We start from the raw sequence: 57,671 nt of genomic DNA on the forward strand, positions 1-57,671 counted from the left end.
AATACACCGGATCGCGATAGACTTCAAGGGACGACGAGGATTCGGAAATAACCTACAATACATTGTCTAGCAATGTTTTATGGATGCCATACGATACGGCATGGGATGGTGTCGGACAAGTTGTACTGAGTTCTACCGGAACTTCTCCACCGCCGAAGCGGAAGCAGCGGCGGCGGACTGGCTCCAGCGGTTCGGCAGGTCGGTGGCCAGCCAGACGATGGAGATGATCGGCAACCGCGTTTCACACCGCCATCGGCAGGAGGACTTCGTCGAGGTGGGTGGGCGGACGCTCGATTTCGGCTCGCTCCTCGACCCGAACACCCTCGCGAGCGCCGGGGCGGCCGGACCGTCGATCCTGCTCCCGATGTCCGCCGGCGGTCTGTTCGGCGGCAGCGCCTTCCAGCTCTCGTCCGGCGGGTCCGGCGGCGGCTACTCCCTGTGGGGAGGCGGAGAGATCATGCGGTTCAACCACGAGGAGGGAGGAGGTTTCGGCGACGGCGAGGTCAGCACCGCCACGCTCGGCGCCGACTACGAGGTCGGCCCGGTGGTGACCGGCCTTGCGGTGACCCACAGCCGCGGGTCGGGCAACTTCGAACTCGGGCGGCCGGGCCAGGACGACGCCGGAGAGGTCTCCAGCAGTCTCACCAGCGGCTTCCCCTATGCCCGGCTTGCCATCAGCGACCGCCTGTTGACCTGGGGCGTGCTCGGTTACGGCGCCGGAAGGCTGGATATCGCGGGCGGCGGCGAGGAGGACCCGGAGAGCGACATCTCCATGCGGATGGGCGGTGTGGGGTTCAAGGGAGATCTCGTGCGTTCCGCAGACGCCGGCGGTTTTGAACTGGCGCTGCGCTCGGACGCCTTTCTCGCGCGCATGGACTCGGAAGCCGTCGAGGGGCGAGGCGAACTGACCGCCGACGCAAGCCGCGTACGGATGCTCCTCGAAGCTTCGACGGGATTCACGACGGGCGCCGGTGCGATGCTGCGTCCTCAGGTGCGCGCCGGCATGCGGTACGACGGTGGCGACACCGAGTCCGGACTCGGGATGGAGGCGGGAGGGGGCCTTACCTTCGTGGACCCCAACCGGGGACTCACCATCCGGGTGCATGGCCGCACGCTGCTCACGCACGAACAGAACGGCTACGAGGAATGGGGTCTCGGCGGATCGATCGACTTCAACCCGGGCGGCGAAGGACGCGGACTCTCCGTCGGCCTGAGACCGACCTGGGGATCGACGGCAAGCGGACTGGCGCGTCTCTGGGCGCAGGGTGCGGCGGGGATGACCGCCAACACCTACGGAGCCCGAGGCTTGAACGCGGAGGTCGGCTATGGATTCGGCGCAGGAGAGGGCGAGGCCGTGTTCATGCCGTACGCAAGGCTCGCCATGTCCGAGCAGCCCGGCTCCGGCTACCTCGGCGCATACCGGACGGCAAGCCCGGCCGCAAACATGCCGCTACACGTCTCGAGCCAGGGCAGGTACGGCTATCAGTTGGGCGGCCGTCTGACCGTCGGCCCGGGTTTGTCGGCGAACATCGAGGCCGGCCGCAGCGCGTGGGCTCCCGATTCGGGTCCGGCCCACGGCGCCATGGTCAACTTCTCCCTGCACTGGTAGCGGAATCCCGGGTGGGTCGGCCGGCGTCAGGCGGACCGGCCCCCCGCGTTCCTCAATCGTCGACTGATCCGAGCCCGTCCGGGTCGTAGCGCAGGGGCTCGACCCGGATGCCTGTCCGGTCCAGCGCCAGCGCGGCCTCGGCTCCCGCCGCGCAAGGAACGCCACCGATGTGCCATCGCCGAGGATCCTCCGGCAGATCCTCGACCGCCAGCAGTCCCTGCGCGGCGCCGGGAGTTGGATCCACGGAGAAAGACCTCAGCGGATGTGTGAGGCCGAAGCCCAGCGCCTTCAGGAACGCCTCCTTGCGGGTCCAGATGCGGAAGAAGAGCCGCCGCCGTTCTTCCGCCGGGGCCGCGTGCAGCCGCGCCGCCTCGTCGCGGGCGAAGTTCTTGTCGGCGATACCGAGCATGAGGCGCACAGTGCGCCTTTCCTCGATGTCCACGCCCAGCCGGCCGGAGGCGGCCACGGCGATCATGAGCCGGTCCTCGGAGTGCGACTGGTTGAAGGAAGGGCCACCGGGCAGGAAGGGCTTCCCCTTGTCCTCGTAGTGAAAGCGGACGGTCTCCGGGGCGATGCCGGTCAGCTGCCCCAGCACGCGGCGCAGGTGCGCCTGGGCCACTGTGTAGCGACGGCGGTGCCGGTCGTACACGAAGCGGTCGCCGCGCTTGCGTTCGCGCGCGGAGAGAAGCCGCCGGGCAGCGGCCAAGACGTCTGCGGGGACATCCAGCCGCCCCTCCCAGATGTAGACGACGCCTGGCTGGAGGTGTGGGACTCTCGTGGTCATGTGCGTTGCCGGGAGCGAGAAGTCGTTGCCGTGAAGCCAGTCTGGTGCCTTGCGGGCGTATGGCGCAAAGTCCGCGGCCGATCAAGAATAGATCACACCCGCGGGAACGATCGCCCGAGCCTGCGGGACCCCGTCGCAACCGTCTTCCGAGGAGCCATCCCGATGTTTGCCACGCCGACTTCGCGCTCGTTCAGGCGCGCCGCAGCCTTCGCTCCCTGCATCCCCCTCGCCCTGGCTGCCTGCCAGGCCGCGCCTCCTCTGGAGGAACAATCCGCCGAGGCGCCACCGGCCGCGGAGACGCCGGCGCCCGAGTACACGCTCGGCCCCGAGAACTCCCACAATCGCTGGAGTTCCACGATCCCGCCCCAGCTCACGGTTCCCTCCGGAGCCGTCGTCGAGGTGTTCACCAAGGAGGCCTCCGATGGTCAGATCACCGAATCCACGACCGCCGAGGACCTGGCCAACGTCGACTTCGACCTGATCCATGCCCTCACCGGACCCATCTACGTGGAAGGGGCGAGCCCGGGCGACATCCTCGCCGTCACCCTGCACGAGATCGAGGTCCAGGGATGGGGATGGGCCGGCATCTTCCCGGGCTTCGGGTTCCTGGCCGACGAGATCACCGGGCCCTGGATCCGGGGGTTCCCGATGGAGCCCGGCGCCACGGAGGTCGCCTTCAACGACGACATCACGATCCCGCTGGCGCCGTTCGCCGGGGTCATGGGGGTCGCGCCCGACACCGACTCGATGCTCGTGACCATCCCGCCACGCACCAACGGCGGGAACATGGACAACCGCCACATGATCGCCGGGACCACGGTTTACTTCCCGGTCCAGGTCGAGGGTGCGCTCTTCTCCATCGGCGACGCGCACGCCGCCCAGGGAGACGGCGAAGTGTCCGGTTCCGCCATCGAGACGCCCGTGCGCGTCGTCTTCGAAGTCGAGGTCATGGAGAACACGCGCGGCATGGTCGAGCCCCAGTACGAGAGCGACGACTACTACGCCGTGACCGGGTTCGGCACCACCATCGACGAGGCGGCCCGCAAGGCCACCCGCTACATGATCGACTATCTCGTCGCCGAACACGGCCTCACCCGCGAGGAAGCCTACGTGCTCTGCTCGATCGCCGGCGACATGAAGATCTCGGAGACGGTGGACGTGCCCCACATGCTGGTCAGCATGCACATGCCGAAGGGGATCTTCTGAGGACTGGGGAGATCGAGGAGACCTACATGAGCATAGCCTTCGTCGTGATGCAGATTGGAGACTCGGAGCTGAATCAGCTGTTCGACACGGTCATCCAACCGGCCATCGAGTCGGTAGGCCTGCAGGCGAAGCGGGTAGACCGTCACAACGAGGGCGGGCTGCTCAAGAGTGAGATCATCGAGTTCTTGAACAACTCGGACATCATCATTGCCGATCTCACCAACGAACGACCCAACGTTTACCTGGAGGTCGGATATGCGATGGGAATCGACAAGTTTCGCAACCTAATCCTGACTTGCAGGAGCGACCACCTGCCCGGCAACGCCGGCTGGCAACCAGACGGTCCCAAGATCCACTTCGACCTCGTGGGATACGACATTTTGCTTTGGGAACCATCCGAGCCCGACAGCTTTCGCCAAGAACTGAAACGTCGAATTCGGCGACGACGGGCACTCCTCTCGCCGGTCACCCAAGTCCAAGAGCCGGTACTCGACATGGACTGGGTACGAACCCACCAAGAAACTGCCTCGCGCCAGATGGCGGAGACGGGCTTCACGGCCTACATGGAGGCATCGTTCGGAATCGCCGCTCCCAAACCTGACCGCAGTCCGTCCGAGCTATTGAGCGCGGCTTCAGATGCTATGATTCGAACCTTCGGATGGCCCATCGGCGTCGTCTTCCATGATGTACCCGAGTATCAACCCCGGCCTCGGTCAGATGGAATCGTGGCTGAGGTAAAGCGGGCGGGTGAGTTCCCGGATTCCTACTACGACTACTGGGCCCTGCGGCGGAATGGAGACTTTTTCCTTCGGAAGAGCCTCTTCGAGGACAAGCGGGACCCGACTGCGATCTTCTTCAACACGAGAATTGTCAGGAACACCGAGCTGCTGATGTATGCCCTTAGGTTGTACGACCGGCTCGCCATCGACCCCTCGACCCGATTCGAACTCGAACTCCGTTACGGTGGACTAAACGGCCGGGTGCTGCGTACCTCGTCACCTAACCGCTACATGTCCGGATCCCATACGTGCTCCGAGGATCAGATCACGACGAGCTACAACGGTAGCCTACAAGACGTCGAGGGAAGCCTCACGGAGGTCGTGAAACAGCTCACCGCGCCCATGCTTGCTCTGTTTGATTTCTTCGAGTTGGCTGACTCAATCTATCAGGAAATCGTGGAAGCCTACGTGGAGGGTCGAGTAACGTAAGCCAGCTCACTCGCAGCTCGAACGCGACCTGCGAGCGGTGCCGGTCCCACACGGCCAAGATGCTACAGGTGGCGCTTCGATCGGGGATAGTAGGGCCTTGATCACGCGGAGCGTGCGTTCCACGCCGACGATGAAGCCGAACGCTTTGAAATGTGTGGGCAGGTCCGTAAGGGGGAATGCGACGCGGCTTGGCGCAGGTCCGGATCGCGAAGCTCGAGGCATGGAAGTCGCTCACCAAGGTGTTGCGTGGAGCGGTCGCGCTCGCGTAGCGCGTCGAGAGCCTCGCAAGCCTGTCCGTAGACGCTGCGAGATCGCGCTAGGCTCTACCTCTGTTGGGCGATCAACACACGCCCGGTCCGAACAGGTCGATAGCCCCCGCAGAAGTGGTGTTGTAGACCGGCGGCTCGGTGTGGATTGCGTGTGGCCGGCGACATTCAGCGACACATCCCCGACGGAGCGGAGCATGCTAGGACATCACGGCTACTCCTCCCACTCCGAGCCTGATTTCGAGCTTCTAAGAACCGGTGTCCGGCACCTGGATGTGCCATAAGGGGTCATGACAGGCTTGACGAGGTAATGGCTGTCCACTACCTTGGTTTACATACCTCATGACCACAGGAGTTGGCCATCATGCCTTTGGACCCCGAGATCAAAGCTATGTCAGACATCGTGTCTGCCTTAGAAGACCTGGAGGATGTACAGGTCACCCGCGTCTTGAACTGGGCGCAGGAAAGGTACAGCGTTTCCCGACCACGTGTTGGATCTTCCACTTCCAGGCGGACAACACCTACCGCCGATAAGGGAGCCCATGCCACGTCTGCGTCTGGGTATGCTGAATTCCATGACCTTTTCGAAGCTGCCAGCCCGAACACCGTGTTGAATCGCATACTCGTTGCCGCGTATTGGCTTCAGGTGGAGAAGAATCAGGACACTTTCGGCAGCGGTCCAGTCAACCGAGAGCTGAAGCACGTGGGGTACCCGTCGTCCAACATAACGAGGGATCTGAACAAGCTGATGAACCGGTCCCCAAAGCTCGTGATGAAGGTTCGAAAGGAGGGCTCGGCGAAGCAGTCACGCAATCGGTACAAGCTTACCAGTCCGGGGATCGACGCCGTGGTCCAGATGCTCAAGAAGTCATGAGACGTGCCGTTATCAGCCGACTCAACACACGGGAGTCGTACTACGGATGCTGAGGCCCAACCGCCTAAAGGACCTGCTTGCTAGACCGGACTTTTCGCGTCGTGAGAAGATGTTGCTCTGCCTCGCACGAGAACCGCTAGCACCACGGCAGGTCCAGGAAGTTAGAGAGACAGCGCTCGCACATGGCCTCCGACACGCCTTAAACTGGAATGTTTCCCAGTTGTTGTCCGAACTTCAAGGGCTGGCGATCCGTTCCAAAGCAGGTTGGGAGCTTACTAGCGCTGGCCAGATCTCAGTGGGCAAACTCGCCGGATCGGCCGTTAGCGGACGTGCAATCCGGGTGGCGGTGGGGTTGAGGCGTCACCTTGATACAATTCGAGACGATACTACTCGAGGGTTCGTCGAGGAAGCGGTGCTGTGTCTGGAAAACGCGCTGCACCGGGCTGCCATCGTGCTGAGTTGGGTGGGTGCCGTTTCGGTGCTACAGCAACATGTGGCTCGTCTGCGGCTCCACGACTTCAACCGCGAGGCCCATCGGCGTTTCAAGAAATGGAAGCCGGCCCGAACCGCTGATGACCTTAGTCGTACCCGCGAGGCCGACTTCCTGATCGTCCTAGAGTCCATATCGGTTTTCGGAAAGAGCGTAAAGCAAGAGCTTGAGGCCGCCTTGAAACTGCGGAACGGATGCGGCCATCCCAACTCGCTCCAAGTCGGCGAAGCCAAGGCCGCGGCCCATGTGGAATCACTGATTCTCAACGTGTACTCGAAGTTCTGACGAGAACAAAACTGGCCGACATTCCTTGGGGCTCATTAGGCGGCTCTCGGTCCGCCCGCGCACTACGGCAGCACGTCACATGCCTTATCTTGGGCGGTGATCAGGCTCTAGCAGTTCGGCTAGGGCGACAGCGAACATGAGACAGCGACGACGATGACAAGCAAGCAAGCCGACAGCAACGCCACGACCGGTTACGAGGCCGAGCTGTGGGCAATGGCGGACACGCTCCGCGGCTCCATGGATGCGGCCGAGTACAAGCACGTCGTGCTCGGGCTCATCTTCCTGAAGTACATCTCGGACGCGTTTGAGGAGCGCCACGCGGCGGTGCTGGCCGAATGGGGGGAGGAGGCCGCGGAGGACCGCGACGAGTACATCGCCGAGAACATCTTCTGGGTTCCGGTGGAGGCCCGCTGGGCGAACCTAAAGGCACAGGCGCGGCAGCCGACGATTGGCCAGATCGTGGATCAAGCCATGACCGCGACCGAGCGCGACAACCCGACGCTGAAGGAGGTCCTGCCCAAGAATTACGGCCGGCCCGCCTTGGACAAGCAGCGTCTAGGCCGCCTCATCGACATGGTCGGGAACATCCGTGTCGGGGATGCTGAAGCGCGCTCTCGAGACGTGCTCGGCCGCGTATACGAGTACTTCCTCTCGCAGTTCGCGAGTGCCGAGGGGAAGCGGGGTGGCGAGTTCTACACTCCGCGCTGCGTCGTGAAGCTCCTCGTCGAGATGCTCGAGCCCTACCGGGGGCGGGTCTACGATCCGTGCTGCGGATCCTCGGGGATGTTCGTGCAGTCGGTCGAGTTCATTCACGCCCACACCACCGGTAACGGAAACGGCGGAAGGACGCAGGGCGACATCTCGATCTACGGCCAAGAGTCCAACTACACGACCTGGCGGCTCGCCAGGATGAACTTGGCCATTCGGGGGATCGGCGGGCAGATCGCCCATGGCGACAGCTTCCACAACGACCACCATCCGGACCTGAAGGCCGACTTCATCCTAGCCAACCCGCCATTCAACGTCTCGGACTGGGGCGGCGAGCGGCTGATGGACGACAAGCGCTGGCAATACGGCGTCCCGCCCAAGGGCAACGCGAACTTCGCTTGGGTACAGCACATGGTCCACCACCTCGCCCCGAAGGGGGTGGCTGGGTTCGTGCTGGCCAACGGATCGATGTCGTCGAACCAGTCCGGAGAGGGCGAGATCCGGAAGAACCTGATCGAGGCAGAGTTGGTCGACTGCATGGTCGCGCTGCCGGGCCAACTCTTCTACTCGACCCAGATTCCGGTCTGCCTGTGGTTCCTGGCGCGACGCCGGCAGCGGCTTGGAGAGATCCTCTTCGTCGACGCGAGGAAGCTAGGCCGGATGGTGGACAGGACGCACCGGGAGCTAACCGACGAGGACATCGCCCGGATCGCTGACACTTACCACGCCTGGCGGACGGGGACGGAAGGGGACGGCTACGCCGATGTTCCCGGCTTCTGCAAGAGCGCCTCGGTGGACGAGGTGCGCCAGCACGCACATGTCTTGACGCCGGGCCGCTACGTCGGTGTGGAGCCACAGGAGGACGACGGCGAGCCGTTCGAGGACAAGATGGAGCGGCTGGTGGCTGAACTAAGTCAGCAACAGGCCGAGGGTGCCCGGCTCGATGCTGCGATCACGGAGAACCTGAGAGCGCTGGGGTTCGGAGGTAGAGGGCGGTGAACATCGACACCACCTTCCTGCGCCGCTGCATTGCTTCGCTGGAGCACGCGGTTGAGGGCATCGCACGTCAGGCAGACCGCGAAGATCTCATGTACGACATCTATCGCGCTGCTTGTGTCAAGGAGTTCGAGCTCGTCCTTGAGCAAAGCGGGAAGTTGCTGCGCAAGCGTCTCACCGCCTGGTTCGCTAGCAACCGCCAAGCGGACCGCCTGCATTTCAAGGATCTGTTCCGCCACGCGGCTCGCCACGACTTCATGGACTGCGAAACGGTCGAACGATGGCTGAGCTACCGGGACAACCGCAACTACACTGCGCACGATTACGGAGAGGACTTCGCGGAGGCCACCCTCCGGCTCCTACCGGACTTCATCCGTGACGCCAAGGCGCTGGCCGACATGATCGAGCAGGCCAACGATGACTGACCGCCTGCGCCTCTCGCCAAGGCATCGGCGCATCCTCACCTCGTTGCTGCGGGAGCACCTGCCTGATGTCGAAGTCTGGGCCTACGGGAGCCGCGTGAACGAGCGGGGCCACGAAGGCAGCGATCTCGATCTCGTGCTGCGGGGGCCGCAGCTGAGGAAGATTCCGTTCGAGCGACTGATGGACTTTGAGGACTCGGTGCGGGAGTCGACGATTCCGTTCCTGGTCGAGGCGCGGGACTGGGCGAGGCTGCCGGAGCGGTTCCACCGGGAGATCGAGCGGGAGTATGTAGTGCTGGTGTCTTCAGATACTCGGTGGCAGGAAGCCAGACTGGGTGATGTAATCCGCCTGGTGTCTGGAGGAACGCCGTCAAAGAAGCGGGAAGAATACTGGAACGGCGCGATCCCCTGGGTCTCAGCGAGAGACATGAGGCGGTTTCGGCTCCGCGATACGACTCATCATGTCACTGCGGAAGGGCTCGCCAACGGCACCAAGCAGGTCCCGGTCGGCACGATCCTGCTTCTGACCAGGGGCATGAGACTCCTGAAGGAGCTACCCGTTTGCGTCACAGAACGACCGATGGCGTTCAACCAGGACATCAAGGCTCTCTTACCAAAGACCCGGATGGACCCCGATTTCCTTCCATACCTTGTTCTTGGCAACAAACAGCGGCTCCTGAATCTCGTAGACCTCGCAGGTCACGGTACAGGACGCATCAACAGTGACGAACTGCGCGCCCTCGATGTCCGGCTGCCACCGACGTCCGAGCAGCGCGCCATCGCCCACATCCTCAGCAAGCTGGATGACAAGATCGAACTGAATCGGCGGATGAGTGAGGCGCTGGAGATGATGGCACGGGCGCTGTTCAGGTCCTGGTTCGTTGATTTCGATCCGGTACGCGCCAAGATGAACGACCGGGACACCGGCTTTCCGCAGAACATCGCCGACCTGTTCCCCGACCGGCTGATGGATTCTGAGATGGGGCAGATTCCAGAGGGATGGCATGTTGCGACCTTGGCGGAGCGCATCGAGGTCAACCCGAGGCGATCTCTTCGACGGGGACAGACCGCTCCTTATCTTCCGATGGCCAATATGCCGACCCAGGGTCACCTGCCGGATGCCGTGGCGGTTCGACCCTTCGGATCCGGCATGCGGTTTGCTAACGGCGATACGCTTGTGGCCCGGATCACACCGTGCCTTGAGAACGGCAAGACGGCCTACGTGGATTTCTTAGCCGACGGCGAGGTCGGATGGGGCTCTACCGAGTACATCGTCCTGAGGCCGAAGCCCCCGCTTCCAAATCAGTTCGGGTACTTCCTCGCTCGGAGTGCAAGGTTTCGCGAATTCGCAACCCAGAACATGAGCGGCACGAGCGGCCGCCAGCGGGTGTCGCCAACCGCGCTGCGAGGCTTCCGTATGGTCGCGCCACCAAGCCGGGTGGCCGCGCGGTTCGGTGAAGTCGCCCGATCACTCTTCGAGAGAGTCAGCAAAGCGAGTCACGAATCCCACACCCTCGCCGCTCTCCGCGATACTCTCCTCCCGAAGCTCATCTCCGGCAAGATCCGCGTAGGTGATGCCGATAAGGCAATGGAGTTCATCGCATGACGCCGTCGCCTGGAACGCCCCGGCTTCGGTACGGCGTGCGCGCCGGAGGCACCACCGGTCGTATCCGACCAAGGAATCAGGAAGCTTCTGCATTGGAGTATAGTGAAGGGCAGCGCTTCGAACACCGATGCGTTCCCACGGATGGCTCGGCCGAGAGGATCGAACTGTGACTTCGTCCACGAGCTACGTTGTTTTCTCTGACGAGAGCCGTCACACCGAGGGTCGCTTTCGCAGCATCGCTGCGGTATCCCTACCATGTGATCCGCCGAGTCACGTCGTTGATCTGACTGCCAAGCTTGCGGACGCCCTGGAGTTCACGACGAAGGGCGAATTGAAGTGGCTGAAAGTCGGACGGAGAGCCCGAACCAACGTCGCGCGGGCAACGGCAGCCATTGATTTCCTTCTTTCACACCTCTCTCACGGTGTCCGGTGCGATGTGGTCGTCTGGGATACAACGGACTCTCGGCATGCCGTCGAGAGGCGAGACGATGTCGCAAACTATGGCCGGATGTTCTTTCACCTACATCGCGCGCTCATGCGTCGCCGGGGAGCGGACGCCCACTGGCACCTCCGCCCAGACCAACTGATCACTATTGACTGGGCTACGATACGGGATTGCCTCAACAGCGATGGCACTTGGAAACAAGACTCCCACACGGCGTTGGGCGCGGAATACCGTTGGATCGTGCCAATGGTGCGGACCTTCAGGGAAGTGGATTCCGCTGCCACGCCGTTCGTCCAGCTGGCCGACCTGTTCGCTGGCATGGCCACGTACACGCGCATGTCTTGGAAGGTTATTCGCACGCTGCTGGCTGAGAACGAAAACCAACAGGACCTGTTTCCGGCCGTCCCACCGCCTGAGTCCAGACCGACCTCCAAAGACCGTGGTCGTTTTCGGGTCGTGTCCCATTTCTACCGTCGCGCCAAGGTAGCGAAACTTGGGATATCGCTCAACGCCCATGGGTATCTCCGAACGCCCAATCCCCTGAACCCTATCAACTTCTGGCACTACGAGCCGCAGCACCCCGCGGACAAGGCCCCCACGAAGGACCGGGGAGGAGTGCTTCTGCCGTGACAGTCATCGGCACTTGACCCAGGCCGTTCCATGAACGCTCTCACCGAGTCCCAGGTCGAAGAGGCCGCGCTCTCTTGGCTCCACAGCTTCGGGTGGACGGTCGCCCACGGCCCCGACATTGGCCCGCACGCGGCGGACGCGGAGCGAACGGACTACAACACCGTCGTCCTGAACCAACGGCTGCGCGGCGCGTTGCAGCGGTTGAATCCGGTCCTCCCCGTCGACGCACTGGACGACGCGTTCCGCAAGCTCATCCGTCCCGAAGGCTCCACCCTGGAAGCCCGCAACCGCGCGGTGCACCGGATGCTGGTGGACGGCGTGACGGTCGAGTACCGCACAGCCGGCGGCGCCATGCGCGGAGCCCAGGTCTCCGTCCTCGACTACGCCAATCCCGCAAGCAACGACTGGCTGGCAGTCAACCAGTTCACCGTTGTCGAAGGCGAACACGAGCGGCGGCCGGATGTCGTGCTGTGCGTCAACGGCTTGCCGCTGGGTCTGATCGAACTCAAGAACCCGGCGGACGAGAAGGCCACGGTGTGGACAGCGTGGTCGCAGATCCAGACCTACAAGGCCGAGCTCTCGAACCTGTTCGCCTTCAACGCGGCGCTCATTGCTTCCGACGGAGTCGAAGCGCGTCTGGGCACGCTCACCGCGGGGCGGGAGTGGTTCAAGCCGTGGCGGACGATCGACGGGGCGACGCTGGCCGACGCGAGTCTGCTTCAGTTGCAGGTGATGCTCGAGGGGATGTGCGAACGGGAGCGGTTCCTGAAGCTCGTCCGGGACTTCATCGTCTTCGAGGATGACGGGGGAGGCAAGCTGGCCAAGAAGATAGCCGGGTATCACCAGTTCCATGCCGTGGAGACGGCGGTGCTGGAGACCCTACGCGCGGCGGCGCTCCGGCAAGAACTGAGGTTGGTCGCCGAGCCGGAGGGCCGGTACGAGAACGGAAGGCAGCCGGGCGGCGATCCCGGTGACCGACGCATTGGCGTGGTCTGGCACACCCAAGGGTCGGGCAAGAGCCTGACCATGGCCTTCTACGCCGGACGGATCATCCGGGAGCCGGCGATGGAGAACCCGACGATCGTCGCGCTGACCGACCGCAACGACCTCGACGATCAACTCTTCGGCACGTTCTCCCGCTGCCGGGATCTGCTGCGGCAGCCGCCGACCCAGGCCGTCAGCCGTGCCGACCTGCGCGCCAAGCTGGCGGTCGAGTCGGGCGGCGTGGTGTTCACCACCATCCAGAAGTTCTTTCCGGAAGAAAAGGGCGACCGGATGCCCGAGTTGTCGCGGCGCCGGAACATCGTGGTGATCGCCGACGAGGCGCACCGCAGCCAGTACGACTTCATCGACGGCTACGCCCGCCACATGCGCGACGCGCTCCCCAACGCCTCGTTCATCGGCTTCACCGGCACGCCCATCGAGCTGGAGGACGCCAACACGCGCGCGGTGTTCGGCGATTACATCAGCGTCTACGACATCGAGCGCGCCGTCGAGGACCGCGCAACGGTGCCAATCTACTACGAGAGCCGGCTGGCGAAGCTGGCGCTGGACGAGGCCGAGCGGCCGACGATCGATCCCGAATTCGAGGAGGTAACCGAAGGGGAGGAAATCGAGCGCAAGGAGAAGCTGAAGAGCAAGTGGGCCCAGCTTGAAGCCGTCGCCGGAGCCGGGCCGCGGCTCAGGCTCATCGCCCAGGACATCGTCTCGCACTTCGACAGACGCACCGAAGCCCTCGACGGCAAAGCGATGATCGTCTGCATGAGCCGCCGCATCTGCATCGACCTCTACCGTGAACTGATTCGCCTGCGTCCAGACTGGCATCACGAGGATGACGGCGAGGGCCGTATCAAGGTCGTGATGACCGGCAGCGCATCGGATCCGCCTGACTGGCAGCCGCACATCCGTAACAAGGCGCGCCGCGAGATGCTCGCGAAGCGATTCCGCGGTCCCGCCGATCCGCTTCAGATCGTCCTCGTGCGCGACATGTGGCTGACCGGCTTCGACGCGCCGAGCCTGCACACCATGTACGTCGACAAGCCCATGCGCGGCCACGGGCTCATGCAGGCGGTCGCGCGGGTGAACCGGGTCTTCCGGGACAAGCCGGGCGGCCTGGTCGTCGACTACCTCGGGCTCGCCCATGAACTCAAACGGGCTCTCGCCACCTACACCGAGAGCGGAGGCACCGGCAAGACCACCGTAGATCAGGCCGAAGCGGTGGCGGTGATGCTGGAGAAGTACGAGGTGTGCTGCGGCCTGTTCCACGGATTCGACCATTCAGCGTGGACCGACGGGACGCCGGCGGAGCGCGTGAGCCTGCTGCCCGCAGCACAGGAACACGTCCTCGCGCAGGAGAACGGCAAGGAGCGCTGTCTGCGGGCCGTTCGCGAACTTTCGCAGGCCTTCGCGCTCGCCGTCCCTCACGAAGAGGCGATTCGGATCCGGGACGACGTGGCGTTCTTCCAGGCCGTCCGTTCGGTGCTCGCCAAGCGCGCCGCGGGGGAAGCGCGTCCCGAGGAAGAGTTGGATTACGCCATTCGCCAGATCGTGTCGCGGGCCGTGGCATCGGAGGGCGTCGTCGACATCTTCGCCGCGGCCGGGCTCGAGAAACCCGACATCTCGATCCTGTCCGAGGAGTTCTTGGCTGAAGTGCGAGGCATGAAACAGCGCAACCTGGCGGTCGAACTGCTGCAGAAGCTGCTGAAGAGCGAACTGGCGGTCCGCAAGCGAAAGAACGTCGTCCAGGCGCGATCGTTCGCCGAGATGCTTGAGCAAACCGTCCATCGCTACGGGAACAGGGCTATAGAGGCGGGGCAGGTCATCGAGGAGCTGATTCAGCTCGCCCGCGAGATGCGCGAAGCGAACGCCCGCGGCGAGGAGTTGGGACTCTCAGAGGACGAACTCGCCTTTTACGATGCGCTTGAGACGAACGACAGCGCCGTAACGGTCTTGGGCGACGAGACGCTGCGGGACATCGCACGCGAACTGGTCGAGACTGTCCGGAACAACATCAAGATCGACTGGACGCTTCGGGAGAATGTCCGCGCGAACCTGCGTCGGCTGGTCAAGCGTATTCTGCGCAAGCACGGCTACCCGCCCGACAAGCAGGAGAAGGCGACTCGGACGGTGCTCGAACAGGCTGAGGTGCTGTCGGCAGGGTGGGCAGTGTGACGCAGGCTCTGGTGACGCAGCATCGTGTCGTCGTGACAGTGCCGATCCCATTCTTGGACGAGATCACTTCCACAGAGGAGAGTCCAATCTAATGTATGTGTTGACACGACGCGTTTTGGGAAAACAGCCCAAGATCTCGATTGATGCAAGGCGCTACGCCGCATTGAGCGAAGCTATGAGAATCCAGCGCGCCGCACTTGAAATCGAAGAGAAGTTTGATCTTGTAGTAGCGAACTACGAGGAATTGGAGCGCGAAATCCTCACGTTGACGTTGACCCACGCCGTAAGAGACGATTTCACCTGGGCCAGCATGTCATCCGACCGGCTTCTGCTGGGGAGACGACTCGTTAATCTCCTAACCACATGTAGGCTCTACGTTGACCAAGTTACGCACTCCGTCAGTCGATCCGCTACAACTGGCTGTACCCGCGAGCAAGCCGAAAGGGTGTTCAGGGACCAGTATGACGGGAATCTCGCATACCGAATCATGGACGCCCTGCGGAATCACGTCCAACATCGTAGCTTAGCCATTGTAGGAATAACCTATGGTTGCAGTAGAGCGCGGGAAGAAGCGACCCAATCGCTGTTGGAATTCACATTGTCACTCACACTGAACTTGGAAGCTCTCCGTGAGGACAGAAGATTCAAGCAACGCACTTTGGAAGAACTGGAGAACCTTCCGCAGAAGCGACGAGATGTGATCTTGTTTGTACGACAATATCTGGAGTCGCTCGGGCGTGCCCAGGAGCAACTGCGCGAGCTGTTGGCTACGGCGGTAGAGCGGGCTGACGCGGACGTTCATTCGGCACTAGCGGAATGGAAGACAGTGAGTGATACGAGCACGGGATTGGTCGCGCTGAAGCGTTGTGATCGCCCAAGTTCGGATGAATACGTTGCAGTTACAGGCAATCTAAGGGCAAGGAGGGAGGAGTTGGTCGCCTCCAATCGTTCATTGGCGAATCTGGCGAGTAGTTTCATCAGTAGCGCTCGACCTCGTGATGCTTACCCTTCTTGGGATCAAGAGATGGCTATTGGGTAACTCATGTCGATGACCCCTCGCCGTCCTCGGACCGGAACAAGACGCGCCCGGTACGCGCACACTCCAACGACCCGTACAGTAGCCCCTTCGCGCGATGCAAGATTCGGCTCCCGCTCACCCCCGCCGTTGCTCAATAGTCCCTACAATGTCCCCGACGACCTTTTCGAACTCTTCGGGCACTCTCACTGGCCGCCCCGCGAGCCTTCGGAGCGCGGCCAGCAGCGGCACGAGCTCCTCGCAATCTTCCGCGCTGGCCGCAAGTGCGTCGGCGAAGACGCCCGGAGTCGCACCGGCTGCCATCAGATCGATCACGTCCCAGACGATCTTGGTGACCATCCCGTTGTCTGCGACATCGAGGTCATCGCACATCTTCCGGAAGACACGGTCCGCCGCCGACTCGTCACCCTCGAGCACTAATGCGTGTACCTGGTTCCCCATAGCGCGCCACGCGACAGGGATGCCGCCTTGCCCGGCCATGCTTCCGAAGTCACGGACCAAGACGCCGCAAGTGCCGAGAGCTTCCCGACCCCGCCCCATTCGATTCAGAATCATCGTCTTGAGTTCCAGCGCCATGGCCACCTCTCGCCGCAGATCCAACCGGTCGCTTGCCGAGTAACGACGAACGGCCTCGTCGCAGACTGCAACCGCAGCCTCGTCCCTGCCCATCTTCATTTGCGCGCCCGCCTTCTTCGTCATGGCGCTTGCGACCTGCATCTGGATATCCGGTTCGCAGTCCTCGCCGAACCGGTCGATGAGGTCATCCCAAGTCGCGATGCCCCTGTCCATCGAGGACGGTGATCCGAGTCCAGCCAGGGTCGAGCCCTTGTTTCGCAGCGACTTCGCGACGTAAAGCCGAAGCCCAGGCGCCTGACTCTCGCCAAAGCGCCTGATTGCATCGTCGAACGACGCTATCGCTGCTTCCGGATCGCCAAGTCGACCATGGTGGAACCCCGCGTTCAAGAGCGCCGCGCCCACGCACTCTTGGATGTCCGGCACTTCGGACTCTCCGAACCGCGTCACCACCTCGTTGAAGGCGGTCAATGCGACCTTGTGCTCGCCAACCTGCTGAGGCATCAAGGCCTTGTTGAAGAGGGCCTTGGCGACAGCGGTCTGCACGTCCGGAATCAGCGTGGACTCGAAACGCCGGATCAGTTCGTCGTTGTATTCGACCGAGCGCTCGGCCTCCCCTGAGCTCCCAAGCCTCGCGCCGATGTCGAGTAGATCGCCCGCAACCCGGATCCGCCCCTCGGGGTCACCAAGGTCCCGATGGCGCTCTACGAGTTCTCGGTAGGTTGCCGCAGCCCCGCCCGCAGGAATACCGGCGAGGCCCGCACCTAGATCTTCCTGTGCGCGACGGAAAACGGTGTCGTTTGACCTTTCGTCCAGCAGGGAGCCGAGAATCTTCTCGGTCTCGGCCGGACCGTAGAAAGCCACCATGAAGCGAATCAGCCCGTGGACGATGGCCGCTTCGTCCCGCCAGCGCCTCAGCTTGTAGTAGATGCAGTGGAGCGGTTCCCCGACGGAGTACAGCCGGCTCCTTCCATTCCCATCGACCTTGACGGCACCTCGCCCGACCAGCCGTCCCAGCAAAGCAGACGTCTTCCGTACTCCTAGGCGGGCTCTGTTTGCGACCTTGCGCGTGGTCGAGGGTCGCCACAGGTCGGCCAGAGCCGCGAAGATCCGTCGCTCGGTCTTGGGCAGGGAGTTCAGATTACTGCGAAAGTATTCGCTGTGATCGTCGACAAGGCCCACCAGTTCCTCCAACAGCCGCGCCATCGTGCGATGTCGCGCAAACTCGGCGACGATCACCAGGAGGCGTGGATTCCCACCCGTAAAAATCTCCAACGGTCGCATCTGCCTGGCGTCACGTCGCTCACCAGTGATCCAGTGCCAGAGGCTCTGGCACTCGGCAGTCTTCAGGGGCTCCAGCCGGAGGATGCGAAAGAGTTCGAAGAATGGTGCGCCTACGTCATCCAGCGCTTCGAAGCGGCTTGTGGCGGTCCCCAGGAGTATGATTTCGGGATCCGATTGGAGCGACTGGCGGAGTTGCCACCCGAAGTCCTCGTCCACCTCCTCGCACAGACTCTGGAGATTCTCCACCATGAGCACCAGCCGTCTTCCCAGCCGGTCGGCTGCATCAAGGAGAGCGGCCTTGGCCTGCCCGGCGATGTCATCTCCCTGCGTTCGGCGGGTCAGAGAGGCGTGTGTTACTTCGATCTCGCTGCAGAGGCCGGGGTGACCCTCAGCGCACTCCTTCGCCAGGTACAGCAGAGCGTCCAGCCAGAAGTCTCCGATGTCGAAGACCTCCACGCTTTCCTCCATAAACCGAACCGGCACCAGAGCCTGCCGAAGCTGCGGATCGGTACGGATTTCCGCGGCGACGCGCGCCAGCAACATGGTCTTGCCACGGCCCCGAGGACCCACGATGAGGGCGTGCTGACAGGAAGGAACACCGATGTTGTTGTGGATGACCTTCAGGACAGCGTTCAGCTCCCGCCCGCGTACAACGAACTGGTCGACGATCTCCTCGTCCGGCTGAAAGACGCCCGGATTGAATTTGCGTATGGTGCGCTCTGCTGGTCCGCTCATGGGGCGTCATCTCCCGGAAGCCTGTTAGGCGATTTTCGACCAAGAGGCCTGTAGTGATGCCGAAAGCGGGTCTTCCACCAGTCGCGCAACAGGTTTGACGCGAATCGATGGCCACCGGGGTGCGGTTCGAGATAGCCGTCATGGACGAGGACGGCGAGGGTGTCGGCGACCAGCCGTGGGGCGTCCGCCACAAGCCTGGAATGCCTGTTCTCGAGTTGACGGTGTGCCTCCGCAGCAAAGATGCCCTGGACGGACGCCTCGGCCAGAATCTCCATTGCAATCCGGTAGCGGCGTGCATCACCCAAGCCATCCCTCAGTCGCGCTTCGTTGTGCGCGAGGTCATTCTGTCCGGATGGTCCCAGAAGTTCGGTGCGGTACACTTCCGCCACGTCGTCCACCGTAATCCGGCTTCGGTCGTGCATCCGAACGTAGTCCCACAGACACGCGAAGAAGGACTGTACGTGCTGCGGGATGCCAATGCCGAGGTGCTCGTAGACCGCCCGTGCTACTCCATCGTCGGCAGATAGGTCGTGGCTCCTCGCCAGCGTCTCGAAGCACTGGACGGAGACCTCCAGGTTCCACGGACCCAGCCGGACTGGATACAGGTAGTTGATTCGATCAGAGATGCCCAGCCGCTCGACCAACGGCGCGAGCCCGATACTGCCTGACAGGATCAGCGTCAAGTTGCGACCATCGACCTTCTGGAATGTGGCCCGCAACCAGCTCAGAAACTCGTCAACGCGGCGAGTACCGTCTTCCTGGCGGAGCAATCTCGCCAGGAAGATCGGCACCTCGTCGAGGACGATCAGCACCCGGTGGTCGTGTTGGGCGCAGTGGGCGATCAGCTCTTCCCCGTGACGCCGCCAGTTCCCGGAGTCCAGGCCAGCGCGGAAGCGGACGGCGAACTTGTGGGCGCTGACTTTGTCGACGCGGCCAGCCAGTCTGCGTAGCCTGCGACGCATGCCCCTCACGAGGCGCGCCCTGATTGGCGTGACCGGATGGATGGCCTTGGCCAAGCTGGCGATCAGGTCTTCCTCGGATCGATCCGCCTCCACATCCGCGAATAGAAACACCCAGCCTTTCTGTTCCAGCCGACGCCCGAGTTCGCGAAGAATGCTGGTCTTCCCCATGCGGCGCTGGCCGGTCATGACCATGTGGTTTCCGTTGCGGACACGGGTCTCGAGGAGTGCCAACTCTCCTTCGCGGTCGAAGAAGTCGCCGTCGATTACCCAGCGACCGGTGGATGATTTCATGAGTGTTTTCTTCCTCCGTGGAGGGAAATATTGCCACTTCTGCGACCCCGTGAGATCGCGCTCCGACACGTCAAGCTATGCGTCAACAGTTTTGTTGTCAACAACTCTGTTGACGACCTGTCGTTTGGCGACTACCACCGTTAGGCATAGGCATGGCTGAAAAGCGTCTCGCAGCAAGCAAGTGCCCGGTTCTGGAACGACCGCCACCGGCCCTGTCTTCCTCCCTTCCCACCGGCCGTAGATCAGATCTAGGCTGGGCTATCCTTCCTTTCCGGCAAGACCTCAACGAGGACCTTGATCAGCGGCGTTAGCACCCGCAGCGCCGCAGCGCTGACGCCCGCTGCAATCAGTAGCTCCGGAGCAGTCGCCAGTATGATCAGTACCACCACGGCCACATCTCTGATCTCGATCTCCCTTGCGACGCCCCTGAGAGAGCGCCCGAGTTCGCGCACCAGCGAAGCGAGCAACCCTACGACTCGAAGTCGACCTTTCTTGTCATTTGCGGACTTGGCAGCTGCCACCAGATGGCCGATCACCTGGCCCACATGATCCGGGTCCAGCCTGTCTACGAGGCGCTTAAGGGCTCCCGTCGCCGCAGCGGCGATCCGTGTGGCACGCTCCGGGCCGATCTTGGTGAGGGCAGCCTTGGAGACCTTGTCCATCTTTCCTTTGCCGTCCACGTCGATCGTCTCGGCGACGCGGCGGACGGCCGCCTCGACCCGACGCGGATCGAGCTTGACGATGGTCTTTCGAGCCAGCCGAGTCGCTTCGCGGGCGATACGCGCGGCGGCGGCGGGATCAATGTTCTGGACCAGGTCTCGGACGGCGGCAGCAACCACCCGAACGCTACGTGCCTTGCGGGGCGAAAGGACCCTAAGCCGACGGGCCACGCCCTTCGATCGCTGGCCGAGACCGTGTGCAATCCCAGCCAGATCACTCGCCCCGATTCTCCGGAACTCCCGGGCAGCTCTCACCAATCTACGCGGGTGAAGCTTGACGACTACCGATTTGGCGGCCTTACCAGACGCGCCCAACGCCCCTTCCCTAGCTCCAGTCGGGTTGAGCCTGCGGGCCAGCCGCCTCATTGCCCCGGCAGAGCGTGCCAATACGCCCGCTCCGCAACGGGACCCGTCTTCAAGGTCCGCGGTAGGCTGCTCGATCGGCATCCCGTCTCCGGGCAGTTCTATGACCACAAGAGCAGTGCTGGCGGCTACCGAATTCCTCGCCTCAGGCTTTTTCGTCCAGAAAGGCAGGCGCATGCTCGTCAGACCTCAGGTGCCTCGGCAGCGGCGTCACCCAGCCTTCGAGCAGAATCAGTGGAGGGCTCCTCAGGCATCTGCTCTAGTCCACTGGCAGCTCCGTTGGAGGGAGGGTCAGAGATGTCGCCTACCATCGGCGCCAGCCTGGCCAACGCCAAGACGTACAAGAACAGCGTGAAGAACGCGAGATATCCGGTGACCGGATGTCGCGGTTCACAGGTCGGGACGAGCCTGCACAAGAACTCCCTCCAACCTCCAACCGGACTCGATGGCAGCAAGACAAACTTGAAGGTGAACGTCAATGCAAAGATGACGATGCAGCTCCGCAAGAGCCGTATTCGGTCAGCGGCGATGGCCCGCGTGTTGAATGCAAGTAGCACCAGTGAGTACAGGGTGTAAACTGCTATGCGAAGCAGACCCCCATTGGGGACCGTCAGTTCGAACACCTGGGCCGATGCGAACACGACTGCCAGAAGCATCAACAGCCCCTTGAGATCGGGCGTTGGGCGGGACGAGTTCAAGAGCCGTTCAAGCGCGAGAGCGCCGTGCCTGTTGAGTGCGCCAACCATCAGCACTGCAACCACAAGCGAAAACAGCGATGGCGCGCGCCACATCTCGGATTCGCCAACCCGCAGGCCCCCGAGCAACCCAACAGCAAGAAACACAAGAGGTAACAGCGTCGCGTCACGGCTGGCAGTCGACGCCGATGGAATGCGCCGGGCCAGCCCGCGTAGTTCCGTGATCCACGCCTCTACGACCTGTCTCAAGTCGCTAACGTCCATGAGTCAGCGTCTACCCTTCCTTCGCATCCCCCTGGGAGGGGTCGAAGACCTTGCCCGAGAAGCGAGCCTGCCATCCGTCGTCCGTATGCCAGAGTCGCTCTCTCGATTCCCAGAGCGCTTCAATTCGCCAGCGCCCGTCCGACGGTGATGTGATACACCGTCTGCTGCCGCTCGTAGATCACGAGGACCAGCCCCTCGGACTGCGCCTCCAGGAGCACCCGGCTGAAGATGGCTCCCAGTTCGCGGGACTTGCGGCCCGAGACCGACTCCAGCGCCAGATCCACGAACCGCTCGACGTGCGGGGCGAACTCGGCGGGTACGCCGGCGAGAATCTCCGGTGGCCGCTCGGCCGGGGGTGCGAAGGCGGAGTAGGAGAGGTCGACGGTGGTGCCGAACTCGTGTGAGCTCACGCCGGCGGCCGCGTTCGGGTTCCTGCCCCGCAGCCGTGCCTGCCGCTCGGACGTGCGCAGGGCGCTCGTCACCTCGATGCGGTAGGGCGGAAGCCCCATCTCCGCGAGGCGTTCCTGGAAGCGCCGGCCCAGCTCCTCGAGCAGGACGGGCACCTCGGGGACCATGTACGTGGGAGAAGTGCCGGGGCGAACGATCCAGTGGACGGTGCTGTCCTCGAGCTGAACCAGCCGCCCGGCCGCAACAAGGGAGTCCAGGGCCGCGCGGTCGGCTACCCGCACGCCCAGCTCGCGGGCGCGGGCCACGTGCGACGCGTTGAGGAAGCGGCGGAGCGCGTTCTCCTGGGCCGTCGTCATCACCGGGAGGGGAGATAGGATGCCGTTGGCCCTGTCCGCCTCCCGGTCCGTGAGGGAAAGCGCCTGCGACAGGGCTCGCTCGATCTCCGCCACCGTGGCGGCCCTGGTCGCCTCTATGGCCGCCTCCACCGCCGCCTCCCTCTCCCGTTCCGCTCTGCCGCACGAGGTGAGGATCAGGGCCAGAAGCGCAATCCATGCCGCTCCGGAACGAAACGAAACCGTGCCGCCGGCTCTCATCGAATTCCTCCAGTCCAACGGGTCGCAGGAACCGTCAACAGTGTACGGGTTTCGACGCTAGACACGTGCATGACCGCAGGCAAGGAGCAGCGTGCAATGACCCAAGGCAGATTCCATCCCCGCTCGAGTGTCGTCGGAAGAGCCCGGCTCGCGAGGGCAACCGGAACCTGGGCCCGTCCATCCGATTAGACAGACAGAGCAAGCACGTTTCCCGATCCCGCTCGAACCGCCGATGGCCATCGACCAGCTCCCACTCGTCCGGCGGCAGCCGCATCGCGGCATCCCGCTCGCGCATGACCGCGCCCAGGCCGGAACCGCCCACGCCCTGAACGCAATCTTTCTCCTGATGTTCGGCTTCGCCGCCGCATCGCCCTCGCAGGCACAGATCACGGGCTACGTCCTCAACGAAGAGGGCGACCCCGTCCCCGGTGCCGCCGTGGAGGCGTGGGCCGCGGACCGCAAGATCGGAGGCCGGCTGGCCAACGAAGACGGCTCGTTCCGGTTCCCCGCCGAAATGACGGGACGGATTCGCGCCCTGTATGCGGGACAGCTCGGATACCATCCCGAGGTGGTCCAGATCGAGGAGGGCGTCGAGTCCTACGAGATCCGCCTCACCCGCGAACCCATCCCGCTTCCCGAGCTCGTGGTGGATGCGCAACGGGACCGCTGCGCGGGCGGGGAGGATCGCGGTGCACGCCGCCTGTGGGAGCACGCGGCCGCGCGCTACAACCAAGGTCTGGACACGCTGGGCGTGGCCACCTATCTGGCGTCCGTGGAATCCATCCTGCCGGAGGGCGAGGTGGGAACGGTGCAGGCCGCGGGCGAGGCCGTGGCGCAGCGCGGCTCCTCTTCCCTGCTCCGGTTCAGCTGGCGGCGTCGCATAGAGCGCGAGGGGTACGCGTACCAGATCCGGAGATCCACGCCCGAGCAATCGTACACGTCCTGGGTCTATCCTCCGCTGGAGGCGGATTTCGCCCCGCACTTCGCGGGAGAGTTCTTCGGCGATCGGCACCGCTTCTATTTCGACCGGTCCGACGAGCCCGATGGCGACGGGAGCGTGACGCTGGTGTTCTGCGCGCGGGACGACGACCACCCGTCGATGGAAGGCACGCTGGTCATCAGCCCGGACACGACCATCGCGGTGGCCCAGTGGCTCTTCCGCACCCCGGAGCCGGTGGAGCACGCGGGTGGCCGCGCGGTGTTCGGTCCGCTCGCGGACGATCCCGAGGACTCGTATCTGCTGCCCATCGAGGGCGTCTTCTGGCGCAGGTCGCCGCCCGACAGCTACTGGCAGCGGTATCAGAAGTTCGAGCAGTGGATGGTCGCGCAGGGCGACTCGGTGCCTTTCCTTCCCAAGAGGCCGGGCGGAGATTAGGGCGGTCTGCGGGTACGCCGCAGCAATACCTGCCCCTCGAACCCGCCACCGCCATGAAACACTTCGCCTTCGGCAGGCGCGTCCGCGCCGGGTCCGTGGTCCTCATGCTGTCCGCCTGCGCCGAAGCCGCCCCCGGGCCCCAGCCTGCCGGCGACGGGGACTGGGTTGCCTACGGCCGCGACGCGGGAGGATCCAAGTATTCGCCGCTCGACCAGATCACGACGGCGAATGTGGGCGAGCTCGAGCTGGCGTGGAGCTGGGAGACGGGCGAGCAACCGATTCCGGGGCCGTTGTCACCGATCCGCGGGCAGGAGACGCGCCCGGGCAATTTCGAGACCACGCCGCTGGCCTTCAACGACACGCTCTTCTTCACGACGGCCTACAACCGGGTCATCGCCCTCGAGGGGAGCACGGGACGCCCGCACTGGGAGTACGATCCGCGCACCGTGGAATGGGGCCAGCCGCCCAACGGCACCGGCTTCGTGCACCGCGGGGTGGCGGTGTGGAGCGGGCCGGGCGAGCGGCGCATCTTCCTCAACACGCGCTGGCGCCTGATCGCGCTCGACGCCGCCACCGGCGAACCGATCCAGTCCTTCGGGCACCGGGGCGAGATCGACCTCACCGAGCCGTTGCTCTGGCCCACCAACCGCCTGCACTACACGCAGACGTCGCCGCCGGTGGTCTTCGAGGACCTGGTGATCGTGGGCAACGGGGTGTGGGACGGCTTCGTCTACCCGCGCGATCCGCCGGGGAACGTGCAGGCCTTCGACGTACACACGGGCGAGCTGGCGTGGTCGTTCAACCTCATCCCGCAGCCCGGCGAGCCCGGCAACGAGACCTGGGAGGACGGCAGCTGGGACTACACAGGGCACACCAACGCCTGGGCGCCGATGGTGGTGGACGAGGAGCGCGGGCTCCTGTATGCGGGAATCGGCACCCCGTCCAACGACTACTACGGCGGCCACCGCCTGGGCGACAACCTGTACGCGGAGTCGCTGGTGGCTCTGGACGCACGAACGGGCGAGCTGGCGTGGCATTTCCAGACCGTGCACCACGGGCTATGGGACTTCGACCTCCCGGGCGCGCCGGCGTTGCTGACGGTGACGGTCGATGGCCGGGGGGTCGACGCGGTGGCCGTGGCCGGCAAGACCGGCTTCGTCTACACCTTCGACCGGGAGACCGGCGAGCCGGTGTGGCCCATCGAGGAGCGGCGCGTCCCGCCGAGCGACGTGCCCGGCGAGGTCGCCGCCGCGACCCAGCCCTTCCCCACCTCCCCGCCCCCGTTTGCCCGCCAGGGATTCACTCCCGACGACCTCATCGACCTCACGCCGGAGCTGCGGCGGCGCGCGGAAGAGCTGACAGCCGGCTACCGCTTCGGCCCCCTCTACGAGCCGCCCTCCATGGAGGGCACCATCGCCATGCCGGGCATCCTCGGCGGCGGCAACTGGGGCGGCGTGGCGGTGGATCCCGCCAGCGCGGTCCTGTTCGTGAAGTCGTCCGAGGAGGCCAGCCTGCTCCGGATCGCGCCCGCCAACCCGGCCACTACGGTGGCCGACTACGCCATCGACCGCACGGCGTCCCGGACCCTGACGGTGGACGGGCTGCCCATCTCCAACCCGCCCTACGGCACCGTTACGGCCATCGACATGAACGGCGGCGCGATCCTCTGGCAGGAGGCGGTCGGGGAGCGCCCCGAGATCGCGGGACATCCGGCGCTGGCCGAGCTCGACCTGCCCGCCCGGCTGGGGGTGGTGGGGGCGCCGGGGCCGTTCGCGACCGCCGGCGGCCTCGTGTTCCTCACCGGCGGCTCGGACATCCTGTACGCCTTCGACGCGGCGAGCGGAGAGGTGCTCTGGGAGGGCCGGCTGCCCGCGCGGGCCTACGCCAACCCGATGACCTTCGAGACCCGGGACGGCCGGCAATTGGTGGTCATCGCCACGGGCGAACGCGAGGGGGCGGCGCTGCTGGCGTTCGGGCTCTAGGGATCAGCCGGACGGTTCTGCCGCAGGAGCTCCTCCGCTCCCTCCGGCAGGAACAGCTTGTCCGAGATATCCGCGATCTCCTCGGCTTCTTCCCAGGCCTTCTCCAGTAGCCACAATTCGCCTTCCAGGGCGCGTCGCTCCTGTTCTTCGTGGAGCGCCATTTCCAGCGCGAGCTTGTGCGGTTTGGGCATCTTGTTGACGTAGCCTGGCACGCCCTTCTTGTCTTCGAAGCGCTGTCCCTCCGCGACCCTCGCCAGAAAACGCTCCGGATGTCCGGTGGTCTCGATGAGGCCTACGGCGTTCTGCACCGCACCGCTGGCTCCGCCGGACGCGTTCATCCTCGGGAGGATCGCCGCTGCGAACCGGTGCGCTTCGGCGCCGTCGTGCCAGGTCTTCCGTTTTCCCTTGCGGATCTGAAGCCTGAAGCCCTGCTCGTCGTCGGCGGGCCGGATGCGCGTGCCCAGAAGGTCATGGTTGTTGAGCTTGATGACACGCTCTGCTTCGGGACGCAGTTTCACGACAGTGCGCCGACTCCGCCAGACGTTGAACCAGTTGGGCACCTGGCTGATGACGCCCGCGCCCACGCCGGCTACGGCTCCGCCGACCACGATGCCTCCGATCACGACGGCCACGGCCGTCCCATACAGGATCGTACGTTTTCGCCGCCGCCCGAACTGGTCTCCGTAGCGCCAGGCCGCGAACTCGGGCCGCATGGGCTCGCCGATGCGCACCAGGGTCAGGCCCTCGGGATGACGCGCCAATCCGATGTTGTCCGTGGAGACACGGATGCGGGTGTCGCGGAAGAGCCGCTCGCAGTCTTCAACCGCCTCCCAGCGCTCCTCGAGCGGCGTCAGGTTCCAGCGCTCGCACTTCGTACAGACCACCCAGAGGCGGCCCCGGACGGCGTCGAAGGCCAGCCTCCGCCCAACCGGGAACGACTCCACGACCTCGTTGGCGCCCAGAGGCTTCCGGCAGAACATGCATGTGGTGTACATGAGTTTTCGACGTGCTCAGGTCACCAGGTCCGAAGGGGTCCAGAGTAGTTCTGTACGATGTCAATAAGACGACCGAGGCGGCTTCGGGGTTTCCCTGCTCGTGAAGCCGACCACCACGGGACGACTATCCAGGACGTGGAGCCAAAGACTGCGGATTCATGGCCACCCCGTCAACGTCGGACTCGGCGCGTATCCGGTCGACCGATTGGTCGGCGTTCCTAAAGCCCCATCAGCCCGAAACGCCTCCATAGATCGTCGAGCCACTCGATCTCGTCCGGCGTGAGTGGTCCTGTTGAGCGCGCGTGCCACCACTCCATGACCTCCGTCTCGGCAGCTCGCAACGCCGGCGCCCAGCCGGCTGCCGGCCCGGAGCCCTGGTCCGCGAACAGCTTCGCTCTATCGATGAAGAACGCGCCTCCGAGCGACGCGAGAGAGATGGCTCGATCGGCCTGCGGCGGAACCTCGGGCGGGCGGCGCAAGCCGAGCCGCAAGTATGGTAGCGTCCAGTTGTTGGGCTCGATCACACCCGCAGGATTCTCCACGACCACCCACGCGTGCACGACCGATATCCCGGCTTCGCTCCGCCCATGCACAGTTGAACGAGCGTCGTGCAGGCCAAGGTCCTCGTGATCCGTGCGGTGGCTCTCCATATCGAGTCTGCCGGAATGGACGTGCCATGCGTCACCCTCGAATGGGTTCGGCGGAGGAACCTTGCCGTTTCCGGAACCCACCACGTATCCAAAACCGATTCCCACCAGCATCTCGCGCCCGTCCACAACCGCGTACATGAGGATTTCGGGTCTCGCGGGATTGATCTCGCCGTCGAACAACCGCGCCAGGCTGACCCAGTGACGTCCCATGGCGGGGGCGTCGGCTCCCACCCGTCGAAATCCATCGGCGACAGCGGCCGAGGGGTCATGGTAACGCTCGGTCGCACGCTGGCTGACCACCAGGAAATCGGTCTGCTCCGCCGACAACCCGCACCAGGATGGCAAGGGCCGTCCGGACGACGAATGCTCCTGTCCCTGCGCACCGCAGCACCAGCACAGCCAGGCGGCCAGCGAGACCAGGGAGCGAATCGTCCTCACGGTTCGCCATCCGGATCCAGGGTCTCGAGCTCGCCGTACGCTGCCTCGAGACGGGCCAGCAGGTCCCCGCTCACGCCCTGCGGATAGCGGCTCAGGAGCTGCAGATTGGCGCGGTCCTCGGGATTCGCGGCCAAGTCTTCGCCCGTCGCTTCATAGGGTCGGACATTTGCCGACAAGGAAAAGCCGCGGCCAAAAAAGCCGCGGCGGACGCCACCGGCATGCGCGAATCGGCCTCGGGTGATTCCCGGGAACGGAATACGCGCCAGCCTTCCCGCGAGCCGGTGCTGACCCGCCGAGTCAACAAGGACGAGAAGGGCGTCCTCCTCCACGGCAAGCACCTCCGCGTCAAGGGTATCGCCAGCGACATACAGCAGTGAGGCGATTCCCGAGGGGTGCAGCGCGGGGGGAAACCGATCCACCTTGGGGCCATACGAACAGGCCGGCATCAGAAGGGAGACCATCCCCGCGAGAACGAACCGGGTCTTCGGATGCGGCACCGGTCACCTCACCGGGATTCGGGTGGCGTAGAACTGCTCCTCCATCGTATCACGTGCCGCGTGCCACCGGCGGAGGGCCTCGACGAGGGTTTCGGGGCCTGGCCGGAACGGTTCCGTTTCGCGCCCGGCGGCCAGCCAGCTTTGCCGGACCCACTCGATGTAGTAGCCCTGCGACGCGAGGAAGAACGTGCGACTGCGGTTCCGCCCGTCTTGCCGGGCATCGACACCGGGCCGGAAGACGATCTCAAAGGCATGCCCGGGAGAGGTCACAAGATACGAGTCGTCCGCCGACGCCAGATTGGCGAGCATGTCCGTCTGGTCGCTGCCGTCCAGGGCGTGGATCATCGAGAGCGGAACCACTCGGCCTTCGGCGTATCGCGCGGTCTCGAACGGCATCACATGGTCGATCCGCCAGTGATCGGCCGGAAACGCCAGCCGGATCCTCACGGACGCCTCCGTCCGGTCCGGGCTCACGGGAACGACGACGGCGACATCATCCCACGCCAGCGGCCCTTTGTCGGGAATCCGGGCAACCTCACGCCATGTGCCGCTCTCGAGTACGCTGGCGCGCATACCGAGGTTGTCGGCGGCCCACTGGCCGAGTTCGACCGCCGGCCCGATCTCCCCAAGATCCTGGCCGAGCCAGTCCAGTGCACGCGCCCCTCGGTCGCCCAGCATCATGTCGTAGAAGAGCACCGTGGCGAGCAGGCTGTTCCTCAGGCGCAGGTGCAGCCCGATCTGCCCGGCCTCCAGGGGAACCGCTACATCCAGTTCGATATGGTCCTCGACCTCCCCGGGACCCGAAGCTATGGCATCCTCGATGCGGGACACGGAGCTGGTGTACAGGATTCCGTCCGGCCTTGAGAGCAGCTCCGTCACGTCGCGGCCATCCCGGTCCGCAGCGTGCTGCAACGCGAGCGGGCTTCCGAGCCTGACGGGCCTTCCCTCGGGATCCGGGACCACCTGCTCGTGGGACGCGTGCCCGACTTCGATCAGTTCGAAGTGGTTGATGTAGTGCGTCTCCACCGCTTCGTTGCGAACCTCGAGACGTACCTCGCCCTGGTCGTCAACGCCGACCGCGAGTCGGTCGACATCTCGCGATTCGAACAGCGGAGCGATGCTGTATGAGAACGCTTCGGCCTCCAGCAATTCGACTCCCGTGCCATCCGAGTACACCGTGGGGCAAGAACCCCAGATCGCGGCAGCAAGACCAGCGCTCACCACGGTGATTGCCGCGGTGTGCAGGTAGACGGAAGCGATCGACTTAAGGATATCCGTTTCCGTCCTGAAGCTCTCCATGGCAAGCACGCTGTCCAGAGCGACTCCCAGGACGGCGCCGACGGGGTTGAGACGAATGTCGAATCGCGCCCCATCACCCGTTACCAGGCTGTTGTCGATCGTGACCCCGTCAGAGAATACGATCGTGGAACCGTCCACGAGGTGCGCCTTGACTGGCGACTGAACCACGCGCGGCCCGGCCAGCGGGACCGATTCGTACCGGACGTTGGTCACGCACGAACCGATCGCGGCTACCAGAACCGCGGCGCCGATGGCGGCGCGGAACGGGTGGCGTACGCGGAGAACGTGTAGGGCACTACCAGCCGAGACCCAAACCATTGTCGCTTCCTTGAACTGAACTGCAGGCGAACGTGTCCCAGCCGCGTCCGGTCACCGCAATACTCGTATCGACGAGATTACGTCGTCCCAGTTCCGAATTGAGTCGTGGGGGATACCTAATGGTGGTAGTGGGATCCGGCTGAGGTCCGGGATGTCGGACGTGACGGTGAGGCTGTCCCCCCGGAAGGTATCGTGCACATATAGGACCGCCTGCCATCCATCGGCGACTCTGATGGAAGAAACGCAATCGGTCCAATATTCCTGACCGAAGATCTTGGTGGCGCAGTCCGACGCAGCGGGTTGAGGCTCGTCGTCCACCCGCCGGAGGTCTCTCACGTCGTTGACAAAGACCCGGTGCGGACCGCGGTAGTCGGCGCGCGCGAATACGATGATGCCGGCGCTGGGGACGAGTCCGACCGGATCGATCGGACTGCCTTCGCACCCTGCGAGCAGCAACAGCACGAGGAACGAGGCTGTGAGGTGCGTTTCGTTGAGCCGGCCGGAACCCATCAGCGGATGCCGGGCTCCCGCTCCGCCATCCTGGCGATCAGCCGGTTTCGCGGCATGCGCTCGATGAGAGCCCTGTGTCTCGTCTCCTCCAGATCCTCCCGCAAACTCGCCCGCAGCGCGTCGCCGGCTTGCCCGGTGAAACCGGTCACACCCGTCACAGCGGCCGCCCCATCGCGTCCGATGCATTCCTTCAGGTTGACGGTGCCGCCCGTGGACGTGCGTTGTGGATTCACCCGTAAATTCCAGAGGAGTCCCCACAGCCGCCATGTCGCCGGGATGCAGCCGGAGAAATAGTTTCGGCGGACGTCGCCGGCGGGGAGCAGGGGCGGCGAGCCTGTCAACTCGTTACCTGCAAGGGAGATGAAGCTCTCGACCTCGTAGAGCGAAAGGCTATCGAGTTCGGCCGGTGCCGGGCCCGAGAAGCGGTTGTTGTCCGCGAACAGGAAAGCCAGGGGGTATCGGTCACTGTCCCAGTCATGCAGGAATGCCGACCGCACGAACTCCCCCGATATCGGACCCGACAGGTCGTTGTCGTCCAGCCACAGGACTTCCAGCACCTCCAGGTCGCCCAGCTCCGGCGGGATCGAACCGGTCAATTGATTGTCCTGCAGTTCCAACGCCCTGAGGCTGTCGAGCTGGCCCAACTCCGGCGGAATCGAGCCCGTCAGCCGATTGCCGGAAAGGGACAGGTCCATCAGCCTGGACAGCTCGCCCAGCTCCGGCGGGATCGACCCCGCGATTTCGTTGTCGTTGAGGAGCAGGAACCTGAGATTGTCGATGTCGGTCAGCTCTGGCGGGAGCTCGGTCAATTCGTTGTGGGCGAGGGTGAGGAACTGGAGGTTGGCGAGGCCGCCAAGTTCCGATGGGACGTCAGCCAGGTTGTTTCCCGAAAGGTACAGCACTTCGAGATTGCCCAGGTTGCCAAGTTCCGACGGGACGCTGGTCAACTTGAGATCTTCGAGGGTCAGTACCACGAGGTTGTCCAGGTCGCCAAGTTCCGGTGGGATGGAACCCGTCAGTTGATTCGCGCCCAGCCACAAGGCCAAGAGGCCATCCAGTCCGCCGAGTGCCGATGGGATCGATCCTGTCAACTGATTATGGCTTAGCGCCAACGCCTCGAGGTTGGCCAGTTCGGCGAGTTCGACAGGGATCGATCCCGTCAACTGATTCCCGGCCAGCATCAACTCCTCGAGATTGGCCAGCTCGCCGAGTTCGGCGGGGATCGATCCCGTCAGTTGGTTCGAGACCAGGTACAACGAAGCGAGATTGCCGAGATCGCCCAGCTCCGGCGGAATTGAACCCGTCAGCCTGTTCTCATCGAGATCCAGGACTTCGAGGCTGGACAGGTCGCCGAGTTCCGCCGGGATCGACCCCGTCAGTTGGTTTGCCCAGAGATTCAGCCAGAGAAGGCTGGAAAGGTTGCCGAGCTCCGCCGGGATCGACCCCGTCAGCCGGTTGAAAGAGAGGTCCAGGTCCTCCAGGTTGCCCAGACCGCCCAGTTCTCCCGGGATTGAACCGGTCAACCGGTTTTCGGGGAGTTGCAGCTCCACCAGTTTGGTCAGGCTCCCGAGTTCCGGCGGAATCGACCCGGACAGGTTGTTGTAAGGCAGCCACAAGGCCTGCACCCGGCCGGCCGTGTCCACGCCGACGCCTTCCCAGTCGGCGATCGACGGTTCGGACATCCAGCCGCCCTGGTAATCCCAGTCCGGACCTCCGGTGGCGTGATAGAAGACCTCGAGGATTTCACGGTCTGTCAGCGTATCGGTCACCGCATTCCGAGCCTGCGCCTCGGCGTAAGGCGCGGCTTCAGCAATGGGTGCCACTACCTCTGCGGCGTCTGAAGTGCAGGTCCCAGACACGAGGCACGCCAATGCCACACTGGGCCAGAAGCGTTTCAACATTGGTCAGCCTCCGTCATTCACTTTCGCCCCTGCGGCGACCTGCCTGACGCGATCATAGTATCACGGTGCCCTTGCTTCAACGATCAATACATGATCGACAGGATTCCAACGGTTACCATACAGAGACTTCACCGGGACGCGCCAAGGATGAGGATGTGGAGTTGGCATGCGCACGGGTATCCCCTCTTCAGGGGACACCCGGGAATGGGAGGGAATGCTGGCGCGTCCGAAACGAGGGTTTCCCGTTACCGGGTTGACCCTCGCAGGATTTCCAGCGACATGACCCTCCGCACCAACTCGGTCTGCTTGCGAATCCCCAGCTTGCGGTAGACCCGCTTGAGGTGGGTCTTGACCGTGCTCTCCGCGCAGCCCAGCGAAGCCGCAATGCCGGGTACCGTCCGGCCCGCCGCGACCGCCACCGCCACGCGGCTCTCCATGGGAGTCAATCCGAAGAGCTTTGCCACCAGGCCCGGATCGACCCGGGGTCGGCGCGCTGGGTCCACGACGAGCACCAGTGCCCCGACCTCGCCCGCACGACGATCCACACCCATGCGCCGTGCGGGATGGATTTCAAGGATCAACGGCGTTCGATCCTTCCTGCGCGTGATCCCCATGGAACCCCCGACGCCCGGAACACCGGACCGGGGCAGCGCCTGGGCCAGCAGGCGCTGAAGCTCTTCGTTTTCCCCTCGGTGCCCGCAGCTTAGTACACCTTCCGCATCACGGAGCCCATCGCGCTCGACGAGGATGCCCCTGGCGCGGTCGTTCGCCTCCACGATGCGTCCATGGCGATCCAGCTGGATCGATCCCACCCGCCCGTTCTCGAGCAGTCCGGCCAGCGACGCGGCCAACGCCCCGGCATCCGCTATCGCACGGCGAACACGCGCGGCCTGGCGTATGTGAGGCGCGAGGAGCCGGATGACCCGGACCTGATCGTGCCCCCATCCTTCCCGCGCGGTAGAGTTTCCGCAGGACCAGACGATCGCCGATCCGTCCAACCCGTGCATTGCGGTGAAGAACCCGTTCTGCGTGCTGTTGGCCACGCGGAACTCATTGTATGCAGCGGATGTCTTCATCTCCTGGTCGGTGTAGAGATCCGACTTCCAGGCCAGCTCTCCATCGTCCAGTCCGGCGAGCCGTGGAATCGCTTCATCCCGCCAGTAGTAGTCGCGATAATACAGCTGGCGCAGATCGTCCCGTGATTCCGCCCCCACATAGAACCGGGACAGAAGAAGCTCGGGCTCACCCCCGGGACCCATGTCCAGGTGCGTAATGCTCTGGCCGGTCGTCCGGATCAAGTCGTTCATCGCGGCAGCTGCGGAAGCCCAGCTGACGCCTCCAAGCGCCGCCTCGTACAGATGCTCCACGACCCGCCCGAACCTGTCCGCTCCGACCATGCTCTCTACTCGTTTCGGTTGCTGCCGACCGGCCACGCCCAAGCCTGCCCGGAGATGACCATGACCGCCACCGATACGTCGCCGATCGCCATATTTTGCGATTGACTCGCGACTCTTGGCTTGTGTTCGTGATACTACCGTGATCGCCGAACAACCTGCAAGCGCGACCGACGGGCCCGGACCTCCCCGGCGCGCCGTTCCGGACCTGCCATCCTCGGAATCGAGGGACTTGCAGCACCACCGCGGGCGGATCGGGGCAGGCATCGCGCGTTCGACGTGACGCGGGCATGGGCCCGCCGGCCACTTGTGCTTCATGCTGCCGTCGTGGCAAGGTGCTGCACCGGCCTCGTCCGCGGACATCGACAGTACGCTGATATCTACTGGTATCATAACTGACAAATACTGACATCTTCATGGGAGCAGAACGCATGGGTCAGGAAACCACGGCACTCATCACCGACCCGATGGGGGTATTCGCCTTCCTGGCCGCCATCGTGGCCCTGGTCTTCTGGGTCTCGGAGCTGCCCCGCTTTCGCAAGGTGTTCGAGGTCGTTCCGCCCGTCATCTACGTCTACTTCCTGCCCATGCTGGCCACGACCGCCGGGATCACGCCCGCAGAATCCCCGCTTTATGGCTGGACGGTGCCGTACCTGCTCCTGTTCGCGCTCCTGCTGCTGATGGTCTCGGTGGATCTGGGGAGCGTCTTGAAGCTCGGAGGGACGGCGCTCTTCATGGTCGCGGCCGGCACGGTCGGCATCATTATCGGAGGCCCGATTTCGCTCCTGTTGTTCAGGGACATGCTGCCCCCGGACGCGTGGACCGGCTTCGCCGCGCTCTCGGGAAGCTGGATCGGAGGGACGGCCAACATGGTGGCCATCGCCGAGAGCGTGGGGACGTCACCCGACGCCATGGGGCCGGCGATCGTGGTCGACACCGTGGTCGGATACGGATGGATGGGGGTGCTGATCGCGATGGTCGGGCTGCAGGGCCGTTTCGACGAGCGCACGCGCGCCCGCACCGGCGCCATAGAGGAGACCAACCGGCGCCTGGAGGCCATCAACCGGGAGCGGCGCCCGATGTCGCTGCGCCACGCGGTGGTCATGATCGGGTTCGGGATGGCGTGCGCGGTGGGCGCCCGGCAGCTCGGCGCGATGCTCCCAGCCGTCGGCGATCCCACCATCATCAGCAGCACCACCTGGGCGATCCTGATCGTCGTGACCGGCGGGCTGATCCTGTCGTTCACGCGGCTGAGGGAGCTCGAGACCGTGGGGGCGTCACATCTGGGCTACACGGCGCTCTACCTGCTGCTGGCGGGGATCGGGGCCCAGGCCGACCTGAGGGCGGTGCTCGACACTCCTGTCTACCTCGCGGCGGGAGCCGTCTGGATCGCGATTCACCTGGTTGTCCTGCTGATCGCTGCCCGCATCGTGCGCGCGCCATTGTTCTTCGTGGCCACCGGAAGCATGGCCAACGTCGGGGGGGCGGCGTCCGCGCCGGTGGTCGCGGGGGTGTATCACCGGGCCATGGCCCCGATCGGGCTGCTCATGGCCGTCGCGGGCTACATCCTGGGGATCTACGGGGCGCTCGCGTGCGCGTGGCTGCTGGGTCAGGTGGGGGGTTGAGACGGATGGGCGGGCGGCAGGGCGGACGTGCGCACGAGGCGGTGGCGGGCCGGAGGTCGGCGGGCTGGGTTGGCTTGCCGCGGACGGTCGCTGACACGGAAGCGATGGCCGCGATTCGCGCGGTCTCGATGCACATGGCGAAGGCGGCCGCGGGCTCGATTGTCGCGCTTCGGCCCGCGAGGCTCTTCCCCGGCATGTTTCTGCTCCTCCTCGCTGCCGGCTGCTCCCCAGCCCCGGCCGACCCCGACCCGGTCCTGCTGGAGGCTGTGGATTGGTACACAGGTGTGGCGGGTAGCGTAGACGATGCCCGCGCCCGTGAACTCCTCGAGCAGGCGGTCGACCGCGGGGGCGTGCTCTCCATGATGTGGCTGGCGCGCGTCCATTCCACCGGGCGGATGGGCTTCCCCCACGACGAGGAGCGGGCGCGCTCAATCGCCGCGGAGGTCATCGACGAGGTGGAGCGCGCGGCCGAATCGGGCGTGCTGGAGGCCGTCTTCCTGATGGGCACCGCCTACGACGAGGGGCTGGGCCAACCGGTCGATCCGGTGCAGGCAGCGGCCTGGCACCGCCGCGCCGCCGAGCGGGGGCACGTGCTGGGAGCGCACAACCTGGGGAATCAGTACGCGGCCGGGCGGGGTGTGCAGGAAGACCACGGGCTGGCGGCGGAGTGGTGGCTGCGCGCCGCCGAGCGGGGAGACGCCATCACGCAGCTCCGGCTCGGCGAGGCCTACGAGGCCGGGCGGGGCGTGCCGCTTGACCTGGAGCGGGCGCGGGAGTGGTACGGGCGGGCGGCCGCGGCGGGCAACGCGCAGGCTCGGGAGGCGCTGGAGACGCTTTAGCCGTCTCGGCGATATCGGTCGAGGAACGCGTCCGTTCCGGCGGGCAGGAAGAGATTGTCCGAAATCGCAGCGATCTCTTCGGCCTCTTTCCACGCTCGTTCAAGGATCCACAGTTCCCCTTGGAGGGCCCGGCGTTCCTGCTCTTCGTGAAGCGCCATCTCCAGCGCGAGCGTTGTGTGCTTCTCGAGTGCGCTCAACTGCACTCCGGCGGGTGAATATCGATACTGTAGAAGGTGGGCGAGGCTTCGAACGATTCTATCCGGCTGCCCGGCGCGTTCGATCCTTGTCACGGCAGCCTGCACCGTCTTCCGGGAACCCCCGTCGGCATTGACCCGCGGCAGGATGGCATGGAGTACCCGGACGGCGTCCTCGCCCTCGAACCTCTCCTGCTTTCCGCCAACAAGCCCCTTGGCCTTCACTTCGACACTGAAGTCGGATTCGCCCCCCGACGGACGCAGGCGAGCCCAAAGAGCGCGGAAGCGGTTCATCCACCGAAGTCGCCCGTCCTCCGGGCGAAAGAAGACCGACGGGCGGAACATGTTCCACCCGTTGATCGATTGGTAGATGAACGTCCCGAAGCCGATGCCCCCCAGCCCCGCCAGTGCTCCGCCCAGTACCATGCCGCCGGCTCCCGCAAGGAACGCCCCGGTTCCAATAGCCACAGCACGCCGACGCCTCCGCCCGAACTGGTCTCCATATCGCCAAGCCGCAAACTCCGGCCGCAGCGGCTTTCCGATCCGAACCAGTTCCAGCCCTTCCGAATGCCGCGCCAGCCCGATGTTCTCTGTAGAAGTGCGGATCCTCGTGGCACGAAAGAGCTTCTCGCACGTTTCCACCGCCTCCCATCGCTCTTCCAGCGGAGTGAGGTTCCAGCGCTCGCAGCGGCGACACACCACCCATAGCCTTCCCTTCGCCGCGTCGAAGGCAAGGCGGCGACCGACGGGGAACTCCTCGACGACCTTGTTCGTCCGGAGCGACTTGTTGCAGTACATGCATGTCGTGTACACGGCGTTCGCGGACGATTGGATTCAGAGGAGCAACTCGGCAGGTAATCATATTCGCACATCGCATTCTGCAACGGCAACGGTCCCCACACACTCGACGGTTGACAGAATGACGGTTGCTTCGTCACTTTGCCCGTCAATATGACAATTCTACCGCGATTCCTCGCCGCTCCGCGCGGGAGCTTCTTCCTCTTCGGCCCACGCGGGACCGGCAAGACGACATGGTTGCGCGCGCAGTTTCCGGACGCGCTTGTAGTGGATCTCCTGCGCGCCGAAGAGTTCCGCCGATTCGCGGCTCGCCCGGAGCGATTGCGTGAATTGGTCCACGCTGTTCCACCCGGCGGAGATGTCGTGGTGGACGAGATCCAGCGCGTCCCCGAACTCCTGAACGTGGTGCACGAACTCATGGAGAGCGGGAAACGGTGGCGGTTCGTCCTAACGGGATCGAGCGCCCGGACGCTGCGCCGGGGAGGAGTCAACCTTCTCGCGGGACGCGCGATCCTGCGGACGATGCACCCCTTCATGGCGGGGGAACTCGGGGCCGGCTTCGACCTGAGAGCCGCTCTTTCGCTGGGAACCGTACCCACCGTCCTCTCATCAAGCGATCCCGCGGGCGCGTTGTCCGCCTACGCATCCCTCTACGTGGAGCAGGAAGTGCGTGCCGAGGGGCTGGCTCGAGACGTGGGCAACTTCTCGCGGTTCCTCGAAGCCATCGCGTTCTCCCACGCGGCGACGCTCAACGTCAGCGAAGTAGCACGCGAATGCGAGACGAGCCGGTCCACCGTGTCGGGCTATGTCGAGTTGGTCGAAGATCTGCTGTTGGCGTTCCGCCTCCCCGTCTTTACCCGGCGCGCCAAGCGACGCCTCGTGGCGCACCCGCGCTTCTTCTACTTCGACTGCGGGGTCTTCCGCAGCCTGCGTCCCTCGGGTCCGCTCGACCGGCCCGAAGAGATCTCCGGCCCCGCCCTCGAGGGACTGGTCGCACAACACCTGCGCGCATGGCTGGCCTACTCGGAAACGGACGGCAGGCTCTACTACTGGCGTACCCGGGCGGGGGCCGAGGTCGATTTCGTCCTCTATGGAACTCCCGGCATCTGGGGCATCGACGTCATGAATGCCGACCGCATCCGTCCCGCCGATCTCAGGGGCCTCGGGGCCTTCGGCGACGAGTACCCCGAGGCCCGCCGGATTCTGCTCTACCGCGGCGAGCAGAGGCTGGTCAGAAACCGTGTGCTCTGTCTGCCTGTCGGTGAGTTTCTCGCGAAGCTGGATCCCGCCAGGGAACTGGAGGATGTCGTCGCGTCAGCGTAGGTCCCGGGGCCAGATAGCCGGCCCGCCCTTCAGGTTGACGGCTCCGAAGTCACGGAGATCCAGTGTCGCGATCGCCTCCGCTTCCAGCCGCTCCGCTACCGCCATGACGACCCCGTCGACCAGCCCGAGCGAGAGGCCGCCATAGGCGCGGTCGAGCTCCAGCGCCCTCCGCACGTCGGCCCAGCCACCCCATTCGACGGCGAAGCAGCCCTCCTCCAGGTCGGCCTGGAATGCCCTGTACACAGCGGCGCCGAGTGCCCGGGGAATCATGTAATCCAACTCGGGGAGAATCGCCCACGGCAACACCCATCGTTCACGACAGGCATGAAACGCCTCCGCCAAAGCTCCGTGGGAACGGCTGCGCCGATCCAGAAGTCCCAGCAGGGCACTGGTGTCGGCCACGATCACGGGGCCGGATCCCTCCTGGACTCAGGGTGCGGGCGGTGCTCTCCGGCCGGAGCGGCCCCGCTGTCCTCCGCGCCCGTGAGACCCTCTGCGCCGAAGCCGTCCATCATGTCCTCGTACCGCTCGGCCAGGTCGGCGACGCCGCTGTCTCCCATGCCGATCGACCGCGGCCATCGACGCTCGGTTGCCCGAGCCGCGTACTCGGCCACCGCCTCGCGAACCAGTTCCGCCGCCGAACGCCTCTGATCGGCCGCCAGTGACTTGAGCGTGCGGTAGTCGGCGGCATTCAGGTACACGGTCGTCTTGATGGTCTTCATAAAGTATATGGTATATGGTAACCATATACCTGGCAACCGCTGCGGCCTGGCGTCAGTGGGTCGGCCGGTACGCCCTGGCAGCCTGATGGAGCGCCCGGAACACGACTCCGCGATCCCCAAGCCTGTGGTGAAGTTCACGCTCCAGCCCGGCAATCGGATAGAGATTCTGGGGCGCCCGGTCGTCCTTGTGGGGCTCGGAGGCGAAGCGCGGCAACACCGCCGCCGTCGCGTCCGCGATCCTCCGCACCTGCTCCAGCTCCGTCTCCGGCCAGGCCTCGCAGCGGACGATGCCCGCCCAGGGGTGCCCGCGCGCTTCCGTGAGGCGCAGATACCACGAGTATCGCGTCCACTTCGTCTGAATGAGAAACAGGGGAGTCCGCTCCCGGGCGGCGAGCCGCGCCACCACCGCGCGCGCAGCCCCGGTCAGGTACTGGACGCGGTGGGTCTTCACGTAGCCGATGGCCCCCGGGATGCGTTGGCCGCCGCGCAGGGGGCCGTCCATCAGCATCAGGGCACCGGGATGCAGAGGGGGATTGGCGCCGTTGGAATCCGAGCCGAGGCCGACGCGGGCCGAACGACCACGCGATCGCGTGGCGCCCCACCCACCCGCAACCTTGACCTCCAGTTGGCCCATGCGCTCCTGCAGGCCGTTGATGAGCTGCTGGATATCGTCCTCCGCCACCGGGCTCGCAGCGAAGGTCCCCACCCGGGTCACCAGGTCCGGAACCCCGGCCCGTCCGAAGAACCCGCGGCGCACCTCCGCCGCCACGATCTCGGCCTTGCGGCCGCAGCGGACCATCCCGGCGGCGTACGAGGCGCAGATCCCGAGACTGGGGTCACCCGCGGCGCTCATCCAGACGCGCGCCTCGATCCGCCGCACGCCGTCGATGAAGTAGACCCTCCCGGGGACGGCTTCGGCTTCGTCGGAAGGAAGCGGGCGCCATTCGCCCTCGGGAAGTTCCACGCCGGCGTCCACCTGGTCGGCCGGGATCTCCTCCCGCTCCATCTCGACCGGAGAGCCGTACTCCGGGGACCAGCCTTCGATGGCGAGGGATTCGAAGCGCTTCACGTCTCGACCCGCTCCACCGAGGACGAGTTTCCCACCTTCTTCACCCGGTACTGGACCGGTATGCGATCGGCCAACTCGGGAACGTGGGTCACGATCCCGACCATGCGTTCGGTGCCGAGTTGCTCGATGGTGGCCGCCACTACATCCAGCGTCTCCGAATCCAGCGTCCCGAAACCCTCGTCCAGGAAGAGCGCCTCGAGCTTGGCACTGCCGTGCGCCGCCAGGTTGGTCACCTGCTCCGCCAGCGAAAGAGCGAGGGCAAGCGAGGCGAGGAAGGTCTCGCCTCCGGACAGCGTCTTGGCCAGCCGGGGCTCGTCGGCGTTCCTGTGGTCGATCACCAGGAACTCGTTTCTGTCCGACAGATCGAGTGAATAGTGGCCGCTCGACAGCTCCCGAAGCCGGGTCGTCGCGCCCTCGACGAGCCAAGCGAGAATCTGGTTCTGCATCCAGGCGCCGAAGCTTCTCGCGCTGAGGTGGGTTCCCAGATCCTTGGCGATGACCGCGCGCTTGCGAACGTCCTTCTCCTCGCTGACTACGCGCTTCCGCTCGGCGGCGGACTCGCGCAACTGTTCCAGCCGCGCGCGGGCCGCTCCCAGTTCCTCCGAGCATTGCTGCGCGGGATCCTCGTCGGGTCCCACGGCAAGGCCGTCCCGCAGGCAGCGTTCCCGGAGCTTCGAATCGAGACGGGTCTTGTCCCGGGTCGCCCTCTCGTGTTCCGACTCGGCCTTGGCCATGGTTTCCCGCGATGTGGCATACTGCCCGTCGGCCCACTCCGACAGGCGGGTCCACGAACCCGAGAGGTCGCCTTCGGCGGCCGGCGGCGGTTGCATCTCGGCAACGCCATCGCGGACGCTGCGGAACCGGGTCCACGCTTCCGCGATGCGCGCCTGCAGACCCTTCAGCTTCTGCTCGGCGTCGCCGTGCGTACGCCTGGCCGCATCCTCATCCGCCTGCGCCTGTCGCAACGCGGCCTCAGCCGCGCCAATCCTCTCCAGCAGCTCAGCCGTTTCCTCGGGGGTCGGCGCCTCCGTCAGGTCGGCCCGAAGACTCTCGGCGAACCTCTTCTGTTGCCTCAGTGTGGCGCTGGCACCGTTCAACCGGGCTTCACACCCGGCCCGCTCCCGAGCGGCCGCTCCGGCTTGCTCTTCCAACAGCCGCACGCTCGCCTCCGCCTCGGAGATGCGGATCAACTCGGCATCGATTTGCCCGGGCGTCGGCTTCCCCGCGAGCTGTTCACGGAGGGCTGCCACCGACTGCTGCCGAAGTTCGAACGCGGTCACGCACGACGTCCGCGTCGCCGCGCGTCCATCCCTGGCGTCTCGGGCCCGTTTCGATCCTGCTTCCGCGGCGCTCTTGCGCTCCCGGGCTCCGTCCAGATCCGCGGGGACGTCATGTTCCGGCAGTTGTGACACAGTCTGGAGGCAGACGGGGCATGGCTCACCCTCCGTCAGGTGGTGGGCCATATCGGCCGCGCCGTGAGCCAGCCGGAGCTCATCCAGCACCCGGGTCGCGACGTCCAATTCGTGATCGGCCTCGGCCATTCGGCCAACCGCCACCCGGTATTCCCGCTCGGCGTTCGAAAGCGCGCCCCGGGCGCGCTCAGCCTCGCCCTCCAGCCCCACGAGCTGATCGTGTTGTCGACGGAAAGCCTCGAGCTCGTCCTTGCCGGGCAGCCCATCGAGCGACCGCCTGGCCTCTGCGAGTTCCTCATTTGCGGACTTTTCATGCCTCGCGGCCGACGCGGCGGCTTCCGCAGCGGCGTTCAGTGCATCGCGGGTCCGCCCGATCTCCGCCTGCATTCCGGCGAGCTCCTTACGCGTCTTGACCACGTTCTCGATGGCCGCCCTCTGCGGCAGGTCGGCCAGGGCGGCCTGCGCACCACGCCGCCGGTCCACGGCCCGTTCCAGCGCCTCCGACGCCGCCCGCAGTCCTTCTTCGGCCTGGCGGTATTGCGTCGCGAGAATCGCCGCTTGTTCCGGAACGCGCACTTCGGCAAGGAGTTCCAGCCGCCCGGCAGCCTTCGTCCAGCGATCGCCCGCGGCCTCGGCGGCGGACGCAAGCCGGGCAAGCTCCGCCGACACCTTGCCGATGTGCTCCCAAAGCTGGACCAGCGTCGCGATCCGGCGCTCTGCCGCGCCAACGGCCTCCGGAGTCGCGTGCGCCAGCGCCGACTCCAACTGCCACTTGAGGTTGTCCGCTCGGCTCTCCTCCTCCTTCCACCGCAGGTTTGCGGCCTTGCGCAATCGCTCGTACAGCCCCAGCCCGAGCAGTCTCTCCAGCAGCTGCTTGCGTTCCGCAGGCCGGGCTCGCAGGAAGGCGGCGAAGTCGCCCTGCGGGAGCACGACGCACTTGGTGAAGTGGTCGAGGCTCAGCCCGATTACGTCGTGCTGCACGCTCGCCGACAGGTCCGCCTCGGTAGCTGCGAGTGTCGTGACCGGTTCTCCCTCGGTGAACGCCTCGAGACGGGCCTCCTTCGTGGTGGCACCGGTCCTGGTGCGCTGAACGACCCTGACGGCCGTGTACGTCCTGCCCCTGGCCTCGAAGTCGAGCCTTACCCTGGCCCGGTTCTTCCCCTGGCTGATGACCGGCGCGATCAGGTTGAGGTTGTCGTAGCGCGGTACCGATCCGTACAGCGCAAAGATCATTGCGTCGATCAGGCTGGATTTTCCGGATCCGGTGGTTCCTCGGAAGACCAGCAGGTCGGTGTCGGCGAAGTCCACGACCGTGGCTTCGCGGTAGCACGTGAAGCCCTCCAGCTCAAGCCGTAGCGGCCGCATACTCGCCCTCCAGCAGCTCGTCGAACAGCCGGGCCAACTCTTCGCCCTCGATTCCCGCCTCTTTCAGGTAGCGCCGGAACTGGGAACGTGGATCGCGCAGCTCGCGCGGGTCGACAGGCGGGGGAGACGGCGAACCAACCGGCTCTTCAGGCCTGACCAGTACGTCGACCGCAAGGGGAAACATCTCCCTGACCCCTTCAGCCAGGCCCGGTGACGGGGCCTGCTCGACGATGACGCGGAGGAAGTCGTCGCCGGTCGTGCCAGCCATCCGCTCCAGCTGGAGGATGTTGCCGCGAAGGGTGCTGAGTGCCCGCCCGGAGGTGAGAGGAATCGGCCGAACGCGCGCCGGTCTCCCGGCCCCCGCCTCGACGAGCGTGACGCTGTGCTCCCCATGCTTCTCGCCGAAATCCATCGCGAACGGCGAGCCCGCGTAGCGGATGGGACAGCGTCCCGGGATCTTCTGGGGCCTGTGGATATGCCCCAGGGCGACATAGTGTGCCGATTCCGGGAAGATGTCGGCGGGGACGTAGTAGTCGAAGAGGTGGGCGTCGCGCTCCCCCCCTCCCCTCATCCCCCCGACGTCACCCGCGCTCCCCGCGACCGTCAGGTGGGCGACGACGAGATTGATCGTATCACCGGTGAAGCCCGCACACAGCACCTGCGCAATCCTGCGGCAGCGGTCGCTGTATTCCTTCTGGTGATCGTCGGGGTCACCCCCCATGAGCGCCTCCGCCGTCACGATCCCGCGCTTCGACTGGAAGGGGAAGAGCGCGATGCAGGCGGTCTCGCCGGATTTCGTGCGGACGCGGACCACGCCACCATCGTCCGGGCGGGCGACCCTGGACGCGGCCGTGACGTTTGTGAGTTCCAGGAGGGGCTTGACCGCGGCCAGCCGTCGCGGGTTGTCGTGGTTGCCGGCGATGACGACCACATGGGCGTCAGTGCGGGCCAGCCGCAGGAGTGCGTCGTAGACGATTTCCTCCGACTCGGGGCTGGGCACGGCGCGGTCGAACTGGTCGCCGGCAACCAGCACGATACCGACGGCCTCCCGCTCCGCGATGGCGACAATCTCGTCGAGGACGGCCCGGTGCTCGTCGGCCCGACTGCGTCCGCGGAGCGTCTTGCCGACGTGCCAGTCGGCGGTGTGGAGGATCTTCACGTCACCTTCACTCCAGCCCCTCGAAGGGATCAGGCCCGTCGTCGCCGCCGCCATCTCCTCCATCGGCATCTCCCGCCTCATCCGGCCGCGTGGCCCACGCCGGGAACGGGAACTCGAGCACCAGCGGGACCGGCAGCTCGGGCTGCGACAGGATCATCGTGCCCGGCTTCAGAATGGTGGCGCGCTGGCGCTGGGCCGTGGGAAGGAAGGCGTACTCGGGACGCCCGGCTTCGGCGCTGTCCAGCCGCCCCGCCACCCGGATCGAGGAGTTGGCGATCACCCGGCGTTCCACCTCGCTGGCGGTCTGCTGGGCGCCGACGAGGATCACGCCGAGCGAGCGGCCGCGTTCGGCCATGTCGAGCAGGATCTCCTTGATGGGGCTCCGGCCGTCCCGGGGCGCGTACTTGTTCAGTTCGTCCAGCACCACGAAGAGCAGCGGCTTGCGCGAGCCGGTCTCCTCCTTGTCCTGGAAGGTCTTGCGCAGCACCACCCCCACGACGAAGCGCTGGGCGCGCCGCGACAGTTTGGCGATGTCGACCACGGTCACCTGCTCCTGCATGCCGATGCGGTGCTTGCCCGGGTTGGGCACATCGCCCCTGATCAGGTGCTCGGCGTCCCGGCGGGCCGCGTAAAGTCGCCGCACGAAGGCGTTGATGGTGCCGCCGCCGATGGAGCGCCCCGCCCAGTCGGGCTGATCGGCAGGATCCTCCACCCGTTCGCGGATGGCTTCAATCAGGCCGCCGAAGGTGCGGCAGGTGGTCCCTGCGATCCGCACCGCGCCGTCGTCGAGAGGCGTGGCGTCCCGGCGCAGCCGCGCCGTCACGTTGTGCACGACGATGGTGTACTGCTGGCGCTCATCCTCGGCGTCGGCGAACAGGAAGGGGAGCAGCTCGTCCCGGCAGAAGTCCGCCAGCGTCCAGAAGAACGAGGTGACCCCGTGGGCGCGGCTTCCGGTGCGGGGCGCGGCGGAGGGATCCCGGGGACGCGGAGGCGCCCACAGCTCCACGCTCCGGAAGGGCCCGGCGGGGAGCTCCAGCGCAGCGTAGCGTCCCGCCTGCTCGGGATCGAGGTTGCGGTTGGACTTGTCCAGGAAGAGCAGATCCTCGCCCTTCACGTTGAAGATCAGCGCCTTGGTGTTGTGGGCGCCGCCGCCCAGCTGACCCGACGTGAAGAGGCTGTGCAGGAGGAAGACCGCATAGCTGGTCTTGGTCGCCACCCCCGAGACCCCGCTGATGTTGACGTGGGCGCCCCGGGTGCCGTCCAGGAACTCCACGTTGGCGTACACCACCTCGTCGTCCCGCGAGAGACCCACCGGGACCTTGCGCTCCATGCCATCGAAGAAAAGCGCCTCGTCGCGCTCCTTTCCGACGGCCTTGCGCACCATCTGGCCGGGCACCGGCGGCACGAACACCTCGGGCTCGAAGCGGGTGGCCAGCACCTTGGCCGCCTCGGTCACCTGCGCCGGGAGCACGCCGTCTTCAATCAGGAAGACGTCGCTGTCGAAGCGTGCCCCTTCGTGCCGGACGCGCAGGTCGGCCACCATCCCGTAGATGCGGACTGGATCGTCCCTGCCGGGGAGGCTCCGCTCGACCACGACCACGTCGTCGAGCTGAAGGAAGGTCCCCTCGGCCACCGCGACCCAGAACTCGAGCGGCGTCGCCGGATCCGTGCCGATGACCCGCCCGACCGGGATCGACTCGCTCACGCTTCCGCGAGCGGCGCCACCAGCGGCCGGCCGATGTGGTCGGCGATCCCCCGCACCTGGGCCATCATCTCGGCGAAATCCTCCGGATAGAGCGACTGGGCTCCGTCCGACAGCGCCTTCGAAGGATCGGGATGAACCTCCACGATGAGGCCGTCCGCCCCTGCGGCGACCGCGGCGCGCGCCATGGGCGTCACCTTGTCGCGAATGCCGGTGCCGTGGCTGGGATCGGCGATGATGGGCAGGTGTGAGAGTGACTGCACCACGGGGATCGCGGTCAGATCGAACAGGTTGCGGGTCTCTGTGTCGAAGCTGCGCACTCCCCGCTCGCACAGGATGATGTTGGGGTTGCCCTCGGAGAGGATGTACTCCGCCGCGAGCAGCAGCTCCTTGATGGTGGCCGCGAGTCCGCGCTTCAGCAGGACGGGACGCGGTGACCGCCCCGCGCGCCGCAGCAGCGGGTAGTTCTGCATGTTGCGGGCGCCGATCTGCACGATGTCGGCGTACTCTTCCACCGAATCCAGGCTCTCCGGGTCGACGGCCTCGGTCACGATGGCGAGGCCGGTCGCCTCGCGGGCGCGGGCCAGGAGCCTGAGGCCGTCGATCCCCAGTCCCTGGAAGGAGTACGGGGAGGTGCGCGGCTTGTAGGCGCCCCCGCGCAGGATGGTGGCGCCAGCCGCCGCCACCCGCTCGGCGGCCTCCATGATCTGCCCCTCCGACTCGACCGAGCAGGGGCCGGCCATTACGGCGACCTCGCGTCCGCCGATGACGGTGCCGTTGGCGAGCGGCACGACGGTGTCTTCCTCGCGCCACTCACGCGAGACCTGCTTGTAGGGGCGGCTGACCGGGATAATCTCCAGAACCCCCGGAAGCCCCACCAGCCGGGCCTTGTCGACCCGCCCGTCATTGCCCACCAGCCCGATCGCCGTGCGCTGGCGGCCGGGCATGGGACGCGCCTTGTACCCCAGGTCGTGGATGGCGTCCACCGCGCCCTGGACCTCCGCGTCCGTGGCATTGTGCTTCATGACGATGAGCATGTGGGTCTCGTGGTGTTGATATGGCTACGCGGACGCACCCGCTTCGAGACGAACCCCTACAACGGAGCTCACCCCCGGCTCCTCCATGGTGAGCCCGTAGATCCAGTCGGCCGCTTCGATGGTGCGCGGATTGTGGGTGATCACCACGAACTGGCTCTGCTGCTTGAACTCGCGCAGCAGCTGAACGAAGCGGTCGATGTTGTTCTCGTCAAGCGGGGCATCCACTTCATCGAGCACGCAGAAAGGACTGGGCTTCACGAGGTAGATGCCGAAGAGGAGCGCGAGCGCGGTCAGCGCCCTCTCTCCCCCCGACAGCAGATCGATGCGCCGGGTTCTCTTGCCCATTGGAGAGGCGTGGATGTCGACCGGCCCGCTCAATGGATCGTCGGGATCGCCCAGGCGCAGATCGCACTCTCCACCCTCGAACAGGCGCTGGTGGATCCTGCGGAAGTTCTCGCGCGCCGCCTCGAAAGTCTCGAGGAAGAGCCTGGTGGCCGTCTGGTCGATCTCGCGGATGGCGGCGCGCAGGTCGTTGCGCGCACGCTCGAGGTCATCGCGCTGCCCGGTAAGGAATGTCAGGCGCTCGTGCTGTTCGGCGTGCTCCTCGATGGCGAGCATGTTGACGGGCCCGAGGCGTTCGATGCGCTGCACGAGCCCGGCCAGCTCCTCCTTCAGCTCGGCGGGGTCTCCCTCCACCGGCTCCGACATTTCGACCAGCTTCTCGAAGGGTCGCGCCCACTCCGCCTCCACGCGCTCGCGGATGAGGACGATCTTCCCGCCGAGCTCCCGCTCCTCCAGGCTCAGATCGTGGTGCCGGTCGGAGGCGGCCCGCTCGGCCGCGCGCGCAACCTCGACCCGCCGGTCCACCCGCTTCACCTCCTCCTTCGCCCGCTCGAGCGCCGCGTCGTCCTCCCCGAGCCTCTCCTTCGCCCGGTCACGCCGCTGGAACAGCCGCTCGACCGCCTTGCCGCCCCGTGCGAGCAGCGCACGGGCTTCGGACAGCTCGCGACCGAGCTGCGCTTCCTCCTTCTCCAGCCGCGCGAGCTGTGAGGAGGCCTGTGTCTCCGCCCTGCCGAGATCGTCCAGACGGTCGTCGGCGCGCGCCAGCTCGCCCTTGTGCTGGTTCGACTGGATGGCCAGCCGGGCCTCTTCCACGCGCGCCCGTTCCCAGTCCCCCTCCGCCACCTCCAGCACCTCGGCCGCGCGCTCTCCGCCACGGCGCAGGGCGGCGGCTTCCCCGGTCAGTTCGTTGAGTTCTTCCTGCTGCGCGCGCTCCCGGGCGGTCGCGGCGGCGATGGCCTCCCGGGTGTCGCGGACGCGCTGCGCCAGATCGTCGCTGTCCCGCGTCAGGCGGGTGTGGCGCTCGTCGTGCGTGCTCCGGTCGGCCCGGACGGCGCGCAGGTCGTCTTCCGCGCGGGTCAGGGCCGCGCGCCGCTCTTCGAGCACCTTCTCGGCCCGCGCGACGCGCGCCTGCGCCGCCTCGCGCGCTTCCCGGGCGCGGGAGGCTTCCCGGGCGGCGGGGACGGCGGCCTCCTCGAGGGCCGCGAGCTTGCCGCGGCGTTCGAGGAGGCCGGCGGTCCCGGCTGGGTTGCCGACGACCAGAACGCCGCGCGCGTCCACCGAGGCGGGCGGGCCGGCCTTTGCGGCCTCGCGGGCCCGGGTCGCGGAATGGCTGGCCTGTCCGGCCGTCCCGGCCCCGCCAGCGGAGTCCAATGCCTCGGCGCGGTCCACTCCGGCCAGCAATACCCGCACCCAGGAGGCGCCGGGGCCTTCCGGGCGGAGCTCGCCGAGCAGCGACCCCGGCGGACCCGGTTCGCCGGCCTCGTCGAGCCGGAGCAGCACGATCCCCCCGCCCTCCGTCCACTCGCCCGCAAACCATCGCCGCAGACGCGAGGCGGCTTCGCCGTCCTCCACCAGCAGCGCCTGCGCCAGATGACCCAGATACGATTCCGCGGCGGCCAGCGCCCCGGCCGGACCTGCCATGCACTGCGACAGCGTCCCCAGAACCAGGTCCGGATGCGCCTTGCGGGCTGCCCGCACCACCGGCTCGTAGCCGGCCCCATCCCGCTCCATGGCCGCGAGGGCCGTCCGGCGGGCCTCGAGGGCGGAAGCCTGGTCCGCCGCCTCGACCTCCGCGGCTCGGGCCTGGGTCTGCGCGGTGCGTGCCGCCTCGAAGTCCTGCAGTCCCTCGTTCACCCCTTCGCGCGCCCGCGCAACGGAAGCCTCCAGCCGGACCATCCGGTCGTCCGACTCTCCGCCCTCCCGGCGCATCCCGGTCAGTTCGAGTTCGGTCTGGGAGGCCCGCTCCTCAAGCCGGACCAGACGGCGGCGCAATTCGTCCAGCCGGGTACGTGAGGCGGCGACGGTTCCTTCCATGCCGGCCACCCGGCGCAGCAGTCTCCGTTCCGCGCCGCGCGCCTCCGCGAGCGCCGCGCGCGCGCGCCGGAGCCGTTCCCTGGTGCCCGCCGTAGCTTGGCGCGCCTGTCGCGATTCCACGCCCACTTCGGCCAGTTCGGCCGCGATGCGGGCGCGCGATCTCTTCAGCTCGGCCAGTTCGCTCGCCAGTTCCCCTGCGCGCGTGCGCGCCGCGGCCTGATCCTCGCCGATCTGCCCGAGTCGCCGCTCCGCGTAGACGATGCGCTCACGCGCGACAGCCAGGTCCCGCTCCCAGCGCACCAGATCCTTCTGGATGCTGTCCAGCACGACGGCGGCGTCCGCGCGCGACTTCTCGGCCTCCAGGCTTCGCACCCGCGAGGCCTCGCGTTCGGTCTCCGCGGTCCGCAGCTCGATAAGCGTCGTCTGTTGCGCCTCGTCCTCGCGCGCGCGGAGCTCCCGAACTCTCGTCAGCCGATCCTCGAATTCCAGGAGGTCCACCGAAACCACCGCGACTTCGACCGACAGGCGCCGCTTCCTCAGATCCTCGTAGCGCTGCGCCTTCCCTTTCTGCCGTGCCAGGGAGCGGACCTTGGTCGCTACCTCCGCAATCACGTCCTCCAGCCGCTCCAGGTCCAGTTCGGCGCGGGCCAGCCGCCGTCCCGCGATCCGGCTCCGGTCCTTGTATTTGCCTATGCCCGCGGCTTCCTCGAACAACCCCCGGCGCTCCTCCGCCCGTTCCGAGAGGATTGCGTCGATCATTCGGCTCTCGATGATCGCGTAGGCGTTGGCGCCGAGTCCGGTGTCCCGGCAAAGCTCCTGGACGTCGCGCAGACGACATGTGGTGCGGTTGATCGAATACTCGCTTCCCCCATCGCGATAGACGGTGCGCCCGATCTCGACCTCGCCGAAGGGAACCGGGAGCAGGCCGTCCTCGTTGGTGACCCGGAGGACGACCGATCCGCGGTTGACGGGCCGACGATTGACCGTGCCCTGGAAGATCACCTCTTCCATGCGTGAGCCGCGCACAACCGTGGGCCGCTGTTCGCCCAACACCCAGCGAACCGCGTCGCTGATGTTGGATTTTCCGCATCCGTTGGGGCCCACGATCGCGGTGATACCCTCGTGGAACACGATGTCCGTGCGCTCGGGAAACGACTTGAACCCGTGCAGTCTCAGCGAGGCGAGCTTCATCGGGCGAAGAACCCGCTCACCCAGGCCAGGAGGTTCTCGAAGAGCTCCCGGAGCCGATCGGCCCCGGGCACCTCGGCGATCCCGGCATTGTCGACCCCCATCAGGATCATCACCGCCGCGAACAGGACGAGCACTGCGAACGCCGAGATGCTGAGGCCCCGACCCCGGCTTCGGGAGTCGGTCCCGGGCCCCGCGTCGTCCGCGGGCTGCTCGTGGGCGGCAGCCGGAGCCAACTCCGCTTCGGCCTCGGTGGGTTCCTCCGCTCCGGCTTCGGTGGGTTGCTCCGCTTCGGCTCTGGCGGGCTCCTTCGCTTCGGCCTCGCTGGGTTCCTCCGCCTCAGCCCCGGCAGGCTCCTCCGCCTCGGCGTCGTCCTCGAATCCATCCCACAGCGAATCCCGATAGGTCTGGCTCCCGAGACGGTTCTCCTTCTTTCCGGTCACCATCGTGACCGTAGTACCGTTGGGTGCCGGACCCAGCAGAGCGACCGCATCCCTGAGCCCCACCTTTCCCAGCGCGGTCATCGGCTCGCCCTTGCAGGCCAGCACGATCGAAGGTGTGCCGCGCGGATGGTAGGACGATTCGGCAACCTGATAGGTGACGACCGTGACACCGCCCTCGACCAGTGTAGCAAGGAGACGATGCCACTCCGTCCGGTCGAGCAAACCGTCCGAACTCGCCACAAGCGTCCCCGCCGTTGCCACCCAGAACTTCTCTTCGTTCGCGGGGCGCGCGATTCGCCTCAGGGAAGCGCCGTACTCGATGGCGTCGGTGATGCCCTCGAGATTCGCGGCGTTGAACGCCCGGTGCAGACGGGGCTCGTCGAAACACAGGTCGACCAGCAGCACGCGTGCGCTCCGGGAGGCCCAGCTCCCCGCGATCGCCACAGCGGCGTGGGCGGCCCAATCCTGGTGCCGTGCCCCGGGGCTGGCCCGGACCGCGACGACGCGCCCTTGCTCGGACCCGACGGGCAGATCGAGTTCCGCGAAGCCACCGGGGATGTCCCGGGAAAAATCGAAGGGTTGCAGTTGCAGCGCGGAACGGCCGCGTCCGGCTCGAGCGGATGGGGCGGCACGGGGGTTCATGGCGGGCCGAGCTCCGCGTCTGCCGCAAGCTCGTGCCGGGGCGCATCGCCCCAGAGCGCCTCCAGTTGATAGAACGACCGCACCTCGGGGTGAAAGACATGGACCACGAAATCGATGTAGTCGATCAACACCCAGCGGGCTTCCCTGCCCCCCTCGGTGTGCGCGGGGCGGGTACCCTCGTTGCGCAGCTCCTTCGTGACGTGGTCCGAGATCGAACGGACCTGGGTATCGGAGGTTCCGGTGGCGAGCAGGAAGTAGTCGGTGGCCGAGGAGATGCCGCGCAGGTCGAGCACGACCACGTCGCTGGCCTTGCGCTCGAGCGTCAACTGGGCCGCCCGACGGACCGCGGACGGGAGACGGGAATCGCCGGAGGAGGCAGCGTCGACCATGCGAAAGGCGCCCGGCGGGCTCAGCTCGTCCTTTCCACGTGCACGGTCACATTGACTTCCACTTCCGCGTGGAGCCTGATCGGGACTTCGAAGTCGCCAAGCATCTTGATCGGTTCGGAAAGCATGACGTGCCGCTTGTCGAGATCGAAGTCCAGCCCCGAGCCGACCGCGCGTTCGGCGATGTCCGCCGCCGTGACCGAGCCGAACAGCTTGTCGGACTCGCCGGCGCGTGCCCGGAAAACGAGGTGCATGCCCTCCAGCCTGGAGGCGCGCCGCCGTGCTTCCAGGTAATCCTTGCGAGCCCGCTCCTCCGCTCTGCGCTGCTCCTGCTCCAGACGTCGGACGTTGGCCGCCGAAGCTTCGTAGGCGAGGCCGCGGGGCAGGAGAAAGTTGCGGGCGTACCCGGGCTTCACGTTCACGACATCGCCCGGTTCCCCGAGGCGGTCCACGGATTCCTTGAGGATCAGTTTCACCATCCACTCCTGTTTTGTCGAAACATGCGGGCCCGCGCCGTGAGGCGCCACGCGGGCCGGTGGTTGTCGGTCAGGTTCGTCGGGCCCGTGCGCGGATGTCCATCCAGGTGTCGCTCAGCCCGATCAGAAGCGCCGCCGCAAAAAGGAAGGGTGCCAGCAGCAGGAAAGCGAGCGCAAGCAGGACCCATCCGAGAGCCGACACGCCGCGGGTCAGCGTGACCGCCACGCCGGCGCCGCGCAACGCGTAGAGCGCGCCCATGAAGGCAAGCAGGTTCAGTCCCACCCGGCCCGCGGCGCCGTCGGGCTGCACGATGAACAGTGCCGCGCCCGCAACCAGCAGCCACACCAGCTGGTCGTCGAACCGGAAGTCGCGCAGCTCGCGGAGGCCTTCCCCGCTCCCGCGCACGAGGCGGACGTAGATCCACCAGGCGGTGCCCAACGCGGCCAGGGAGGACAGTCCGAGCATGGCCGGGAACAGGTTGCTCTGCCACTCCGCCGCCTGAAAAACGGTGGTGATCACGGTCCCGGGGAGCGGAGTTCCGTCCCGGAGGACGCGCAGCGCTTCGAGGGACGTGCTCACTCCGTCGCGCAATCTGGTCGCCACCATCCCGTCGATAATCGCCCAGCGCCGGGGGCTCAGCCCCAGTGCGGCCCATGCGCCGGCACCGGAAATCGCGAGAGCCAGCAGGGCACGGGGCAGAAACTTCCGTTCCGGCCAACGCAATGTCACCGCGGCAAAGCAGCCGCCCAGTATGATCGTCCATCCACGCTCCACGTACCACAATCCGGATCGCGTGGCGCCGGCCAGGACGACCACCATCCCCAGGACGCCGGCCATCACGGGCAAGGCCCGTTTTGCGGGCGAACTGAATACGAGACAGGCGAACGGGATCAACACCAGGACGAGGGGACCGAAGACGGAGAACATCAGCGTGGCGAAAAAGAGCGCTCCCGCTCGTCCCCAGCCCCGCAACGGGGTCCTCGCCCGGACCACGGGCGATGCTATCCCTCGTGACGGCGCACGTAGGGAAGCAGGGCCAGGTAGCGCGCCCGCTTCACCGCCCGTCCGAGCTTGCGCTGAAATCCGGCGGCCACGCGGGTCGTGCGCCGGGGCAGCAGCTTGCCCTGCTCGGTGACGAAGCGCGACAAGGTGGCTACATCCTTGTAGTTCAGGATGGTGATCGGCGGGCCTTCGATGCGCCGGCGGTGACCGCGCCCCCCGGAGAACTCGGGCGGGCTCGTTCGCGACCGGGCGTCATCTTCCGGTTCCCCGTCCTTTTTCGGGTCGTCGGCATCGTCCTCCTTGCGGGACTCCTCGGAAGCACTGGAGGCCGCGGGGGGCTCGGCCACGACGGACATGCCCGTGGACGGCTGGCCCTCGTTGAGGACGATGAGATACCGGAGCACGCCCTCGTCGAGCTTCATGATGCGCTCCAGCTCGGGCAGGCTCGTGGGATCGCCGAAGAATTGCGTCACGACGTAGTAGCCGGAGGTCTGCTTCTGGATGGGGTAGGCGAGCCGCCGGCCGCCCCAGTGGTCCACCACCCTGATTTCGGCGTCCCCGCCGGATACCAGGCCATGGAATCGCTCCAGCTTCTGCTGGATGGCGTCCTCGCCCAGGGCGGGGTGGAAAATCAAAACGAGTTCGTAGTCGCGCATGGTCTCTCCCATGGTCCGCGTGTTGACGGGCCTCGCTCCCTGGAGCGCTGTTCGCGGAAGGATTCGCTCCGGGTCCGAGGCGGGATCGGCACGGGAATATACCCAACCCGACCTGAGCTTCAACCCGGGGGCCTCCGCGAGGCGCGGGTCGGGCGGGGGAACGTCAGCTCTTCGCCGCCGCCTCCTGCACGGCGAGAACGAGCGACGGGTAGCGGCTGAACGCCCAGCGGGCCTCCTCGACGTCGAGCCGTTCGCGGTTGGTGTGCGCGTAGCGTTCCTCCCCGGGGGCGAAGCCGATGGTCGGAATGCCGAACACGCCGCAGGTCCAGCCTCCGTCGGTTGCGAAGGTCCAGGGACGGCAGCGGGCGGCCGTGTCAGGGGCGCCGCGGCGCCCCACCGCGCCCGCGGCCGCGGTCACCACCGCGTGATCGGGTTCCATGAGAAAGCCCGGCGTAAGCAGGTTGCGGTCGGCGGAGCGGCCGGTGTAGGAGGTCTGGCGCTCCGAGGCGAGGCGGCATTCGATGGCGTAGCCCGCGGGCACATCCGGGAGCACCTCGGCGATCGCGTCTTCGACGCGCCCGATGAGGCTCGCCTCGGTGTCGGTGGGCAGGATGCGCCAGTCGAGCACCACGATCACTTCGTCGGGGATGACGTTCGGGCTCTCGGGGCGCACCCCGACGTCGGTGGGCGCGAGGCTCGCGGGCCCCAGAACGGGATCGGACTCCTGCCGCCGCGCGAGAGCGGCGACCCCGGTCAGCACGCCGGGCAGCAGGTCGAGCGCGTTGCGGGCCCGGTCGGGGGCGCTGGCATGGCTGGCGAGACCGCGGATCACGACCTCGAGCTGCGCCCGGCCGCGGTGACCCAGAGCGATGTCGCCGTACGTCGACTCGCCGATGATCACCGCTGCGGGGTTCACCAGGCCCGACCGCACCAGGTTCTCCATGCCCCAGCCGCCCCGCTCCTCGTACACCACCTGCCCCACGATCACGTCGCCGGGCGCGCGGTTCGCGAGGGCGGCGGCGGCATAGACCTGGAGCGCCATGGGCCCCTTGATGTCCATCGCCCCGCGGCCGTGCAGGTGGCCGTCCACGACATCGCCGCAGAAGGGCGGATGCTCCCATTCCTCGTGCGCCCCCTCGGCCACCACGTCGAGGTGGCAGGAGAGCATCACCGGCGGTGCGTCGCCCCTTCCCTTCACGACGCCGGCGACGCTGCCCAGCCCGTCAACCTCCACCCGGTCGAATCCCAGCACGCGCATCTCCTCCTGGAGGCGGGTGGCGACTTCGCCCTCTTCCCCGCTCATGGAGGGGATGCGGATCAGATCCCCGGCAAAGGCCAGGGCGTTTTCGAAGGTCGGCTCGCGGTTCATCGGCTCAGGCTCCGGGGGCAGGCACAGGGACTATCCGAGGAAGATCTCCAGGAGGTCCCGCATCCAAGACACGCCGACTCCACCCTCCCCGTGCACGCGCACGAACCAGGGGGCCAGCACCAAGGCGACTACGCTCATCAGCTTGATGAGGATGTTGAGCGAGGGACCCGAGGTATCCTTGAACGGATCTCCGACGGTGTCTCCCACGACGGCGGCCTTGTGGGGCTCCGAGCCCTTGCCGCCCATCGCCCCGCCCTCGATGTACTTCTTGGCGTTGTCCCAGGCGCCGCCCGCGTTGGCCATGAAGAGCGCCATGAGCACGCCGGTCACCGTCGCGCCGGCGAGCAGCCCGCCGAGTGCCGCCACGCCCAGGACGTAGCCGACCACGACCGGAGACAGCACGGCGATGACGCCCGGGAGGATCATCTCTCGCAGCGCCGCGCGCGTGGAGATGTCCACGCAGCGGGCCGAGTCGGGCTTGGTGCGGCCCTCCATGATGCCGGGGATCTCGCGGAACTGGCGGCGCACCTCGGCGACCATCCCGGCCGCGGCCCGTCCCACGGCGGTCATCGTGAGCGCCGCCACCAGGAATGGAAGCGCCGCGCCAAGGAAGAGGCCGATCACGACCAGAGGATCAACGATGCTGATCCCGGTCTGCTGGAGGCCCACCTTGGTGGTGTAGGCGGAGAAGAGCGCGAGCGCGGTGAGCGCCGCGGAGCCGATGGCGAAGCCCTTGCCGATCGCCGCCGTGGTGTTGCCGATCGCGTCCAGCGAGTCGGTGATCCTGCGGGTCTCCTCGCCGAGGCCGCTCATCTCGGAGATGCCGCCGGCGTTGTCCGCGACGGGCCCGTAGGCGTCCACGGACATGGTCACGCCCACGGTGGCCAGCATGCCGACCGCGGCGATGCCGATGCCGTACAGCCCCGCCGCCATGAACGAGACGAAGATGGCCAGGCAGATGAGCAGCACCGGGATCACGGTGGACTCCATGCCCACCGCCAGACCGGTGATCATGTTGGTGGCGGAGCCGGTGTCGCTGGCGCTGGCGATCCGGTGCACCGGCTTGCCGGCCGTGTAATACTCCGTGGCCAGCCCGATGAAGATCCCCACCAGGGTGCCCGCGAGGATCGCCCAGAACGGTCCCATCGGCGAATACACGGTGTCGACATCGGCCAGCTGAAGGTCGAGCGACCCGACGATCAGGTACATCGCCACCAGGAACAGGCCCGCGGCGACGAAGGTGACGTTGCGCAGGGCGCCGGCCGGGCTGCTGCGTTCCAGGACCTTCATGGTGGCGATGCCGAGCAGCGATGCGACCAGCCCCGCCATCACCGTAAGCAGGGGCAGGGCCACCGTCTCGGCGACGCTGGCGGAGGTGAGCTGGGATGTCGCCGCGATGGCGATGGTGGCGATGATCGACCCGACGTACGACTCGAAGATGTCGGCGCCCATGCCGGCCACGTCGCCGACGTTGTCGCCCACGTTGTCGGCGATGGTGGCGGGGTTGCGCGGGTCGTCCTCCGGGATGCCCGCCTCGACCTTGCCCACCAGGTCGGCGCCCACATCCGCCGCCTTGGTGAAGATGCCTCCGCCCACGCGCGCGAAGAGCGCGATCGAGCTGGCCCCCATCGCGAAGCCGGCGACGATCTCGGAGAAGCGCGGGAAGTCGCTGGTGCCGGGAATGGCGCCGGCGGCGAAGATCCAGTAGAAGATCCCGACTCCGAGCAACCCCAGCGCCGCCACCGAGAGACCCATGACCGCGCCGCCGGCGAAGGCGATGCGGAGCGCCTTGCCCTGGCCCTCGCTGCTGGCCGCGGCCGAAGTGCGCACGTTGGCGCGCGTGGCCGCTTTCATGCCGAAGAAGCCGGCGAGCACCGAGGAGACGGCGCCCGCCACGTACGCCAC

General features: G+C 66.1%; 46 protein-coding genes (1 of these 46 running past the window's edge). 17 read left to right on the plus strand and 29 right to left on the minus strand.

The genetic code is table 11. The features are described from left to right. Nucleotides 1–79 precede the first annotated feature (79 nt). Nucleotides 80–1,609 (plus strand): hypothetical protein, encoded by a 1,530-nt coding sequence (locus tag OXU32_15760; GenBank protein ID MDE0075411.1) that lies wholly within the window; start codon nucleotides 80–82, stop codon nucleotides 1,607–1,609. Between the two features lie 52 nt (nucleotides 1,610–1,661). On the opposite strand, the gene OXU32_15765 is transcribed toward OXU32_15760, so the two are convergent. Beyond that, nucleotides 1,662–2,393, minus strand: a complete 732-nt coding sequence (locus tag OXU32_15765) for a 4'-phosphopantetheinyl transferase superfamily protein (GenBank protein MDE0075412.1) — start codon at nucleotides 2,391–2,393, stop codon at nucleotides 1,662–1,664. 162 nt (nucleotides 2,394–2,555) lie between these two features. Here OXU32_15765 and OXU32_15770 point away from each other — a divergent pair, with 162 nt between their 5' ends. From OXU32_15770 to OXU32_15815, 10 genes are all read left to right on the plus strand, one after another. Beyond that, nucleotides 2,556–3,599 (plus strand): acetamidase/formamidase family protein, encoded by a 1,044-nt coding sequence (locus tag OXU32_15770; protein ID MDE0075413.1) that lies wholly within the window; start codon nucleotides 2,556–2,558, stop codon nucleotides 3,597–3,599. A gap of 26 nt (nucleotides 3,600–3,625) precedes the next feature. Then, nucleotides 3,626–4,807 carry a hypothetical protein gene (locus OXU32_15775; protein MDE0075414.1) on the plus strand — a complete coding sequence of 394 codons (1,182 nt, stop codon included), beginning with the start codon at nucleotides 3,626–3,628 and terminating at the stop codon, nucleotides 4,805–4,807. A gap of 630 nt (nucleotides 4,808–5,437) precedes the next feature. Then, nucleotides 5,438–5,947, plus strand: coding sequence for a hypothetical protein (locus tag OXU32_15780; protein ID MDE0075415.1), 510 nt, complete (start codon nucleotides 5,438–5,440; stop codon nucleotides 5,945–5,947). A gap of 412 nt (nucleotides 5,948–6,359) precedes the next feature. After that, a complete protein-coding gene (locus OXU32_15785; protein MDE0075416.1) occupies nucleotides 6,360–6,722 on the plus strand; it encodes a hypothetical protein in 363 nt (120 codons plus the stop codon). A 153-nt stretch (nucleotides 6,723–6,875) separates the two neighbouring features. After that, nucleotides 6,876–8,429: a class I SAM-dependent DNA methyltransferase gene (locus OXU32_15790; GenBank protein MDE0075417.1), complete on the plus strand. Its 1,554-nt coding sequence runs from the start codon at nucleotides 6,876–6,878 to the stop codon at nucleotides 8,427–8,429. Beyond that, complete coding sequence (locus OXU32_15795) at nucleotides 8,426–8,851, plus strand: nucleotidyltransferase substrate binding protein (protein ID MDE0075418.1); 426 nt, start codon at nucleotides 8,426–8,428, stop codon at nucleotides 8,849–8,851. The genes OXU32_15790 and OXU32_15795 overlap by 4 nt, the downstream gene beginning before the upstream one ends. Further along, entirely contained in the window at nucleotides 8,844–10,454 is a 1,611-nt protein-coding gene (locus tag OXU32_15800) for a restriction endonuclease subunit S (GenBank protein ID MDE0075419.1), read from the plus strand. Before OXU32_15795 ends, OXU32_15800 begins: the two co-directional genes overlap by 8 nt. 691 nt (nucleotides 10,455–11,145) lie before the next feature. After that, nucleotides 11,146–11,529, plus strand: coding sequence for a hypothetical protein (locus OXU32_15805; GenBank protein ID MDE0075420.1), 384 nt, complete (start codon nucleotides 11,146–11,148; stop codon nucleotides 11,527–11,529). Between the two features lie 30 nt (nucleotides 11,530–11,559). After that, nucleotides 11,560–14,700: a type I restriction endonuclease subunit R gene (locus OXU32_15810; GenBank protein ID MDE0075421.1), complete on the plus strand. Its 3,141-nt coding sequence runs from the start codon at nucleotides 11,560–11,562 to the stop codon at nucleotides 14,698–14,700. Between the two features lie 91 nt (nucleotides 14,701–14,791). Continuing rightward, complete coding sequence (locus tag OXU32_15815; protein MDE0075422.1) at nucleotides 14,792–15,739, plus strand: hypothetical protein; 948 nt, start codon at nucleotides 14,792–14,794, stop codon at nucleotides 15,737–15,739. Nucleotides 15,740–15,853: 114 nt separating this feature from the next. On the opposite strand, the gene OXU32_15820 is transcribed toward OXU32_15815, so the two are convergent. The 5 genes from OXU32_15820 to OXU32_15840 all read right to left on the minus strand — a co-directional run bounded on the left by OXU32_15820 (nucleotide 15,854) and on the right by OXU32_15840 (nucleotide 22,623). Further along, a complete protein-coding gene (locus tag OXU32_15820; protein ID MDE0075423.1) occupies nucleotides 15,854–18,328 on the minus strand; it encodes a tetratricopeptide repeat protein in 2,475 nt (824 codons plus the stop codon). Continuing rightward, nucleotides 18,325–19,581 (minus strand): ATP-binding protein, encoded by a 1,257-nt coding sequence (locus OXU32_15825; protein MDE0075424.1) that lies wholly within the window; start codon nucleotides 19,579–19,581, stop codon nucleotides 18,325–18,327. The genes OXU32_15820 and OXU32_15825 overlap by 4 nt, the downstream gene beginning before the upstream one ends. A 248-nt stretch (nucleotides 19,582–19,829) precedes the next feature. Then, nucleotides 19,830–20,840 (minus strand): hypothetical protein, encoded by a 1,011-nt coding sequence (locus tag OXU32_15830; GenBank protein MDE0075425.1) that lies wholly within the window; start codon nucleotides 20,838–20,840, stop codon nucleotides 19,830–19,832. A gap of 5 nt (nucleotides 20,841–20,845) precedes the next feature. Beyond that, a complete protein-coding gene (locus tag OXU32_15835; protein MDE0075426.1) occupies nucleotides 20,846–21,622 on the minus strand; it encodes a hypothetical protein in 777 nt (258 codons plus the stop codon). A 119-nt stretch (nucleotides 21,623–21,741) separates the two neighbouring features. Then, on the minus strand, nucleotides 21,742–22,623 hold the full coding sequence (locus OXU32_15840) for a DUF5715 family protein (protein ID MDE0075427.1): 882 nt from the start codon (nucleotides 22,621–22,623) through the stop codon (nucleotides 21,742–21,744). Between the two features lie 232 nt (nucleotides 22,624–22,855). On the opposite strand from OXU32_15840, the gene OXU32_15845 reads away from it, so the two are divergent. Both OXU32_15845 and OXU32_15850 read left to right on the plus strand, forming a co-directional pair. Next, on the plus strand, nucleotides 22,856–23,998 hold the full coding sequence (locus OXU32_15845) for a hypothetical protein (protein MDE0075428.1): 1,143 nt from the start codon (nucleotides 22,856–22,858) through the stop codon (nucleotides 23,996–23,998). Between the two features lie 53 nt (nucleotides 23,999–24,051). Next, nucleotides 24,052–25,980 carry a pyrroloquinoline quinone-dependent dehydrogenase gene (locus OXU32_15850; GenBank protein MDE0075429.1) on the plus strand — a complete coding sequence of 643 codons (1,929 nt, stop codon included), beginning with the start codon at nucleotides 24,052–24,054 and terminating at the stop codon, nucleotides 25,978–25,980. Here OXU32_15850 and OXU32_15855 read toward each other — a convergent pair. The 3 genes from OXU32_15855 to OXU32_15865 all read right to left on the minus strand — a co-directional run bounded on the left by OXU32_15855 (nucleotide 25,977) and on the right by OXU32_15865 (nucleotide 28,197). Continuing rightward, nucleotides 25,977–26,975: a hypothetical protein gene (locus tag OXU32_15855; protein MDE0075430.1), complete on the minus strand. Its 999-nt coding sequence runs from the start codon at nucleotides 26,973–26,975 to the stop codon at nucleotides 25,977–25,979. The two genes, OXU32_15850 and OXU32_15855, sit on opposite strands and share 4 nt — an antisense overlap. Nucleotides 26,976–27,193: 218 nt before the next feature. Further along, nucleotides 27,194–28,063, minus strand: coding sequence for a hypothetical protein (locus tag OXU32_15860; GenBank protein ID MDE0075431.1), 870 nt, complete (start codon nucleotides 28,061–28,063; stop codon nucleotides 27,194–27,196). Next, on the minus strand, nucleotides 28,060–28,197 hold the full coding sequence (locus OXU32_15865; GenBank protein MDE0075432.1) for a hypothetical protein: 138 nt from the start codon (nucleotides 28,195–28,197) through the stop codon (nucleotides 28,060–28,062). The genes OXU32_15860 and OXU32_15865 overlap by 4 nt, the downstream gene beginning before the upstream one ends. 84 nt (nucleotides 28,198–28,281) lie before the next feature. On the opposite strand from OXU32_15865, the gene OXU32_15870 reads away from it, so the two are divergent. Beyond that, entirely contained in the window at nucleotides 28,282–28,440 is a 159-nt protein-coding gene (locus OXU32_15870) for a hypothetical protein (protein MDE0075433.1), read from the plus strand. A gap of 123 nt (nucleotides 28,441–28,563) precedes the next feature. Here the strand turns inward: OXU32_15870 and OXU32_15875 are convergent, their stop codons facing one another. From OXU32_15875 to OXU32_15890, 4 genes are all read right to left on the minus strand, one after another. Further along, on the minus strand, nucleotides 28,564–30,072 hold the full coding sequence (locus OXU32_15875) for a hypothetical protein (GenBank protein ID MDE0075434.1): 1,509 nt from the start codon (nucleotides 30,070–30,072) through the stop codon (nucleotides 28,564–28,566). A 156-nt stretch (nucleotides 30,073–30,228) separates the two neighbouring features. Then, nucleotides 30,229–30,687, minus strand: a complete 459-nt coding sequence (locus tag OXU32_15880; GenBank protein MDE0075435.1) for a hypothetical protein — start codon at nucleotides 30,685–30,687, stop codon at nucleotides 30,229–30,231. Beyond that, on the minus strand, nucleotides 30,687–32,510 hold the full coding sequence (locus OXU32_15885) for a leucine-rich repeat domain-containing protein (protein ID MDE0075436.1): 1,824 nt from the start codon (nucleotides 32,508–32,510) through the stop codon (nucleotides 30,687–30,689). Before OXU32_15885 ends, OXU32_15880 begins: the two co-directional genes overlap by 1 nt. A gap of 323 nt (nucleotides 32,511–32,833) precedes the next feature. Next, nucleotides 32,834–33,985 (minus strand): LuxR C-terminal-related transcriptional regulator, encoded by a 1,152-nt coding sequence (locus OXU32_15890; GenBank protein MDE0075437.1) that lies wholly within the window; start codon nucleotides 33,983–33,985, stop codon nucleotides 32,834–32,836. Between the two features lie 428 nt (nucleotides 33,986–34,413). On the opposite strand from OXU32_15890, the gene OXU32_15895 reads away from it, so the two are divergent. Further along, complete coding sequence (locus OXU32_15895; GenBank protein MDE0075438.1) at nucleotides 34,414–35,607, plus strand: DUF819 family protein; 1,194 nt, start codon at nucleotides 34,414–34,416, stop codon at nucleotides 35,605–35,607. Between the two features lie 104 nt (nucleotides 35,608–35,711). After that, nucleotides 35,712–36,446, plus strand: a complete 735-nt coding sequence (locus OXU32_15900) for a tetratricopeptide repeat protein (GenBank protein ID MDE0075439.1) — start codon at nucleotides 35,712–35,714, stop codon at nucleotides 36,444–36,446. Here OXU32_15900 and OXU32_15905 read toward each other — a convergent pair. Then, nucleotides 36,443–37,438, minus strand: coding sequence for a hypothetical protein (locus OXU32_15905; protein ID MDE0075440.1), 996 nt, complete (start codon nucleotides 37,436–37,438; stop codon nucleotides 36,443–36,445). The genes OXU32_15900 and OXU32_15905 overlap by 4 nt on opposite strands. A gap of 153 nt (nucleotides 37,439–37,591) precedes the next feature. Here OXU32_15905 and OXU32_15910 point away from each other — a divergent pair, with 153 nt between their 5' ends. After that, nucleotides 37,592–38,761: an AAA family ATPase gene (locus OXU32_15910; GenBank protein MDE0075441.1), complete on the plus strand. Its 1,170-nt coding sequence runs from the start codon at nucleotides 37,592–37,594 to the stop codon at nucleotides 38,759–38,761. Here OXU32_15910 and OXU32_15915 read toward each other — a convergent pair. The 15 genes from OXU32_15915 to OXU32_15985 form a co-directional block, all read right to left on the minus strand. Next, complete coding sequence (locus tag OXU32_15915) at nucleotides 38,753–39,169, minus strand: PIN domain-containing protein (GenBank protein ID MDE0075442.1); 417 nt, start codon at nucleotides 39,167–39,169, stop codon at nucleotides 38,753–38,755. The two genes, OXU32_15910 and OXU32_15915, sit on opposite strands and share 9 nt — an antisense overlap. Further along, nucleotides 39,166–39,483 carry a ribbon-helix-helix domain-containing protein gene (locus OXU32_15920; protein ID MDE0075443.1) on the minus strand — a complete coding sequence of 106 codons (318 nt, stop codon included), beginning with the start codon at nucleotides 39,481–39,483 and terminating at the stop codon, nucleotides 39,166–39,168. The genes OXU32_15915 and OXU32_15920 overlap by 4 nt, the downstream gene beginning before the upstream one ends. A 52-nt stretch (nucleotides 39,484–39,535) precedes the next feature. Then, entirely contained in the window at nucleotides 39,536–40,552 is a 1,017-nt protein-coding gene (locus tag OXU32_15925) for a hypothetical protein (protein ID MDE0075444.1), read from the minus strand. Further along, nucleotides 40,549–43,329, minus strand: coding sequence for an SMC family ATPase (locus tag OXU32_15930; GenBank protein MDE0075445.1), 2,781 nt, complete (start codon nucleotides 43,327–43,329; stop codon nucleotides 40,549–40,551). The genes OXU32_15925 and OXU32_15930 overlap by 4 nt, the downstream gene beginning before the upstream one ends. Then, nucleotides 43,310–44,488 (minus strand): exonuclease SbcCD subunit D, encoded by a 1,179-nt coding sequence (locus tag OXU32_15935; GenBank protein ID MDE0075446.1) that lies wholly within the window; start codon nucleotides 44,486–44,488, stop codon nucleotides 43,310–43,312. The genes OXU32_15930 and OXU32_15935 overlap by 20 nt, the downstream gene beginning before the upstream one ends. A 7-nt stretch (nucleotides 44,489–44,495) precedes the next feature. After that, nucleotides 44,496–46,193, minus strand: coding sequence for an ATP-binding protein (locus tag OXU32_15940; protein MDE0075447.1), 1,698 nt, complete (start codon nucleotides 46,191–46,193; stop codon nucleotides 44,496–44,498). After that, a complete protein-coding gene (aroF, locus tag OXU32_15945; protein MDE0075448.1) occupies nucleotides 46,190–47,227 on the minus strand; it encodes a 3-deoxy-7-phosphoheptulonate synthase in 1,038 nt (345 codons plus the stop codon). The genes OXU32_15940 and aroF overlap by 4 nt, the downstream gene beginning before the upstream one ends. Nucleotides 47,228–47,251: 24 nt before the next feature. Next, on the minus strand, nucleotides 47,252–50,794 hold the full coding sequence (smc, locus tag OXU32_15950; GenBank protein ID MDE0075449.1) for a chromosome segregation protein SMC: 3,543 nt from the start codon (nucleotides 50,792–50,794) through the stop codon (nucleotides 47,252–47,254). Then, entirely contained in the window at nucleotides 50,791–51,876 is a 1,086-nt protein-coding gene (locus tag OXU32_15955; GenBank protein MDE0075450.1) for a hypothetical protein, read from the minus strand. Before OXU32_15955 ends, smc begins: the two co-directional genes overlap by 4 nt. Beyond that, nucleotides 51,873–52,265 carry a ribosome silencing factor gene (gene rsfS / locus OXU32_15960; protein MDE0075451.1) on the minus strand — a complete coding sequence of 131 codons (393 nt, stop codon included), beginning with the start codon at nucleotides 52,263–52,265 and terminating at the stop codon, nucleotides 51,873–51,875. The genes OXU32_15955 and rsfS overlap by 4 nt, the downstream gene beginning before the upstream one ends. A gap of 20 nt (nucleotides 52,266–52,285) precedes the next feature. Next, nucleotides 52,286–52,741: a 50S ribosomal protein L9 gene (gene rplI, locus OXU32_15965; GenBank protein ID MDE0075452.1), complete on the minus strand. Its 456-nt coding sequence runs from the start codon at nucleotides 52,739–52,741 to the stop codon at nucleotides 52,286–52,288. 67 nt (nucleotides 52,742–52,808) lie between these two features. Next, entirely contained in the window at nucleotides 52,809–53,732 is a 924-nt protein-coding gene (locus tag OXU32_15970) for a hypothetical protein (GenBank protein ID MDE0075453.1), read from the minus strand. 8 nt (nucleotides 53,733–53,740) lie between these two features. After that, complete coding sequence (rpsF, locus tag OXU32_15975) at nucleotides 53,741–54,397, minus strand: 30S ribosomal protein S6 (protein ID MDE0075454.1); 657 nt, start codon at nucleotides 54,395–54,397, stop codon at nucleotides 53,741–53,743. 163 nt (nucleotides 54,398–54,560) lie between these two features. Beyond that, nucleotides 54,561–55,766, minus strand: coding sequence for a M20/M25/M40 family metallo-hydrolase (locus tag OXU32_15980; GenBank protein ID MDE0075455.1), 1,206 nt, complete (start codon nucleotides 55,764–55,766; stop codon nucleotides 54,561–54,563). A gap of 30 nt (nucleotides 55,767–55,796) precedes the next feature. Continuing rightward, a protein-coding gene (locus OXU32_15985; GenBank protein MDE0075456.1) for a sodium-translocating pyrophosphatase crosses the window boundary here: on the minus strand, nucleotides 55,797–57,671 show its 3' portion. It continues 243 nt past the right edge of the window; the window shows 1,875 of its 2,118 coding nt (coding positions 244–2,118); its start codon lies beyond the right edge, outside the window; it ends in the stop codon at nucleotides 55,797–55,799.

The sequence above is a fragment of the Gammaproteobacteria bacterium genome (assembly GCA_028819075.1).
GTDB lineage: Bacteria > Gemmatimonadota > Gemmatimonadetes > Longimicrobiales > Gaopeijiaceae > BD2-11.

Coding starts and splice junctions, on each gene's coding strand:
- OXU32_15855 (MDE0075430.1), bottom strand. CDS start 26,975: ATGTACACCACATGCATGTTCTGCCGGAAGCCTCTGGGCGCCAACGAG.
- OXU32_15880 (MDE0075435.1), bottom strand. CDS start 30,687: ATGGGTTCCGGCCGGCTCAACGAAACGCACCTCACAGCCTCGTTCCTC.
- OXU32_15895 (MDE0075438.1), top strand. CDS start 34,414: ATGGGTCAGGAAACCACGGCACTCATCACCGACCCGATGGGGGTATTC.
- OXU32_15765 (MDE0075412.1), bottom strand. CDS start 2,393: ATGACCACGAGAGTCCCACACCTCCAGCCAGGCGTCGTCTACATCTGG.
- OXU32_15790 (MDE0075417.1), top strand. CDS start 6,876: ATGACAAGCAAGCAAGCCGACAGCAACGCCACGACCGGTTACGAGGCC.
- smc (MDE0075449.1), bottom strand. CDS start 50,794: ATGAAGCTCGCCTCGCTGAGACTGCACGGGTTCAAGTCGTTTCCCGAG.
- OXU32_15870 (MDE0075433.1), top strand. CDS start 28,282: ATGCGCGAATCGGCCTCGGGTGATTCCCGGGAACGGAATACGCGCCAG.
- OXU32_15825 (MDE0075424.1), bottom strand. CDS start 19,581: ATGAAATCATCCACCGGTCGCTGGGTAATCGACGGCGACTTCTTCGAC.
- OXU32_15780 (MDE0075415.1), top strand. CDS start 5,438: ATGCCTTTGGACCCCGAGATCAAAGCTATGTCAGACATCGTGTCTGCC.
- OXU32_15905 (MDE0075440.1), bottom strand. CDS start 37,438: ATGTACTGCAACAAGTCGCTCCGGACGAACAAGGTCGTCGAGGAGTTC.
- OXU32_15830 (MDE0075425.1), bottom strand. CDS start 20,840: ATGCGCCTGCCTTTCTGGACGAAAAAGCCTGAGGCGAGGAATTCGGTA.
- OXU32_15800 (MDE0075419.1), top strand. CDS start 8,844: ATGACTGACCGCCTGCGCCTCTCGCCAAGGCATCGGCGCATCCTCACC.
- rsfS (MDE0075451.1), bottom strand. CDS start 52,265: ATGGTCGACGCTGCCTCCTCCGGCGATTCCCGTCTCCCGTCCGCGGTC.
- rpsF (MDE0075454.1), bottom strand. CDS start 54,397: ATGCGCGACTACGAACTCGTTTTGATTTTCCACCCCGCCCTGGGCGAG.
- OXU32_15900 (MDE0075439.1), top strand. CDS start 35,712: ATGGCCGCGATTCGCGCGGTCTCGATGCACATGGCGAAGGCGGCCGCG.
- OXU32_15760 (MDE0075411.1), top strand. CDS start 80: ATGGATGCCATACGATACGGCATGGGATGGTGTCGGACAAGTTGTACT.
- OXU32_15770 (MDE0075413.1), top strand. CDS start 2,556: ATGTTTGCCACGCCGACTTCGCGCTCGTTCAGGCGCGCCGCAGCCTTC.
- OXU32_15820 (MDE0075423.1), bottom strand. CDS start 18,328: ATGAGCGGACCAGCAGAGCGCACCATACGCAAATTCAATCCGGGCGTC.
- OXU32_15805 (MDE0075420.1), top strand. CDS start 11,146: ATGGTGCGGACCTTCAGGGAAGTGGATTCCGCTGCCACGCCGTTCGTC.
- OXU32_15890 (MDE0075437.1), bottom strand. CDS start 33,985: ATGGTCGGAGCGGACAGGTTCGGGCGGGTCGTGGAGCATCTGTACGAG.
- OXU32_15980 (MDE0075455.1), bottom strand. CDS start 55,766: ATGAACCGCGAGCCGACCTTCGAAAACGCCCTGGCCTTTGCCGGGGAT.
- OXU32_15850 (MDE0075429.1), top strand. CDS start 24,052: ATGAAACACTTCGCCTTCGGCAGGCGCGTCCGCGCCGGGTCCGTGGTC.
- OXU32_15930 (MDE0075445.1), bottom strand. CDS start 43,329: ATGCGGCCGCTACGGCTTGAGCTGGAGGGCTTCACGTGCTACCGCGAA.
- OXU32_15815 (MDE0075422.1), top strand. CDS start 14,792: ATGTATGTGTTGACACGACGCGTTTTGGGAAAACAGCCCAAGATCTCG.
- OXU32_15810 (MDE0075421.1), top strand. CDS start 11,560: ATGAACGCTCTCACCGAGTCCCAGGTCGAAGAGGCCGCGCTCTCTTGG.
- OXU32_15955 (MDE0075450.1), bottom strand. CDS start 51,876: ATGAACCCCCGTGCCGCCCCATCCGCTCGAGCCGGACGCGGCCGTTCC.
- rplI (MDE0075452.1), bottom strand. CDS start 52,741: ATGGTGAAACTGATCCTCAAGGAATCCGTGGACCGCCTCGGGGAACCG.
- OXU32_15845 (MDE0075428.1), top strand. CDS start 22,856: ATGGCCATCGACCAGCTCCCACTCGTCCGGCGGCAGCCGCATCGCGGC.
- OXU32_15910 (MDE0075441.1), top strand. CDS start 37,592: ATGACAATTCTACCGCGATTCCTCGCCGCTCCGCGCGGGAGCTTCTTC.
- OXU32_15835 (MDE0075426.1), bottom strand. CDS start 21,622: ATGGACGTTAGCGACTTGAGACAGGTCGTAGAGGCGTGGATCACGGAA.
- OXU32_15775 (MDE0075414.1), top strand. CDS start 3,626: ATGAGCATAGCCTTCGTCGTGATGCAGATTGGAGACTCGGAGCTGAAT.
- OXU32_15840 (MDE0075427.1), bottom strand. CDS start 22,623: ATGAGAGCCGGCGGCACGGTTTCGTTTCGTTCCGGAGCGGCATGGATT.
- OXU32_15920 (MDE0075443.1), bottom strand. CDS start 39,483: ATGAAGACCATCAAGACGACCGTGTACCTGAATGCCGCCGACTACCGC.
- aroF (MDE0075448.1), bottom strand. CDS start 47,227: ATGCTCATCGTCATGAAGCACAATGCCACGGACGCGGAGGTCCAGGGC.